Raw genomic sequence first — 55,449 nt, 5'->3', positions numbered from 1 at the left:
CCACCGCACTCGCACCCGTCACGAGCAGCGTCGCGCCCTCCTGGAGCGCGAGCCGGTCCAGGCCCTGCTGCGCGGTCGCCGAGGCCAGCGGCACGGACGCGGCCACGGTGAAGTCCACGTCGTCCGGGATCGGGGCCAGCCACTCCGGGGCGACCCGTACGACCTCCGCGTACGTGCCCTCGCCCGTCAGCTCCTCGTACCAGGGCATGAAACCGGCCACGCGAGTGCCGTCCGCCATCCCGGGCACGGGGTCGAGCAGCCTGCCCGCGAAGTCCGTCCCGAGGACGAACGGGGGCTTGAGGTCGCCGACCGCGTCGGCGTACCGGCCGGCCCGGATCCGCAGGTCGGCCTGGTTCACACCGGCCGCCTTGAGCCGGACGCGCACCCGCCCGGGGACGTCCCCGGCCTCGGGCTCGGGCCTGCGGGCCATTCTGAGGACCTCGGGCCCGCCGTAGGCGGTCACTTCGACGACACGCATGGGGTACTCCTCAGACAGAAGGCCCCCTCGTCGCCATTACACCCACGCTCCACACCCCCGGCAACCTCTGCCCGTCCACCTGACGGAACGGAGAAGTCCAGGTGGCCGCCCGCTACGCCGCCCCCGCGCTCGTACAGACGTCCGTACCGTCCCGGCCATGGAGTGGATAACCGCAGAGAACGTCATCGCCCTGGGGACGGCGCTTCTCGGTGTCCTGGTCTCGGTCGCGGTCGTCTGGATCGACCGGATCTCGCCGCAGCGCAAGCGGCTCGGCTACCGCGTACAGCTCAACACCCCGCTCCACCGGGCGGAGGACCGGGACAGCGAGGTCATGACGGTGCGGGAGGGCCAGGTGGTCGGGATGGCCCCGCCCGCCGACGAGTCCACGCTCGTCCTCCTCCGCATCGAGAACGACCGGGACCTCGACATCAGCTCCGAGGACTACGGGCCCGCGGCCCACCCCCACGGGCTCAGGATCACGTTCGGCGAGCGGGAGGTCCAAGGCGTCGTCGCCACCGTCCCGGCCGGCCAGGTCTCGATACGGGACGAGCTGGAGCGCCCGCCCAGGCTGGGCCGGAACGGCAGCGCCGTCCTCGTCCCCAGGGTGGCCCTGGAGCGCGGCCAGTACTTCAAGCTGCTCGTGCAGCTCTCCGGCCGTGTCGCCGACAAGGACATCAAGATCGAGGGAACCCTCCAGGGCGGCTCGATCCGGCGCAACAGGAGCACCACCCCCGACGAGAAGGCGGCCCGGTTCAGCCCGACCGCCCGCAACGTCACGATCATCCTCACCGCCTGCGTGATGGTCCTGGCCTCGATCATCGTCCGGGAGCGGACCCCGCCGCCGATCGGCTGCGCCCGCGGCGCCCTCACCGTCACCGGCTCGACGGCCTTCGCGCCCGCCCTGCGCGAGGTCGCCAGGGCCTACGAGCAGGACTGCGAGGGCGCGACGGTGACCGTGGACGCGCACGGCTCGACCTCCGGGGTACGGGAGCTCGCCGCCGCCGGGGCGAAGAAGGCGAAGGGCTCCCCCGCCGTCATCGCCCTCTCCGACGGACGCAAGCCCGGCGGCTACCCGCAGCTGCGGGAGAGCATGGTCGCCGTCTCCCTCTTCACCCTCGTCCTCAACGACGGAATACCCGTCGACGACCTCACCCTGGACCAGATCCGCCGCATCTACCGGGGCGACATCACCCACTGGAGCGAGCTCGTCCCCGGCCTGGACCAGCCGGTCCTCCTTGTCAGCCGGGATGCCAACTCCGGTACCCGGGAGGTCTTCCAGCGCCGCGTCCTCGGCCGCAACGAACCGGCCAACTCCTCCCGGGACTGCGAGCACCTCGACGACCCCGCGTCGAAGGTCGTCCGCTGTGAACTCGACTCCACCGAACAGGTCCTGTCCACCGTCGCCCGGCTCCCCGGCGCCATCGGCTACACCGAACTCCGCTCCGGCAGTGGCCTCAAGGGCCTGCACCGGGTGGCCGTCGACGGACGCGGGGCCGTCCTCGACGAGATCGGCGAGTCCGGCTACCCGTACCGGGAAATCGAGTACGCCTACACCTGGGGCGAACCCCCGACCGACTCGCTGACCTCCAGCTTCCTCACCTATCTCAGCCGGGGCCGCGGCCAGGACGTCATCCGCACCCACGGCCACCTGCCCTGCGCCACCCCGGAGGGGCTGCGGATCTGCGGGGACGGCTGACGCCCGGTCTGGCATGCTCTGACGACGTGGAGCCATTGAACCCGGAAGACCCGGACGCCATCGGCCCGTTCCGTCTGCTCGGCCGCCTCGGCGTCGGCGGGATGGGCCGGGTGTTCCTGGCGCGATCGCACGGGGGACGGACCGTCGCCGTGAAGGTGGTGCACGCCGAACTGGCCGCCCAGGACGAGTTCCGGCGCCGGTTCGCCCGGGAGGTCTCCGCCCTGGAGCGGGTCGGCGGGACGGGCACGGCACCCGTCCTCGGCTCGGACACCACCGCCGAGTCGCCGTGGGTGGCCATCGGCTACGTGCCGGGGCCTTCCCTGCGGACCGTGGTCGGCGACGAGTTCGGGCCACTGCCGCCCGCGACCGTGAAGGCGCTGGCCGGGGGGCTCGCCCGCGCCCTCGTCCACATCCACGCCGCCGGGCTCGTCCACCGCGACCTCAAGCCGTCCAACGTGCTGCTGACGGTCGACGGCCCCCGGATCATCGACTTCGGCATCGCCCGCGCCGTCGACACGGTCGCCGAGGGCGGCAACCTCACCACCACGGGGGCGGTCGTCGGCTCACCGGGCTTCATGTCGCCGGAACAGGTGCGCGGCGAGCACCTCACCCCGGCCTCGGACATCTTCTGCCTCGGCTCGGTCCTCGCGTACGCGGCGACCGGGCGCTCCCCCTTCGGTACGGCCGACAGCGGCGTCCACGCCACCATGTTCCGCATCGCCCACGACGAGCCCGACCTGACGGATCTGGCGCCCGAGCTCGCCGGACTGATCCGGGCCTGCCTCGCCAAGGACGCGGCGGGCCGCCCCTCGGCCACCGAGATCGCCGAGACCCTGCCGGTCCCCGACCCCTGGCTGCCGGCGGACGTGCTGGCCCGGCTCGGCCGCCACGCGGCCCGGCTCCTGGAGGCGGAGACGGGGAGCGGTTCCGCCACGGGGGCCGGGGACCCGACGCCGCCCACACCCCTGCCGTCCGCCCCGCCCTCGGCCCCGACCCGGCCCTCGGCGCCGGCCCCGGCGCCCCGCCGTCGCCGGACCCCTCTGATCGCCGGTCTCACGGCCCTCGCGGTGGCGGCCGCGGCGGGGATCACGTACACCTTCTGGCCCGACCCGGACATCGGCGGGGACGAGCAGAGGAACAAGGCCCGCGGCGACACGGGCGGCGTCTCCGCCCGCCCCGCCGGAATCGTCCCGGCCGCGTTCCTCGGCGCCTGGGAGGGCGTCCTCCAGGGCTCCCCCGACGATCCCAGGGAGACCGCCCGGATCGAGATCAGCCAGGGCGCGGCCGGCACGAAGAACGCCGTCTACGTCCAGGTCGCCGAGAACCGGCTGTGCATGGGCCGCTCCCGGCTCGTCTCGGCCGACGAGGACAAGGTCGTCTACGGCGAGTCCGACGTGACGACCAGCGTGCCCGCCGAGCGCTGTGTCCCCGCCGCCCACCAGACCCTCACCCTCCGCTCCCCCGACGTCCTGGAGTGGACCTCCGGCACCGCGAAGGCCACCTTCCGCAAGGCCCCCACCGGCACCGAGGTCATCCCCGCCAGGTTCCTCGGCACCTGGTCGCGCATCCCCACACCGGAGATCTACGGCGAGAACGACGACCGCTACACCTCACGGGTGACGATCACCCAGGGCCCCGTCGGCGCTCCCGTGATGAGCACCCTCGACGGCTACCCGCGCACCGTCGACGGCGTGACCACCGACGAGGACTGGTCCTGCGGCACCACGGCCGTCCTCGCGGCCGCGGGCAACCTGCTGGTGGTGGGCCCCGCGACCCGCGACACCAACGCCTGGGACCGCGAATGCCAGGAGGGCCTCTCCCGCTACCTGGTCGTCGACAAGCTCAACGGCAAGGACCGGCTCCTGGTCTACCCGATGCTGGACGGCGAAGCGAACGAGTACTACCGGTCGTAGGGGTGCTATCCGCCGAGCAGCACCAGGATCTGGTGGATCACGGCGAGTGCGGCCGCGCCGGCCGGGCCCGCCGTCTCGGCGATTCCGCCGATCCGTTCCAGGGCGGTGCGGCGGGTCTCCGGCTCGACCGAGGAGGTGACCTCCGCCTCCGCCTGCTCGACGGTCCGTACGGCGAGGGGGCGGGCTTCCTCGCCCAGCTGCCGGCGGAGCTCCTGGAGCAGCGGCAACAGGGTCGCCAGGGCCTGTTCGAGGTCGGGGGACGCGGGAGGAGGCGGGCCGGCGGCCATCGTGCGCTTGTCGATGCCGACGCTGTCCGTGGTCTGGTGCATGTGCACCACGTCGCCGTGGAAGTGGTCCCCCGCCGTCACTTCGCCACCCCCGTGTTGCCGCTGCCGCCGTAGATGTTCACGGAGTCCCCGAAGTAGTAGTTGCTGGGGCTGCTGATCGTGAGCGCTCCCACGGTGACCGTGAGTTCCGCGTCCGGTTCGTCGATCGCGGTCGCGATCCGTCCGACGAGCTCGTTCAGGTAGCCGCGTTCTCCGGAGACCATCGCGGTCGACCGGCCGTTCGTCTCGATCGCCAGCACGTCGTGCGCGGAGGCGGTGACCACGATCAGCATGTCGACCAGGAACCAGATCAGGGCGCCGACGACGGCCAGGAAGGAGAGCTGGTACAGGAAGCTCAGGAAGCCGCCCGGCTCCTCCCCCCGGCGGAAGGCCTCGGCCAGGAACGCGAAGAAGCCGATTCCGAGTGCCGCGAGGAGCGTGAGCCCGGAGCGCTTCGCGAACGTGAGGACGGCCTCGGCCCGTCGGGGCCGGAGGACGAAGGTGTAGACGCGGACGATGTTCTCCAGCGGATAGGCCGCTCCGTTCACCCAGAGCAGTCTCTTGCTGATGACCAGCGGAAGTCTCTGCATCGAGCCGGTTCCGCTGTGGGGCGGGTGGGACGGCGGCGGCGGTGTGGACGGTGTTCCTGGTGTTCCCATGCTTCCCCCCGAGATGGAACAACGCTTGAGTGGAGCCCGAACGGTGGAGACCCATTAGGGGGCCAACTCGCCTTGTGGGCAAGGCGAGTTCAGGCCTCCCGGGAGCCGACTTCGGCCGCCGCGCGGGCGTAGGCGTGAACCAGGGGACGGGTGTCGTCCGCGCGCCAGGCGAGGGCGAGACGGCTGGGGGTGAGGCCGTCGACCGGCCGGGTGACGACGCCGCCGCGCGTGAGCAGCGGCGCGTTGCCGGTCGCGACCAGACAGATGCCGACGCCGCCGACGAGACCCTCGTACGCCTCGTCGGTGCTGCCGATCACGGCGCCGACGACGGGCGCGCGCCCGCCCCTGGCGTCCAGGGCCAGCCAGTGGTCGCGCAGTTCGGGTCCCCGGTCGGGGAGGGCGAGGAACGGCTCGTCGAGGAGGTCCGCGAAGTCCAGGCTCTCACGGGCCGCCAGCGGGTGGGTCTCCGGAAGGGCGACGAGCCGGGGCTCGGTGGCCACGACCACCCAGCGGAAGCGGTCCGCGCCGGCCAGCGGAAGCCAGACGAACGCCACGTCGCTGGTGCCGTCGGCGAGGCCGGCCGTCGGGTCCTCCCAGCCGACGTGGCGCAGCTTCAGCCGGGCCTCCGGGTGGGCCCCGGTGAGACGGGAGCGGATCGCGGGCAGCAGGCCGCCCCGCCCGGGGCTGGTGCTCATCCCGACGACCAGGGTCCCCTCGGCGGCCTCCCTGGCCCGCCGTACCGCCTCCCCGCCCTCCTCCCAGGCGGCGAGCACGGCGCGGGCGTGCGGCAGCAGGGCCGTACCGACGGGGGTGAGGGCCACGCCCTGCCGGTCACGGTCGAAGAGGGGCGCGCCCAGCTGCCTTTCCAGGGCCCGTATCTGCTTGCTGAGCGCGGGCTGCGAGACGTAGAGCCGGTCGGCGGCCCGGGTGAAGTGGAGCTCCTCGGCCACGGCGACGAAGTACCGCAGGTCCCGTCCGTGCACGTCCATGGTCATGCCCATGGGTTATCACGACGGATCTTGGACGGCCAACAGCCGCGCCGGGCAGTCTTGTTGGGACGACGACGGACACGGACGAGGGAGTACGGACATGAGCAAGGTCTGGCTGATCACCGGCGCCAACAGCGGCTTCGGGCGCGCCTTCAGCGAGGCGGCCGTCGCGGCCGGTGACGTGGTCGTCGCCGCGGCCCGCCGGATCGGGACCCTGGACGACCTGGTCGCCGCCCACCCCGACCAGGTCGAGGCCGTCGCCCTCGACGTGACCGACACGGCGGCGATCGACGCGGTCGTGCGGGACGTCGCGGAGCGGCACGGCCGTATCGACGTCCTCGTGAACAACGCGGGCCGCACCCACGTCGGTTCGGTCGAGGAGACCGAAGACGCCGAGCTGCGCTCCCTCTTCGACCTGCACGTCTTCGGCCCCGCCGCCCTCACCCGCGCGGTCCTGCCGCACATGCGGGCCCGCCGTTCGGGCGCGATCGTGCAGCTCAGCAGTGTCGGCGGGCAGGCCTCGATGGCCGGCTTCGGGGCGTACAGCGCGACCAAGTTCGCCCTGGAGGGCATGTCGGAGGCGCTGGCGGCGGAGGTCGGGCCGCTCGGCATCCGCGTCCTGATCGTCGAGCCGGGCGTCTTCCGGACGAACCTCTTCGGCAACCGCAGCCTCAGCGGCGGCGGCATCGCCGACTACGCGGACACGGTGGGCCCGACCCGGACGTTCGTGGAAACGGGTGGTGGCACGCAGCTGGGCGGCGGCACGCAGGCGGGCGGCGGCACGCAGGTCGGGGACCCGGCGAAGGCCGCGGCGGCGGTGCTCGCGGCCCTCGACGCGGAGGAGACCCCGCTGCGGCTCGCCCTCGGCGACGACTCGATCGACACGATCCTGATGCACCTGGAGATGGTCCGCGGCGACCTGGCGGCGTGGGAGAAGGTCGGCCGGGACACGAAGCTGGACTGAGACCGGGCGGTCTGACGTGCGCGAAGGGCCCGCACCCCGGTGAACCGGCGTGCGGGCCCTTCGTCGCGCGTGTCCCTACAGGAAGGAGTTGATCTCGATCGTCTCGGTGCGGCCGGGGCCGACGCCGATCGCGGAGATCGGGGCGCCCGACATCTCCTCCAGGGCCTTCACGTACGCCTGCGCGTTCTTCGGCAGGTCCGCGAAGGTCTTGGCCTTGGTGATGTCCTCGGACCAGCCCGGCAGCATCTCGTAGACCGGCTTCGCGTGGTGGAAGTCGGTCTGCGAGTAGGGCAGCTCCTCGACGCGCTTGCCGTCGATCTCGTACGCGACGCAGACCGGGATCTGCTCCCAGCCCGTCAGTACGTCGAGCTTGGTGAGGAAGAAGTCGGTCAGGCCGTTGACCCGGGTCGCGTACCGCGCGATGACCGCGTCGAACCAGCCGCAGCGGCGGTCACGGCCGGTGGTGACACCGCGCTCGCCGCCGATGCGGCGCAGCGCCTCGCCGTCCTCGTCGAACAGCTCCGTCGGGAACGGGCCGGCGCCGACACGGGTCGTGTACGCCTTGAGGATGCCGATGACCCGGCTGATCTTCGTCGGGCCCACGCCGGCGCCGGTGCAGGCGCCGCCCGCGGTCGGGTTCGACGAGGTCACGAAGGGGTACGTGCCGTGGTCGACGTCCAGGAGCGTGCCCTGGCCGCCCTCGAAGAGCACGACCTTGTCCTCGTCGAGCGCGTTGTTGAGGATCAGCGTGGTGTCCGCGACGAACGGCTTGATCTGCTCCGCGTACTGGAGCATCTCCTCGACGATCTGGGCGGCGTCGATCGCGCGGCGGTTGTAGAGCTTGGCGAGGAGCTGGTTCTTGCCCTCGAGCGCCGCCTCGACCTTCTGGTTCAGGATCGACTCGTCGTACAGGTCCTGGACCCGGATGCCGACGCGGTTGATCTTGTCGGCATAGGTCGGGCCGATGCCACGGCCCGTGGTGCCGATCTTGCGCTTACCGAGGAACCGTTCCGTCACCTTGTCGAGGGTGACGTTGTACGGAGTGATCAGGTGAGCGTTGCCGCTGATCAGGAGCTTGGACGTGTCCACGCCGCGCTCGTTCAGCCCGCTCAGCTCGGAGAGCAGGACCGCCGGGTCGACGACGACACCGTTTCCGATCACCGGGGTACACCCCGGCGAGAGGATTCCGGAAGGGAGGAGGTGGAGCGCATACTTCTGGTCGCCTACGACGACCGTGTGGCCGGCATTGTTGCCGCCCTGGTAGCGCACCACGTAGTCCACGGATCCACCGAGGAGGTCGGTGGCCTTTCCCTTGCCCTCGTCACCCCACTGAGCACCGAGCAGCACAAGTGCGGGCACAGGCGTACACCCCTTCCGGGTGGGGCATGTCCAGGGTCAGGGGCCGAAGCCGCCTCACCGGTGTGCCCCGGAATAGACGAAGCCCCTGGCGCAATAGCGCAAGGGGCTCTTGCACAAAGATGCTACCCGAGGAAGGACCGAGGTGTCGGATCACGACCAGCTGCTGGTCATCGTCGACCCGGTCGCCCGCCGAAGTGACGGCGAGTCCGTACGGATCGCGAAAGATGTCCTGTCCGCGGGCGCGGAAGCGAAGATCTGCCTGCCGGACAGTCCTGAGGAATTCCTCCGAGCCCTGGCCCGGCGCGGCTCCCGCCGCCCCGTGGTGCTCGGCGACGACCGCGCGCTGCTCCGTACGGTGGCCCTGCTGCACCGGGAGCGGGAGCTCGCCGGCAGCGCCCTCGCCCTCGTCCCGATAGGGACTCCGGGCACTCTGGAAGTCGCCCACGCGCTCGGCGTGCCGCACTCCACCCCCGCCGCGGCGCGTGCGGTCCTCGACGGGGCCGTACGACGCCTTGACCTGCTGGTCGACGACAGCGACGGGGTCGTCCTCGGCGGCCTCCGCATCCCCGGCGCGCCGGCCGCCTCCGCCCTGTCCTCGGCCCCGTCCGTCTGGGGCACCTGCCGTTCCCTGGTCCGCACCCTGGTCCGCCCGGCCCCGACGGCGCTCGCGGTCCGCACCCACCGGCTGCGGGTGGAGGCGGACGGGGTGCTGCTCACCGACGTCGACACGCCGCTCGAAAGCCTCACGGTCCGCTCGGTCGCCGGTACGGCCGAGGTGACCGTCCAGCCCTCGGCCGCCCCGCCCCACCACACGACCGCCACCGTCCTCACGGTCTCGGGCCCGGACTTCCGCTACCGCTCGGACGGCCACCTGACGGGGCCGGTGCGGCGGCGGACGTGGACGGTGCGGGCGGGGGCCTGGGGGCTGACGTTGCCGAGGGCCGCGCCTTAGGGTCGTCGCAGACGACGGGGGGGCGTATGAGCGCGTTGGAGCGGGCCGGAACGGCCGAAGCACTGGACCGGTACCGGCGGCGGGCCGCCCTGTGGGTGAAGACCGGCGCGGCCGTCCTCGCCGCGGGCGTGACCCTGGGCGTGCTGTCCCTGAACACCTCCGGCGCCGACTGGGTCACGGAGGTCCTGCCGTACCCGCTGGCCGGCGGCGCCTTCGCGCTGCTGCTCGGCCTCGGCGCGCGGCGTTTCGCCCGCCGGATGCGGCGGGTCCTGGACGCCGGGGACTGGTCGGCGCATGCCGTGGTGGCCCTGCCCAAGGGCGTGGTGGTCCTGGCCGGTGCGGAACCCGGCGTACTGCTGCCCCGGCAGGTGGTCGCCGTCAAGGAGCGGTACGCGCGCGTGGAGCCCGGCCCCGACGGGGTGCTGTGGTGGTGCGGCGACCCGCGCGGCGGCGGGGTGATCGCCCCGCCGGGCGGGGGCGCGCTGGTCTGGACCCGGCCGGTACGCGGGGCCGGGGCCCGCCGCCGGGCCGTGGCCCTCGCGGAACTGCGGGGCCTCGCCGAGCGCCCGGCGATCGGGCTGCCGCTCCCGGCGGCCGCCTCTCCCGTCCTCCCGTACGCGTCCCTCGCCGAGGCCGCCCGGCGGCAGGCGGCCGGGGCGAAGGCCCGTCGGCGCCGCCGTCCCGAGCCGGACGTCCGGGCCGTGGCCTGGTGGCGGGTGCGGGGACTGCGGGAGATCTCGGGGCTCTCGTGGACCGCGGGATCCTGCGCCGTTTCGGCCGCCCTGCTCGGTTTCGCCTGGCTCGGCGGCGAGGACGCGGGGATGCTCGGCGTCTTCGGCCTCTTCATGGCCGCGGGAGCCTGCGTCAACGTGGTCCGGCTGCTGACCTCGGGCGTGTCCGCCGCCCGCCTCCTCGCCCGCACGGCGGGCGCGCCCGTGGCCGTACCGAAGCGGTACGTGGTGCTTGCCGATCCGTACAGCGGGAGCCCGGTCCTCGTCGTCTTCGCGCCGCACGGCGGGCCGGGGGACAAGGCCGAGGGCGCCCTGCCGCTGCTGCGGTCGTCCGCGCCGGGCGAGCCCGCCGGGGAGGTCGAGCTGCACGGCTGGCTCGACCTGGACGAGCGCGGGCGGCCCCTCGTGGTCGCCCGGTCCGGTGGTCGGGTGCTGTGGCCGCGGGAGCCGTACCTGGAGGCGGGTACGGCGGAGTTCGCCGAGGTGGCGCAGTGGCTCGCGCCGCCTCAGGAGGAGGGTGTCCCGGCGGCCTGAGCCGCCCTGTGGGCGGCCCAGCGGTCCATGATTCCCAGCATCTCGCGCTGGAGGAACGCGAAGAACTCGGCCGTCTCCGCCGTGCGCGCGCCCGCCGCCGTGTCCGGGCCGAGCGTCTCGGCGCCCTCGCGGAGGAGCTTCTCCCAGCGGGTGAGAATCTGGTCGCGGCGGGTGAAGGTCTCGTACCAGAGCTCGTTGTGCAGGACGTACCGCTCACGCCGGGTGCCGGGGTCTCGTTCACGGCTGACCATGCTCACCTGGCTGAGGTAGCGGATCGCGCCGGAGACGGCGGCCGGACTGATCCGCAGCTGTTCGGCGAGCTCGGCGGAGGTCATGGAGCCGGTCTCGGACGTGAGGAGGGCCGCGAAGACGCGGGAGGCCATGCGCTGGATGCCGGCCTCCGTGAGTTCGGCGGCGAAGCGCTCCACGAAACGGGAGACGGCCTCGGCGTCCGTCGTGCCGGCCGGCACGCCGTCCGCCCCCCTGCCCTTGCCGGTCCTTGTCATCTCGCTCATTCCCTCACTTTATACGTTTCCTTAACTTCACAAATTTGTGAAATGAGCGTACGTTCCAAAACATGACCAAGGCAATCAGCGTCGCCGGACTCCACAAGTCCTTCGGGCGGACGCACGCGCTCGACGACCTCGACCTCACCGTCGAGACCGGCGAGGTCCACGGCTTCCTCGGCCCCAACGGCGCCGGGAAGTCCACCACCATCCGCGTCCTGCTCGGCCTCCTGCGCCCCGACTCCGGGGCCGCCCAGGTCCTCGGCGGGGACCCCTGGCAGGACGCCGTCGCACTGCACCGCCGGATCGCTTACGTCCCCGGGGACGTGACCCTCTGGCGCAACCTCTCCGGCGGCGAGGTCATCGACCTGTACGGCAGGCTCCGGGGCGGCCTCGACACGGCCAGGCGCGCCGAACTCATCGAACGCTTCGAGCTCGACCCCACCAAGAAGGGCCGCACCTACTCCAAGGGGAACCGGCAGAAGGTCGCCCTCGTCGCCGCCTTCGCCTCCGACGCCGAGCTGTTCGTCCTCGACGAGCCGACCAGCGGCCTCGACCCGCTGATGGAGGAGGTCTTCCAGAACTGCGTCGAGGAGGCCCGCGACCGGGGCCGGACCGTCCTGCTGTCCAGCCACATCCTCAGCGAGGTCGAGAGCCTCTGCGACCGGGTCAGCATCGTCCGCAAGGGCCGGACCGTGGAGTCCGGCTCGCTCGCGGAGCTGCGGCACCTGACCCGTACCAGCGTCACCGCCGAACTCGCCGCCCCACCGAACGGCCTCGCCCATCTCCCCGGCGTCCACGACCTCTCCGTGACCGGCCCGCGGGTCAGGCTCCAGGTCGACACCGACAAGCTCGACGCCGTCCTGCGCGCCCTGACCGCCTCGGGCGTACGGAGCCTGACGAGCACGCCGCCGACCCTGGAGGAGCTGTTCCTCCGCCACTACGCGGAGGAGGTGACCGCGTCATGAGCACGGTCGCCCTCACCGGCACCGGGACGCTCACCCGGCTCGCCCTCCGCCGCGACCGGCTGATGATCCCGCTCTGGGCCCTCTGTACCGGCGGCATGGTCGCGAGCGGCGCGGGTTCCCTGGCAGGCCTGTACGGCACGGCCGCCGAACGGGCCGAGGTCGCCGCGTCCATGACCGCCAACAGCTCCATGCGCGCGCTCTACGGGCCCGTCTTCGACGACTCCGTCGGCGGGCTCGTCGCCTGGCGGTTCACCACCTTCGCCGCCGTCCTCGCCGCCGTCGCCAGCCTGATCGTCGTCGTCCGGCACACCCGCGAGGAAGAGGAGACCGGCCGCCAGGAGATGCTCTCCGCCGGCGCGGTCGGCCGCCGGGCGCCGCTCACCGCCGCCCTCCTCGCCGCGCTCCTCCTCAACACCGCCGTCGCCCTCGTCATCACGGCGGGCCTCGCAGGACAGGGCACGGCGGGGGCGCTCGCCCTCGGCCTCGCGGTCGGCGGCACCGGCATGCTCTTCGCGACGACGGCCGCGCTCGCCGCCCAGCTGACCGAGAGCGCCCGCCTCGCCAAAGGCCTGACGGCCGCCGTCCTCGGCCTCGCGTTCGTCCTGCGGGCGGCGGGCGACGCCGGCACCGCCGACGGCGGCTCCCCGCTGACCTGGCTCTCGCCGATCGGCTGGGCCGAGCACGTCCGCGCCTTCGCCGGTGAACGCTGGACGGTGCTGCTCCTGATCGCCGCGGCCGTCCTGGTCCAGACGGCGGCGGCGTACGCGCTGACCGGCCGCCGGGACGTCGGCGCGAGTTTCCTCGCGACCCGGCCGGGCCCCGCCGAGGGGCGGCTCGGGACGGCGGGTGCGCTCGCCCGGCGGCTCCAGCGCGGCACGCTGCTCGGCTGGTCGGTGGGCTTCCTGCTCGCCGGGCTCGTCTTCGGGGGGATGGTCGAGGGCGCGGCGGACCTCGTCGGCGACAACGAGCAGGCCCGCGAGATCTTCGAGCGGATGGGCGGCCAGAGCGCCCTCACGGACGCCTTCCTCGCCACGATGGTGTCGCTGTTCGGCCTGATCGCGGCGCTCTTCGCGGTCGGTTCGGTGCTGCGGGCGCACGGCGAGGAGACCTCGGGCCGCGCCGAACCACTGCTCGCGAACGCCCTCGGCCGGCTCCGCTGGGCGGCCGGCCACCTGCTGATCGCCTTCGGCGGTCCGGTCCTGATCCTGGCCCTCGGTGCGCTCGGCCTGGCCCTCTCGTACGGCCGGGACCTCGGCCCGATCCTGGGCGCGGCCCTGATCCAGCTCCCCGCCGTCTGGACCCTCGCGGGCCTCGCGGTCCTGCTCTGGGGCGCCTTCCCGAAGGCCGCGACCGCCGCGTGGGGCGTGGCGGGCCTCTGTCTGGCCCTCGGCTGGATCGGCCCGGCCCTCGGTCTGCCGCAGACGGTCCTGGACCTCTCTCCCTTCGCCCACCTCCCGAAGCTCCCGGGCCAGGAGATGACGTGGCCCCCGGTCCTGCTCCTGACGGCCGTGACGGCGGTCCTCGTCGGAACGGGCCTCACGGGGCTGCGGCGACGGGACCTGCTGACCTGAACCGCGGCTCACACCTCCACAAGGAGCTCCTCGAAGCCCCGGATCACGTACCCCGGCTTCCGCACCGGCTCGGCCGCGAGCCTCAGCCCCGGCGCCCGCCTCAGCAACTCGCCGAACACGGCGGCCAGTTCGAGGCGGGCGAGCGGGGCGCCCAGGCAGTAGTGGATGCCGGCGCCGAAGGTGATGTGCGGGTTGTCGGCGCGGGTCAGGTCGAGTTCGCCGGCCGTCGGGCCGAAACGGGCGGGGTCACGGTTGGCCGAGCCGAAGAGCAGCGCGACCTCGGAACCGCGCGGGATGGTCACGCCGCCGACCTCGATGTCGTCGAGGACCCAGCGCTCGAACATCTGCAGCGGGGTGTCGTAGCGCAGAAGTTCATCCACAGCTGTGGACAACTTTGCGGGATCCGGACGGACACCCTCCTTCAGCAGGGTCCACCAGCCGGTGACCGTGGTGTTCACGGTGGCCTCGTGGCCCGCGTTGAGCAGCAGGACACAGGTGGAGATCATCTCCTGTTCGGTCAGCTCCTCCACCGCGATCAGCGACGACACCAGATCGTCCCCCGGCTCCCGTCGCCGCCGGGCGATCAGCTCCCGCAGATAGGCGGAGAACTCGATCGAGGCCTCCACCGCCCGCCGGGCCGTCTCCTCCGACGGATTCAGCTCGAACATCCCGCAGATCGCCGCCGACCAGGGCCGCAGCCGCCCCCGCTCCTCGTCCCCCTCCGGCACGCCCAGCATCTCGGCGATCACCGCGACCGGCAGGGGCTCCGCGACCAGGGCCTGGAGGTCGCCGCCGCCCGCCGCCACCAGGTCACCGACAAGACCGGCGGCGAGCCGCCGTACCGTCGGCACCAGGTTCTCCACCGTCCGCGGCGTGAACGCCTTCGAGACGAGCCGCCGGATCCGGGTGTGGTCGGCCGCCTCCAGATCGAGCAGCCCGTGGTCGTTGAGCGTGTGGAAGGGCTCGTACGCGGCGGCCGGCGGCTCCTGCCCGAACTCCTCGTGCGTGAAGCGATGGGTGTACGTACGGCCCAGGCGCCGGTCCCGGAGCAGCGCCGACACGTCCTCGTGGTGCGGGATCAGCCACTGACGGGTCGGGCCGTGCCAGAGGGCGCGGCCCGCCGCCCGCAGCTCGGCGTACGCGGGATAGGGGTCGGCGACGAAATCGGGCGACCAGGGGTCGTACACGGCGGCGTTCACAGCGTCAGCGGCGTCCATGACCGGACGCTACCCCCACACGGCCGCTCACCCCCCGACCCGCACCAGACCCGCCTCGTACGCGAACACCGCCGCCTGCGTGCGGTCGCGGAGCGCCAGCTTCACCAGGATCCGGCTCACATGCGTCTTGATCGTCGACTCGGCGACGACGAGGTGCTCGGCGATCTCCGCGTTCGACAGGCCCTGCGCGATGAGGACGAGGACCTCCGTCTCCCGCTCCGTCAGCTCCCCGATCTGCGCCATCGCCGGCGGCCGCGGGGAACTCCCCGGCGCCTTCGCGAACTCGGTGATCAGCCGCTTCGTGACGGTCGGCGCGAGCAGCGCCTCGCCCGCCGCGACCACCCGCACGCCGTCCGCGAGCTGCCGGGCCGACGCGTCCTTGAGCAGGAAGCCGGAGGCCCCGGCGCGCAGCGCCTGGTACACGTACTCGTCCAGGTCGAAGGTGGTCAGGACGAGCACCTTCGCGTCCGCGTCCGCGGCGACGATCTCGCGGGTGGCGTCGATGCCGTTCAGCTCAGGCATCCGGATGTCCATGAGAACGACGTCGGGACGGAGGGCGGCGACCTGGGCGACGGCTTCCCGGCCGTTGACCGCCTCCCCGACGACCTCGATGTCCGGCATCGCGCCGAGCAGCACCGAGAAGCCCTCGCGGACCATCATCTGATCGTCGACGATCAGCACCTTGATGCTCATTCCACGCTCTCCTCGCGGCTGACGGTCTCCTCGCGGCTGACGGGGATGAACGCCGCCACCTCGTAGCCGCCGTCCGCGGTCGCCTCGGCCGTCATCTCCCCGCCGAGCATCGTCACACGCTCCCGCATGCCGGTGATGCCGTGCCCGGCCCCGGGCGAGGGCTTGACCAGGCCGCGTGCCGGTCCGTTGGCGATCCGCAGCCCGAGGCCGCCGAGGACATAGCTGACCTCGACCTTCGCCGCCGCGCCCGGCGCGTGCCGCAGCACGTTCGACAGGGCCTCCTGGACGATCCGGTACGCGGAGAGCTCCACGCCGGGCGGCAGCTCCCGTACGGCGCCGGTCACGGTCTTCCCGACGTCGAGCCCGGCCTCGGTGACGTTGCGGACGAGCGCGTCGAGGTCCCCGAGGGTCGGCTGCGGGGCGTCGGGCGCCTCGTAGTCCTCGGCCCGTACGACACCGAGGATGCGGCGCAGCTCGGTCAGCGCGGCGACCGCGTTCTCCCGGATGGTGAGGAAGGCCTGCTCCAGCTCGGGCGGCGGGTTCTCCACCCGGTAGGGGGCGGCCTCCGCCTGGATCGCGACCACCGACATGTGGTGGGCGACGACGTCGTGCAGCTCGCGGGCGATGGTGGTCCGCTCCTCGAGGACGGTCCGCTTGGAGATCTCCTGGGCGGTGACGGTCTGCTGGGCGGTGACCTCACGGGTGGCCTGGCGGCGGACCTGGATCACGGTGACGGTGAGGAGGGCGAGGGCGGAGACGAAGAGCATCGGGACCGAGTCGGAGCCCCGTCCCACCCCGAGGAACATCTCGGCGAAGAGCGCGTAGCCTGCCGTTCCGGCCCACATCCAGCCCGCGGTACGGGGCCCGGTGCGGGCGGCGACCACGGTGAGGACCACGAGATGGGCGGCGAAGACGTTCTCCGTCCAGGGCCAGCCGCCCCAGTAGCCGCCGATGAACGCCAGGAAGGGCGTCGAGCACAGCGAGGCCCAGTAGGCCAGGACCGGCCTGATCAGCGTGGCCAGCACGACGGCGGGCGGCACGAGGGACAACACGAGCGCCGCCGGCCCGAAAGCGCCGTTGATCCGCTCGGCCCCCATCAGGAAGACGACGAAGGCGAGGAAGCCGACGATCGCGTGCGGCAGCAGGCCGAGATAGACGCGTATCCGCTCCGGCAGCCGGCGCGTCGGCCCGCTGTTCACATCCATCCGCGGCAGCGGCCGGTAGGCGAAGGCATCGTGGAAGAGTTCCTGGCGCAGCCCGCCGAGAGCCACCTGCACCAGGCGGAACTCGGGGCTGCGGCTCGTCGTCTCGGAGGACTGTGTCTGGGTCACGCGAACCACGGTACGGGCGGCGGGGGGACCCGGTCGTCCCGCTCGATGCGGATCCTCCCGGGTCCCCCTTGAGAACGATGGCCCCCGTCTCCCGTCCGTCCCCCGGCTCAGAAGAGCGCCGGGCGCAGCTCGCCGAGGGGGTCGCTGTGGGCGCTGCCCCAGTAGGACGGGGCCGGGGGCAGCGCGGTGGTGGCCCCGCCCTCGTACCGGGTCCAGGGGTACGTCCGCTGCTCACCCACGGCGGCCCGGCCAGTGGCGGTGCCGGGGTGCTTGGTTCACCACGCTGCCGCTTCCTATGCGACGTTGGTGAACTTGGTGCCCTCGCCCGCGTACAGGTTCGTCGTCATCCGGGTGAAGGCGTTGGTGGCCGAGCCCGTGGAGCGGTAGACGTACGTGCCGCCCGCCCCGTACGCGATCAGGTCCGGGCGCCCGTCGTTGTCGACGTCGCCGGCGCCGACGAGCTGGGAGAAGGCACCCCAGCCACCGCCGACCCGCACGCGGGTCTCGAAGCCGCCGGCGCCGTTGCCCTGGTAGAGCCAGAGGACGCCGGCGGTGTCGCGGGCGACCAGGTCACCGGCGGCGGTGCCGGCGATGTTCCCGACGGCGGTGAGCTGGTTGTAGATGCCCCAGCCACCGCCCACGCGCACGCGGGTCGCGAACGGGGCCGTGGAGCTGCCCGTGCCCTTGTAGAACCAGAGCACGCCGGCGGTGTCCGTCGCGAGGAGGTCCGCACGGCCGTCGCCGGTCAGGTCCGAGCCGCCGGTCAGCTTGTTGTAGATCCCCCAGCCACCGCCGACCTTCACCCGGGTGGCGAACGTGCCGTCGCCCTTGCCGAGGTAGTGCCAGAGGTAGCCGGAACCGTCGAGAGCGACCAGGTCACCCGCGCCGTTGCCCTCGATGTCACCGACGGCCTCGATCTGCTTGTACGTGTTCCACCCGGCGCCGATCCGGCTGCGCTCGGCGGTCTCGACGCGGCCGTCCGCCGGCCGGTCCCGCAGGTCGTCGCGCCACAGGACGCCGGAGGCGTCACGGGCGAGGACGTCGGTGGAGCCGTTGTTGGTGAAGTCGTGCGGGTTGAACGCGCGGACGACGTCCATGCGCCAGCCCTGGAAGACCGGGTCGCCGGTGCCGTCGAGCAGCATCGCCTCGGCCATCACCGCGTACGAGCCGTTCGGCGCGTCCGCCCCGTCGAGGACGCCGTCCCAGGTGAAGGTGAAGCGGTTGCCCTCGGCGGGGGCGTACACGCGGGTGTGGTACTCCTTCTCCGTGACCATGTGCGTCAGGGTGACGTCCACATAGGCCTCGCGGTGCGACAGCGTCCACCCCAGCGTCACCTCGCCGCCGGTCCGGTCGAGGTTCACCGAGTCGGGGACGTGGACCTCTTGGATCTTCAGGTCGACCAGCGGGGCCTCGTCGGCCACCTTGGTGACCCTCGGGGTGCCGTCCTCCGCGAGCTCGACCCGGAACAGGCCCTTGCCGTCGGCGGCCGTCGCACCGCGCACCACGGCGGTGCCGTCGCCGGGGCTGCCCGCGCTCGAACCGGAGTCCATGAGCTGCCGGACCTCGCCGGTGGCGAGGGAGACGGCCCGGACGGGCGTCGTGGGGTTGCCGTACACCAGCCAGTCGCCGATGAGGGTGGAGTACCACTCGCCGTCGTGGGCGCCCAGGACGGTCCGCTTCTCCTCGCCGGTCGCGCGGTCGACGGACGCGATGTACCCGCCGGTGCCGCTCTCGTAGGCGTACCAGGTCACGTACGAGGCGGAGAACTGCAGGCCGCCGAACCCGTAGCCGGACTCGGGGGAGGCGTACGTCTTGGTGACCGCCCCGGCCGCCAGATCGATCATGGCCCGGCCGCCGGTCCGGGCACCCTCGGGGCCGGTCTCGTACCCGACGAGGACGGAACCGTCGTGGGCCCTCGAGCCGAAGTAGTCGGTGGCGTTCGCGGGCAGGCCGGAGACCTTGCGGTGGGACGTCGTGGCGCCTTCCTTGGTCACGACGTGCAGTTCGGCCTGGCCGACCGCGTTCGTCAGCTGCGCGAGCACGCTCGTCGGGCTCAGCACGGCCACGTAGTTGCCGTCGAGTGCGCCGAGGTCGATGTCGACGCCCGGGGCGGACGGGTCGGCCATGTTCCTCAGGGTGATCGAACGCATCTGGGCGGACCAGTTGTCGTCGCCGAGGACGACCACGTCGTCGGCGCCCATGGTCCAGCCGCCGTCCTCGGGCTCCTGAAGTGACGTCGTGGCGCCGCCGTCGTACGGCGTCCAGAGCAGCTTCCGGGTGCCGTCGTGGGCAAAGGAGTAGGTGAGGAAGCCGGAGGTGCCCAGACCCGCCAGGTCCATGCCCTCCGGGTAGACGGGCAGGACGGCGTCCTCCTGCGCGGCCGGGCCCGAAACCGCGGTCGGGGCGGCCGCGAAGGCCGTCGGCGCGGTGGCCAGGGTGCCGGCGCCGAGGGCCGTGACGGCGAGGACGGCCGTGACGGCCGCGGCGAGGCGGGTGGAACGGGTGCCGGTGGAGCGGAACTGCAAGGTGAACCCCCACAAGAAGAGCGGACACGGGAGAGCCGTGCCCGATCAGACTCGCGACCGGGTCGAGTGGTTGTACGAAAACCTCTGCTTCGCAGCAGAGATTTCGGAATCACCAGGCGAGCTGGGCGATCTCCTCCGCCGCCACCGCGCACGCGTCCGCCGCCGGGTCGATCAGCGGGAAGTGGCCGACCCCCTCCAGGAGCGTGAGGCCGGCTTCCTCGCCCGCCTTCGCCGACGCCTCCGCGAACGCCTCGGCGACGAGGTGCGGCACGTCGACGTCCTCGCGGCCCTGCACGACCGTGGTCGCGATCCCGGTCGGCAGCAGCGCCGACGGGTCGGCGTGCACCGCCCGTTCCTCGTACGAGGAGGCCCCGCCGAGCAGTTCGGTGACCGCGCCGCCGCAGACCCCGAGGGCGACCGCCGTCGCGAAGTGGGCGATGGGGGCGAGGGCGACGACCCCGCGCAGCGGGGGCGGTGCGGGCAGTCGCCAGGGGGAGCCGGCGGGCAGTACGTGCCGGGCGGCGGCCCAGAGGGCGAGCTGGCCGCCCGCCGAGTGCCCGGTGAGCACGATCCGGCCGGTGTCGGCCTGCGGCAGGTGCGCGGCGGCGAGTTCGGGTACGGCGTCGAGGGCGGCGGCCACGTCGTCGAAGGTCTCGGGCCAGCGCCCGGCGACGGGGGCGGCGCCACCCTGCCGGGGGATGTCGCTGCCGCGCCGGTACTCGACGTTCGCCACGGCGAAGCCCCGGCGGGCCAGGAAGTCCACGAAAGGGGTCAGGTGGAGCCGGTCGTACGGTGCCCGCCAGGCGCCGCCGTGCAGGGCGACGACGAGCGGCGCCCTGGTGCGGCCGTCGCGCGGCGCGTAGAAGTCGATCACCTGGTCCGGGTGCTCGCCGTACGCGGCGGAGGCGTCCGGGGCGACGGCCGGGTGCGAGAAGGCGGACGCCTCTTCGGCGGCGGCGCGCGCGGCGGGGTCCGGCATGCTGTTCCAACCTCTCGGATACGCGGCCGAATTGGCCTGACCTGCGGGGACGGTACCAGCACCGGCGCCCCCGCAGATCAGGCGATCATCGGATCAGCCGCCGAGGATGTCCGCCAGGGTCCGCGCCGCCCGCTCGGCGTCCGCGAAGCCGACGTACAGCGGCGTGAAGCCGAACCGCAGCACGTCCGGGCGGCGCAGGTCGCCCACGACCCCGCGCTTGATCAGCTCCGCCATGACGGCGGGGGCGGTCTCGCAGGCCAGGGCGATCTGGCTGCCGCGCTCCTCGCGCGCCTCGGGGGTCACCGACCGGACGCTGCCCTCCGGCACGTACGCGCGCACGCACTCCAGGAAGAAGTCGGTGAGCGCGAGGGACTTGGCCCGCACGTCCTCGATCGCGACCCCGTCCCAGACGTCGAGCGCCGACTCGAGCGCCAGCAGGGAGAGGATGTCGGGCGTGCCCACCCGGCCCCGTACGGCGCCCGCGGCCGCCGCGTACCCGGGGGTCATCGCGAACGGGTCGGCGTGCGAGTTCCAGCCGGGCAGCGGCGAGTCGAAGGCGGCCTGGTGGCGCTCGGCGACGTACAGGTAGGCCGGCGAACCCGGCCCGCCGTTCAGGTACTTGTACGTGCAGCCGACGGCCAGGTCGACCCCGTGGGCGTCCAGGCCGACTGGCAGGGCGCCCGCGCTGTGGCACAGGTCCCAGACGGCGAGGGCGCCCGCCTCGTGGAGCGCCGCCGTGATACCGGGCAGGTCGTGCAGCCGGCCGGAGCGGTAGTCGACGTGGTTGACGAGCGCGGCGGCGGTGCGCGGGCCGGCCGCGCCGGGTATCCCGGCCGGGTCGACGGGCACGATCCGGTGACCCGTCATCCGCGCCGCTGACTCCGCGATGTACCCGTCCGTGGGAAAGGTCGTCGCGTCGACGAGGATCTCGTCCCGGTCGTCGCCGCTCAGGCGGGCCGCCGCGACGACCGCCTTGAAGACGTTCACGCTGGTCGAGTCGCCGACCACGATCTGTCCCCGGGCGGCGCCGACGATCGGCGCGATCCGGTCGCCGATCCGCTCGGGCGCGGTCCACCAGCCGGACTCGTCCCAGGAGCGGATGCGCAGCTCGCCCCACTCGCGGGTGATGACGTCGGCCATGCGGGCGGGCACGTGGGCGGGCAGCGCGCCGAGGGAGTTGCCGTCGAGGTAGACGGTGTCCTCGTCGAGGGCGAACTTCTCGCGGTGCTTCCCGAGTCCGTCGGCCGCGTCGAGGGCGCGGGCCCTGTCCTTGAGGAGGTCAGACATGGCTGCGCGCCGTCCAGAGCTCCGGGAACACGTTCTTCTGGGCCCGCTTCTCCAGCCAGGCGACGCCGGCCGAACCGCCGGTGCCGGTCTTCGCGCCCATCGCCCGGCGGGTCGCCACGAGGTGGTCGTTGCGCCAGCGCCAGACGAGTTCGGCGACGTCGCTCAGGGCCTCGCCGAGCCGGACGAGCTCGCCGTTCTGGTCGGCGTCGGCGTAGATCCCGGCCCAGACCGCCTCGACCTCGGGCGACGGCTCGTACCGCTGCGCCAGGTCGCGGCCGAGGACGGCCTGCGGGACGGGCAGGCCACGCCGGGCGAGCAGTCCGAGGACCTCGTCGTACAGGCTCGGCTCGTGGAGCGCCTTCTCCAGCTCGGCGTGGACGCGGGGCGCGCCCCGGTGCGGGACGAGCATGGACGCGGACTTCTCGCCGAGCAGGAACTCCATCCGCCGGTACATCGCGGACTGGAAGCCGGAGCCCTCGCCGAGCGCGGACCGGTAGGCGTTGAACTGGGCGGGGGTGAGCTGGGCGAGCGGCCGCCAGGAGTGGTTGAGTGCCTCCAGCTCGCGTACGGAGCGCTTGAGCGCGTCCATGGCGACGGGGACGCGGTCCTCGCGCAGGGCGCGGCTCGCGGTCTCCCACTCGTGGACGATCACCGTGAACCACAGCTCCATGACCTGGGTGGTGACCAGGAAGACCATCTCGCCGGGGTCGTCCGAGCGGAGGTGCTGGAGGTGGGTGAGGACGTCCGCCTGGACGTAGTCCTCGTACGGCGTGGTGCCGGCGAAGTCGAGGTTCGGGGCGTCGGCGACCGAACCGGCTCCGGCGTCGGGAGAAGCCGGGAAGGGTGACATTTCTGTCTCCTCGATACGAACTACCGGGTAGCGGTCTGCTCCACCGTGTCCACGTCGTTCCGTGTGGCACGGGAGCCCCGGTCCCCTCGGGAGGCGCGCTTCGTCGCGCGTCGTCCCAACGGCATCATGACACGATCGGCCCGGTGATGTAGGTCCCGTCTTCGTCATACGGAAACGCGTTCGACCGGCAGCCGTTCAGGCCCTTGATCTGCTGCATCATCGCGGGCGCCGGCTTGCCGGGACCGGCACAGCCCATGTGCTGCCGGATGCCGATCTCGTGCCCGACCTCGTGGTTGATGATCAGATGCCGGTATTCCTCGGGCTTGCCGGCGAAGGTGGGCGAGCCGAGCATCCACCGCTTGAGGTTCACCACGACTCCGTCGGTGGTCTCGCAGTTCAGCTCACCGCGGGTGTTCAGGCCCTGCTGGAGGCAGAGCGCGTCGGCCGTGTCCGGGGTGGCGATCCGGATGACGAAGTCGGCGTTCTGCGAGACGAGCTGGAACCGGCCCCGGCCGTGCGCGGCCCAGCCGCGCGGATGCGCCAGGATCCGCTGGATCTCGGCGGCCGTCTCGCTCGCCGAGAGCTCGATGCCGTCCTCGACCTGGACCCGGTAGCGACGCAGGACACCGCTGTCGCCGACCGGCTCGCCCGAGGCCCGCGCGGTGGTGAAGGTCCCGCTGCCCGACTGCGGCACGGTGGTCTTCTTCGGGGTGGGCTTCGGCTTCGCCGAGGGCGTCGGCCTGGGCTTCGGCTTCGCCGTGGTGGGCCGGGGCTTCGGCGCGGCGGTGGTCGTGGCCGGCGGCCCGGTCGCCGGGTCCGGCGCGGTGGCGGTGGCCGGAGCCGCCGTGTCGTCCGTCGCCGGGCCGTTGAAGTGGGCGAGGGCGGCGCCCGCGCCGAGCGCGACCGTCATCAGGACCAGGGTCGGAAGCGCCAGCCGGCGCACGGGGCCGCGTCTGCTTCTGCCCCTCCGCCGGCTCGGCGTTCGTCGCCGTCCTGCGGGTGCGGCACGCTTGCCCACGACAGACTTCCCCCCTGCGTCGGCCGGTGGTGGGGAAGAGGAAGTGGGGCCTCGGGTACCGGCGTCTTCGGTTCTGCGGTCCCCGGGATCGTACCGGCCGCTTCGAACACCCTCGAACGGGTCAGGGACTCTGTCCGGATTTCCCCCTGTCCGTTCGGACAGGGGGAACCACCGGGCGTGGGGGAGGGCTGGTCAGCCGAGCGTCTCCGCCGCGGTCTCCGAGGAGTCCCGCAGGAAGGTCGTGCAGCGCTCGTACTCGTCCTTCTCACCGATCTCGCCGGCGGCACGGGCGAGGGAGTGCAGCGCGCGGAGGAAACCGCGGTTCGGCTCGTGCTCCCACGGCACCGGGCCGTGGCCCTTCCAGCCGTTGCGGCGCAGCGCGTCGAGGCCGCGGTGGTAGCCGGTACGGGCGTAGGCGTACGACTCGACGACCGAGCCGCGCTCGTACGCGTCGTCGGCGAGCTGGGCCCAGGCGAGCGAGGAGGTCGGGTACTTCGCGGCGACGTCCGCCGGCGCCGTTCCGTTCGCGAGCAGCTCGCGCGGACCCGGATCGTCGGGGAGGTGGGTGGGGGCCGGTCCCCCCAGGAGGTTCTCGTGGATGGCCATGGGCCCCAGTCTGCCTCAGTCACGACGCCCGGACGGCCCCGCGCCGAACTCCCACTCCGCCGACTCTCGGCTCGCAGCTTCCGGCTCCCGGCTCCCGGCTCCCGGCTCGCAGCTTCCGGCTCCCGGCTCCCGGCTCCCGGCTCCCGGCTCCCGGCTCGCAGCTTCCGGCTTCCGGCTTCCGGCTTCCGGCTCCCGTCTTCCGGCTCAGGCCGACGCGTCCCGTTCGCCCGGGTCGAGCGGCGGGGACGTCACCCCGCAGTGCATCCGGCACTCCGGGTGGCAGACCGCCCCGGGTGCCGGGGCGCGCATCGTCGTCCAGGCGAGCACCGCGCCCGCCACCAGGACCCCCGCGCACATCGGCATCGCCCGCCGGAACGTCTCCCCGAACTCCTCCGCCGAGCGGTACGACTCCGGTCCCATCCCCGCGAGCATCGGCAGCGCGGCCACCGCGAGGAGCCCCGCCGCCCGCGCCGCCGCGTTGTTGATGCCGCTCGCGAGGCCCGCCCTGGCCACGTCCACGGAGGCGAGCACGGTCGCGGTCAGCGGAGCGACCAGCGCGGTCATACCGAGCCCGAGCACCAGAAGCGCGGGCAGCACGTCCCGTACGTACGAGGCGTCCTCGCCGGCCCGGAGCATCAGGAGCATGCCCGCGGCGCACAGCAGCGGCCCGACCGTGAGCGGGATCCGGGGCCCGATCCGCTCCCCCAGCTCCCCGGACTTCGCCGAGAGCAGCAGCATCAGGACGGTCGTCGGCAGCAGGGCCGTACCGGCGCCGAGGGCCGAGTAGCCGGACACCACCTGGAGCTGGAGGGCGGCCAGGAAGAAGAAACCGCCGAAGGCCGCGTACACACAGAGCGTGACCAGGTTGACGGCCGTGAAGATCCGGGAGGAGAAGACCGACGGAGGCACCATCGCCGAACCGCCGCGCCGCCGCTCCACCCCCACGAACCCGGCCCCGATCACCACGCCGGCCACCCCCGCCCACCACGCCTCGCCGATCAGCGCATACGTCACGAAGGCGAGCGCCGCCGCGCCCAGGACCGCGCCGAGGACGTCGAAGCGGCCGTGCGCGGTCTCGTCCCGCGACTCCGGCACGTGCCGCAGGGCGACCGGCACGCAGAGGGCGGCGAGCGGCACGTTCAGCAGGAACACCCACCGCCAGCCCGGCCCGTCCACCAGCCAGCCGCCGACGAACGGCCCGATCGCCGCGCCCACCCCGCCGAAGCCCGACCAGAGGCCGACCGCCCTGGCCCGGTCGTCCTCGTGGAAACTCGCCTGGATCAGCGCGAGCGACCCGGGTGTGAGCAGTGCCCCGCCCACGCCCTGGAGGGCGCGGGCCGCGATGAGCACTCCGGCGTTCGGGGCGAGCCCGCAGAGCAGTGAGGCGAGCGCGAACCACACCACCCCGATCACAAAGACCCGGCGCCGCCCGTACCGGTCACCGAGCGCCCCGCCGAGCAGGATCAGCCCGGCGAGGGTCAGCATGTAGGCGTTGACCGTCCACTGGAGGGCGCCGAGGTCGGCGTCGAGGTCCGTGCCGATGTGCGGCAGCGCGACATTGACGACGGTGGAGTCGAGCAGCGCCATCCCGGACCCGAGGACGGTCGTGAGCACGATCCACCGGCCGGTCCCGGAGCTCAGCCGGATGTCCATGCCTGCCATGGTCCCCGCGCGGGCGGCCCGGCGCACCCGTTGTGCCGCCGCGCAGCCGTCGCACCGCCGCACACCCGTAGCCGCGCACGGGACGGGGGCGCGTCAGGCCTTGCGCAGCCTGCTCGCCGCGCGGACCAGCGCGTCCACGCCCCGCTCGGCCTTCGCCCGCGGGCAGCCCACGTTCAGCCGGACGAAGCCGGGCGTGCCGTACACCCCGCCCGGCATGATCGCGACCTTCTCCACCGCCACCAGCTCCTCCTGGAGCCGGGCCTCCTCGATGCCGAGCGGCCGCAGGTCGATCCAGGCGAGGTAGCCGGCCGCCGGCGGCGCCCAGTCCGGCCGAAGACCCCGTGGTCGACGCGCTCACGCAGGGCGGCGAGCACCTCCGGCGGTCACCGACAGCCTCCTCGGGAATGACGAGGGCCCGGCGCCCCCACGCCAGGGTGGGGGTGCCGGGCCCGTCGTGCCAGGCCTACTTCAGCTTGGTGCCGGTCGAGCGCAGCGCCGCGCACGCCTCGGTCACCCGGACGGCCATGCCGGCCTCGGCCAGCTTGCCCCAGGTGCGCGGGTCGTAGGTCGACTTGACGCCGACCTCGCCGTCGACCTTCAGGACACCGTCGTAGTTCTTGAACATGTGGTTCGCCACCGGACGCGTGAAGGCGTACTGGGTGTCGGTGTCGAGGTTCATCTTCACGACGCCGTTCTCAAGCGCGGTGGCGATCTCCTCGGCCGTGGAGCCCGAGCCGCCGTGGAAGACGAAGTCGAACGGGGAGGCCTTGCCGTACTTCTCGGCGACGCCCGCCTGGAGGTCCTTGAGGAGCTCGGGGCGGAGGACGACGTTGCCCGGCTTGTAGACGCCGTGCACGTTGCCGAAGGAGGCGGCGAGCAGGTAGCGGCCCTTCTCGCCCAGGCCCAGGGCCTCGGCGGTGCGGAGGGCGTCGTCGACGGTGGTGTACAGCTCGTCGTTGATCTCGTGGCTGACGCCGTCCTCCTCGCCACCGGTCGGGGTGATCTCGACCTCAAGGATGATCTTGGCGGCGGCGGCCTTGGCGAGCAGCTCCTGGCCGATGGCCAGGTTGTCGGCCAGGGTCTCGGCGGAGCCGTCCCACATGTGCGACTGGAACAGCGGGTTACGACCGGCCTGGACGCGCTCGGCGGAGATGTCGAGCAGCGGACGGACGTAGCCGTCCAGCTTGTCCTTCGGGCAGTGGTCGGTGTGCAGCGCGACCGTGATGTCGTACTTCGCGGCGACGATGTGCGCGAACTCGGCCAGGGCGACGGCGCCGGTGACCATGTCCTTGTTGTACTGACCGCCCAGGAACTCGGCTCCGCCGGTCGAGATCTGGATGATGCCGTCGCTCTCGGCCTCCGCGAAGCCGCGCAGAGCAGCGTGCAGGGTCTGGGACGAGGTCACGTTGATGGCCGGGTAGGCGAACTTGCCTGCCTTCGCCCGGTCGAGCATCTCGTTGTAGACCTCGGGGGTTGCGATGGGCATTCGTCCGCTCCTTGTGATGTGCGGGGTGTGTGCTGTTGCTGTCCCTGACCTGGGGGCGACGTCATCGTCGCCCCCATCCTTCCAGACTCTTGTGCCGGCTCCCACGGGCACGGCACGACAAGAGGCGGGGTGTTTCACGTGAAACACCCCGCCTCTTGGCAAAAATGCAGGTCAGGACAGTTCTCTCCCGGCCCGGGCCCTACGTCACGACTTCGCGGCGGTTACGCCAGGCCGAGATCGCCCAGCCGGTAGCCGGTGAGGTACGTCAGTCCCGCCCCGGCGATGGCGTCGGCGGCGCCCCGGTCCACGATCGTGGCCACGGCGACGACCTCGCCGCCGGCCTCCCGGACCGCCTCGACGGCGGTCAGCGGCGAACCACCGGTGGTCGAGGTGTCCTCGACGACGAGGCAGCGACGGCCCTTGACGTCCGTGCCCTCGATCCGGCGCTGCATCCCGTGGGCCTTCTGCGCCTTCCGTACGACGAAGGCGTCGAGGCGCTGTCCGCGCGCGGCGGAGGCGTGCAGCATCGAGGTCGCGACCGGGTCGGCGCCCAGGGTCAGACCGCCGACGCAGTCGAAGTCCAGGTCGGCCGTGAGGTCGAGCATCACCTGACCCACCATCGGGGCGGCCTCACCGTCCAGCGTGATCCGGCGCAGGTCGATGTAGTAGTCGGCTTCCAGACCCGAGGAGAGGGTCACCTTGCCGTGCACCACGGCCTTGTCCTTGATCTGCTGGAGCAGCTCAGCGCGTACGTCAGTCATGGTCAGCAGCTTAAGCGGAGCCCGCTCAAGGTCGCCGCCAGCTCCACGTGCTCTCGACCTCCAGCGGGTCGATCGGGGTGACCAGGCGCGGGTGGGTGTTGAGGCCGTTCGGCGGGCCGGACTGCGGCTCGACGCAGACGGCGTCCTCGGGCTCGTCGTAGATCACGACCCACTCCGCGCGGCTGCTGACCCTCAGCTCCAGCTCCTCCGGCCAGGTGAGGGTGACGTCGACGCCCTCGGGCATGCCGAAGCAGTCGTCCCAGGGGCCGGGCAGGGGGTCGATCCTGCGGCCGGTGGGGAGGTGGTTGTCGCCGCGCTCCTCCTGCCAGGCGGCGGTGAAGTCGATCCGCACGTCCTGGCCGCCCTGGCCGAGGTTGCGCAGGAACCAGGGGTGCCAGCCGGCCTGTGCCGGGAAGGAGGCGTCGTAGGTCTCGACCCCGAAGCGGAGGGTGAGGGCGTCCTCGGTGAGCTCGAAGACCTGCGTCACCGTGCCCTTGTACGGCCAGGGGTCGCCGAGCTCGCAGGTGAAGACGGCCTCGGTCGCGGAGGTCCTGACGGTCTTCCAGGCCAGACCGCGGACGGTGCCGTGGATGGCGTGCGGGGCCGCGTCGACCGGCAGCTGGTGGACGGTCGCGCCGTTGCGGAAGCGGCCGTTCTCGGTCCGCCCGCACCAGGGGACCATCGGGAAGCTCCCGTACCGCTCGCCCTGGCGCAGCACCTCGGTCCCGCCGATGCGCAGGCTCTCGATCCGGCAGCCGTTCTCGGGGCTGATGGTCAACTCGGCGTCGCCCGCCGTCAGTCGCGTCTGCATGCTCACGCACCGACCCTAATCGTGCGAGACCTCGAACGGGGCCGACCCTTCCGGGGCGGGTTTCAGCGGCGCCGGCGCAGTGCCCGGCCGACGACGACAGCGGAGGCGAGCGCGAGGGCCGCGGCCGGTGCGATCCAGCGCAGGGTGGCACCGGCGCTCGACGCCTCGGGCGCGGGAACGGGCGCGTAACGGCCGCGCGGCGGGGCGTGGTCGACCTCCTCGGCGCTCCGTCCGATCATCGTCCGGCGGGCGTGGGCGGCCTCGGCGGCGGGCTGCGGGGCGGGGAACGCGATGGGGGTGTCGCCGAAGTCCTCGTCCAGGAGGGGGTCGAGGGAGGGCGGCGGGACGGGCGCGTCGAAGACGGAACTCCGCCGGGGCTCCTCGACACCGTCGTCTACTCCGTCGTCGTCGGAGTCGGTGACGTCGTCGGCGTCGGCGTCGGCGTCGGCGTCGACACCGTCGTCGGTGTCGGTGTCGGTGTCGGTGTCGGTGACGGTGTCGATGCCGTCGTCGGAGCCGGAACCAGTGTCGGAGCCGGTGCCGGGGACGGTGCCGGTGTCGTCGGAACCGTCCGAACCGGGCTCGGAGGCGGCGGCCGCCGTGGCCGGCGCGGCTGCCTCCTCCGACGGCTCCTCCGCGGGCTCCGGCTCCTCCGCCAGGGCCGCGAGCGCCTCCACGAACCTGTCGAGCAGCCGCGCCCCCGTCGAGGACCGCGCCTCGTCCGTCGCCTCGGCCAGCCGGCCGGTGGCCGTCAGGGCGCCGCTGAAGCTCAGGCTGGTGCCCTCGGCCACCGGAGTGAGGACGACGGTGAGCGACATCTCCGCCGAACCCTTGCCCCGGGCCTCGGCGCCCTGGCCCTCGTAGGTGATGGCACCGTCGCGCTCGACGACCTTCAGGGCGCCGCGGTAGGTGATGGTGTTGCCGCCGACCCGCACCTTGAGCCGGCCCGTGAGGGGGCCCGCCTCCGCGTCGGCGTCGCGCTGGAGGCCGGGTACGCAGCGCACCACCCGGCTCGGGTCCGTGAGCGTCGTGCGCAGGACCTCGGCCTGGACCGGTACGAACACCTCATGCTCCATGGAAGCCGAGCCTACTCAGGCCGGGCCGCGTCGTCGCCTGTTTGACACCGCGCCCCCGCCCGCGCGCCCCGTCCTCAGCCGCCGTACCGCGGGTGCACCAGGGTCGAGGGCGGCAGCTCGGCTCCGCGGGTGCGCTCGGCGCGCCGGGCCGCGGCCTCCAGGCTGTCCTCGCCGAGCGACCGCAGGCGGGGCGCGTCGGCGCCGAGGCCGAGGGCCGGCGGGCGGTTGCCCAGGACGGCCAGCAGGAAGCCCCAGTCGACCGGGCCCTGTCCCATACCGCTGGACCGGTCGGCGCGGTCGGGCCCCGCCGCGAAGCCGGGCGTGCGGCCGCTCGCGCTGTACGGGCGGGTGGCGAAGGCGGCCGCGCGGAGGGTGGCGTCCACGGTCCAGAAGGTGCGGGGCCGGTCGGTGACGGACCCGGCGTGCACGACGAACCGCCCGGAGCGGGTGAGGACCTGGCCCACGAGCCCGTAGAACTCCTGCGCGTACAACTTGGTGCTGGGGGTGATTCCGGGGTCGGGCAGATCGGAGATCACCACGTCGTACCGTTCCCGCAGATGCGCGACGGCGCCGCGGAGCCAGTGGAAGGCGTCCGCGTGGACCACCCGGACGCGCGGGTCGCGGAACGCCTGCGCGTTGAGCGCGGCGAGCGCCGGGTCCGTACGGGCGAGGCGGACGACGCCCGGATCGAGCTCGACGACCGTCACGGCGCGCACCCCGGGGTAGCGCAGCACCTCGCGGGCGGCCATGCCGTCCCCGCCGCCGACGATCAGCACGCGCCTGTGCGCGCCGTTCATCGCGGGGTGGACGAGCGCCTCGTGGTAGCGGTACTCGTCCCGCCCGGCGACCCGGAGGCGCCCGTCGAGGAACAGGTCGGGCGGACCCTCGCGGCCTCCCGTCACGACCACTTCCTGGAACTCGGTGTGGACGGCGACCCGCACCCGCTCCCCGTACACGGCCCGGCGCGCGGCCTGTTCGAAGTCGTCGACGAGGACGGTCGCCGTGGCGAGGACGGCGAGGACCGACACGTTGACGGCCACCAGGAGGGCTCTGGAGCGGGCGGTGAGGTCGCGGCGGAACACCCAGAGGACGAGGCCGCCGCCCGCCACCGCGTTCACCGCGCCCGTGACGAGCGCTCCGGTGAGCTGACCGAGCCAGGGCAGCAGCAGGAAGGGAAAGGCGAGGCCGCCGACGAGCGCGCCGACGTAGTCCGCGGCGAAGAGGTCGGCGACCGTCCCGGCGGCGTCGTCCTGGTCGCCGAGCGGGGCCTGCCGTCCCGACGGGCCGGACCGGCCCGTGCGCCCAGGGTGCGCGGCGGCCCCGCCCGGCCCGGAGGAGCGCTGTATCAGCGACATCAGGAGGGGGATCTCCGCGCCGATGAGCACCCCGATGGCGAGCGAGAACGCCACGACCACGTACCGCGATTCGCCGAGCCAGGCGAAGGCCGCGTACAGCACCATCGCCGAGCAGCCGCCGATGAGCGCGAGTCCCGCCTCGACCAGGCCGAAGCCGACGGCGGCGCGGCAGCGCAGCCGCTTGGCGAGGAGCGAGCCCACGCCCATGGCGAAGACCATCACGGAGAGCACGACGGAGGCCTGGGTGACCGAGTCGCCGATCAAGTAGGAGGCGAGCGCGACCAGTTCGAGTTCGTAGACCAGACCGCAGGCGGCGCAGACGAAGACCACCGCGAGGACCGGGAACCGCACCGTCTCGCGCGGCGGCTCGGGCCGCCGCACGGGCGCCCGCAGCACCCTCTTGGGTGGCATGGTCACGGTCGGCTCGATCATGGCCGTAACGCTACGTCACGATTCTTCCACTCCTTGTCACCCACACGAGTGCACCTGGGGCTCCGGGAGGGCGTATCAGAGCGTTGCGGGCATACGTGCGCCGATACGGGTCCTGGTCACCACCAACTGCCCTTCCTGCGGGTAGGCGTGCCAGGTGCGCCAGCGCACCTGGCCCTCGTGGCGCTGCGCCAGCATCGCCGTGAAGGCGTGCGGGGAGCCGGGGAAGGTGCCCGCGAGTCCGTTGGGGTGGTCCGCGACGAGGGCGAGCAACTCCTGGGCGCGGCCTGCGAAGGAGCCGTGCGAGAGCGTCTCGACGCGTGCGGCGAATTCGTACTCCCATCCGCCGACACGCTTGGAGACACCGAGCGGGAGCGGGGTACTGCTGCCGGGCATACAGGCGACGGTCTCCGAGCAGCTGCGGCCCTCCTCTTCCAGGAGCACCTGGTGGGAGGCGCCGAGCAGTCTCAACTGGAGGGTCGCGCCGGAGAGTTCGAGGTCGAGCACGGCGAGGGCGGGGAGCGGCTCGCGCCCGAGGGCCCAGGCCAGATCGGCCGCGCGTGTGTCGGTGTAGGAGGTTTTCAGGGTGGTGAGCATGGGTCGGCTCCGCAAACACGGTTTGGCGGGTGGGCCGGGGGCGCCCCGGAGAGGGTTCAACGGGAGTGGGGAATCGCCGGCTCGGGTCCACACACGGTCCGAGGGCTGTCTCTGTCAGGAGCGAGAGAACCACGGACGCCGGGCGACTCGCAGCGTTTTTACCCAACTTGCTGTGTTTTCCAACCCCTTCGGGGACCCCACAGTTCAATTGTTCAATCAGAATCGATCGACAAGGTCCGCCTATTTGCCAACGACACGTGCTTAGGGCGCCGTTACGTGCTCAGCTGCCGCCGCAGCCACCACCGCAGCCGGAGCCGCACGAGCTTCCGCCCGTCCCGCAGCCCCCACTGCCCCCGCCGCCGTCGGCCCAGCTGCGGCCGCTCTTCCGCCGCCCGCCGCGCCGCGCCCCGCCTCCGCCGGTGAGGCGGTGGACGGTGGAGAGCAGGCCGATGAGGATGACCACCCCGATGAAGACGATGAAGAGACTCATCTGTATTACCCCCGTTGTTCTGTGCGAGGGGGATGCCCGGTCCGGCACCCCGTCAAAGCCGACTTGAGCGAGTCCAGAGCTTCAGCTGCACGAGGACGAGGAGCTGGAGCAGGAGGACGAGGACGAGGAACACGAGGAGCTCGAACACGACGAGTTCGAACCGGAGCAGGACGAGGCGGACAACGACGACGTCGAGCACGAGAAGGACGATGAGGACGACGAGGACGAGGACGACCCGGCCCACCAGCTGGCGGCGTCACGGCCGACGCGCGCGGTGCCGCGGAGCGACAGCGCGACGACCCACACCACGATCGCGATCACGACCACGATCCCGAGGACGAAGAGTGCGATGTTCATGCCAGAGCGATCCCCGCCGCGTGCGCGCGCCAAAGCCCACTTGAGCAAGTCCAGAGCTTGGCTCCAGGATGGCTGCCATGACACGACCGCCGCTCAACCGCCGCCTCGCCGAGTTCGGGACGACCATCTTCGCCGAGATGTCCGCGCTCGCCGCCAGGACCGGGGCGATCAACCTCGGCCAGGGCTTCCCCGACACCGACGGCCCCGAGGAGATCCGGGAGGCCGCGGTCCGCGCCCTGCGGGACGGCCGCGGCAACCAGTACCCGCCGGGCCCCGGCGTCCCCGAGCTGCGGTCCGCGATCGCCGACCACCAGCGGGAGCGGTACGGCCTCGCGTACGACCCGGACACCGAGGTCCTCGTCACCGCGGGCGCCACCGAGGCGATCGCGGCGGCCCTGCTCGCCCTGGTCGAGCCGGGTGACGAGGTGATTGCCCTTGAGCCGTACTACGACTCGTACGCCGCCTGTGTCGCGATGGCCGGCGGGACCAGGGTCCCCGTCACCCTCCGCCCCCACGAGGGCTCCTACGTCCTCGATCTGGACGAGCTGCGGGCCGCCGTCACCGACCGGACCCGGCTGATCCTCCTCAACACCCCGCACAACCCCACCGGCACCGTCCTCAGCCGGGCCGAACTGACCGCCGTCGCCGAGCTCGCGATCGAGCGGGACCTGCTCGTCGTCACCGACGAGGTGTACGAGCACCTGGTCTTCGACGCCGCCGAGCACCTGCCGATCGCGTCCCTCCCCGGCATGCGGGAGCGCACGGTGACCGTCGGCTCCGCCGGCAAGACCTTCTCGTTCACCGGCTGGAAGGTCGGCTGGATCACCGCGAGCCCGGCGCTGACCTCCGCCGTCCGCTCGGCCAAGCAGTTCCTCACGTACGTCTCCTCCGGGCCGTTCCAGTACGCGATCGCCGAGGCGCTCCGCCTCCCGGCCTCGTACTTCGACACCCTGCGCGCCGACCTCCAGGCCAAGCGGGACCTGCTGAGCGAGGGCCTCGCCCAGGCGGGCTTCGAGGTCTACCGGCCCGCGGGCACGTACTTCGTCACCACCGACATCCGCCCGCTCGGCGCCGAGGACGGCTTCGCCTTCTGCCGCTCGCTGCCGGAGCGCGCCGGTGTCGTCGCCATCCCCAACGCCGTCTTCTACGACCACCGCGAGGCCGGCGCCCCCTTCGTCCGTTTCGCCTTCTGCAAGAAGACCGAGGTCCTGGAGGAGGCGGTCTCCCGGCTCAAGCGACTGGGCTGAGGCACCGGGGGCGTACGAGAACCCGGGCCGACCGTACGAGAGCCGAGCCCCGGACGTACGAGAGCCCGGCCCCCTGCGACAGGGGGCCGGGCTCTCGTGACGGTGCGGGGAAGGCTCAGGCCTCCTCGTCGCCCGCCTTCTCCTCGGGGGTCTCCAGACCGAACTGCTCGACGATCCACTTGTCGAACTCGATGGAGGCACGGACCCAGCTGACCGTGGAGGACACGAAGTGCTCCAGGGCGACGCCGGTGCCGATCAGCATCTGGGCCTCACCGATGAGGCGGAGGGTGGCGGAGCCGTCCTCCTCCTCGTGCAGGTGCGTGTAGACCTTGGGCCACAGGGTGCGGCGGTTCCAGTCGTCGATCGCGTCGAGGATCCGCGCGCGGTCGTCGGCCGAGTGCGGGCGGTCGTAGAACGTCCGCACCGAGAAGACCTGCTGCTCGGCCTCGCCGCGGAACATGAAGTACGTGCGGAATTCCTCCCACGGCGCCGCGAGGTCACCCTCGTCGTCGACGACGTACTTCAGTTCCATCTGCTCGAGGAGCTGCTTGACGAGGTCCTGGTCGGGGACGACGGGGCCCGCCGGTCCTGCGGCCTGAGGCTGGGGCTGGCCCCCGAAATTCGGAATCGAGGACGGGTCGATGCTCACCGTGTATTTCCCTTCGTACGGATGCTCGCCATCCTCCCCCATCCCGGGCGGGTTGTGGCAACCCCGGGCCCGTCGGATGGCCGAGCCCGGACGTCAGCGTCCCGCCGGCCCCACGATCAGGCCGTCCTCAAAGCGGTCGACCCTGACGGTGTCGCCGTCCTGGACCTCCCCCGCGAGGATCTCCTTGGCGAGCCGGTCGCCGATCGCCGTCTGGATCAGGCGGCGCAGCGGCCGGGCGCCGTACGCGGGGTCGTTGCCCTCCTCGGCGAGCCACTCCAGGGCGTCCGGGGTGACGTCCAGGGTGAGCCGCCGCTCGGCGAGCCGCTTCGCGAGCCGGTCGATCTGGAGCCGCGCGATCCGGCCCAGCTCGGCCCGGTCGAGGGCGGAGAAGACCACCAGGTCGTCGAGCCGGTTGAGGAACTCCGGCTTGAAGCTCGCCCGCACGACTTCGAGTACCTGCTGCTTCTTGACGTCCTCCGAGGTCAGGGGCTCGACCAGGTACTGGCTGCCGAGGTTCGACGTCAGGACCAGGATGGTGTTGCGGAAGTCCACCGTCCGGCCCTGGCCGTCGGTGAGCCGGCCGTCGTCGAGGACCTGGAGCAGGACGTCGAAGACCTCCGGGTGTGCCTTCTCCACCTCGTCGAGCAGGACCACGCTGTACGGGCGGCGGCGGACCGCCTCCGTGAGCTGGCCGCCCTCCTCGTAGCCGACGTAGCCGGGAGGCGCGCCGACCAGGCGGGCGACGCTGTGCTTCTCGCCGTACTCCGACATGTCGATGCGGATCATGGCCCGCTCGTCGTCGAAGAGGAAGTCCGCGAGCGCCTTCGCCAGCTCCGTCTTTCCGACGCCCGTGGGGCCGAGGAAGAGGAAGGAGCCGGTGGGCCGGTCGGGGTCGGCGATGCCGGCGCGCGTGCGGCGCACGGCGTCGGAGACGGCCTGGACGGCCTCCGACTGGCCGATCAGCCGCTTGCCGAGCTCGTCCTCCATCCGGAGCAGCTTCTGCGTCTCGCCCTCCAGGAGGCGCCCGGCGGGGATGCCGGTCCAGGCGCCGACGACGTCCGCGATGTCGTCGGGGCCGACCTCCTCCTTGACCATGGTGTCCTTGGACGACTCCTGCTGGGCCTCGGCCTCGCTCGCCTCCTCCAGCTCCCGCTCCAGGGCCGGGATCTCCCCGTAGAGCAGCTTGGAAGCGGTGTCGAAGTCGCCGTCGCGCTGGGCGCGCTCGGCCCGGCCGCGGGTCTCGTCGAGGCGTTCCTTCAGCTCGCCGACCCGGTTGAGGGACTGCTTCTCCTTCTCCCAGCGGGCGGTGAGGCCGCGCAGCTCCTCCTCGCGGTCGGCGAGGTCGCGCCGCAGCTTCTCCAGGCGCTGCTTGCTCGCCGCGTCCGTCTCGTTCTTGAGGGCGAGCTCCTCCATGCGGAGCCGGTCGACGGCGCGCTGGAGCTCGTCGATCTCGACGGGCGAGGAGTCGATCTCCATGCGGAGCCGGGAGGCCGCCTCGTCGACGAGGTCGATGGCCTTGTCGGGGAGGAAGCGGGAGGTGATGTACCGGTCGGAGAGGGTCGCGGCGGCCACCAGGGCGGAGTCGTTGATCTGCACCTTGTGGTGGGCCTCGTAGCGGCCCTTGAGGCCGCGGAGGATCGCGATGGTGTCCTCGACCGTCGGCTCGGCGACCAGGACCTGCTGGAAGCGGCGCTCCAGAGCGGGGTCCTTCTCGATCCGCTCGCGGTACTCGTCGAGGGTGGTCGCGCCGACCATGCGGAGCTCGCCGCGGGCCAGCATCGGCTTGAGCATGTTGCCCGCGTCCATCGCGGAGTCGCCGCCCGCGCCGGCGCCGACGACGGTGTGCAGCTCGTCGATGAAGGTGATGATCTGGCCGTCGCTCGCCTTGATCTCGGAGAGGACCGTCTTCAGGCGCTCCTCGAACTCGCCGCGGTACTTGGCCCCGGCGACCATCGCGCCGAGGTCGAGCGAGACCAGCCGCTTGTTCCTGAGCGACTCGGGCACGTCGCCCTTCACGATCCGCTGGGCGAGGCCCTCGACGACGGCGGTCTTGCCGACGCCGGGCTCACCGATGAGGACCGGGTTGTTCTTGGTGCGGCGGGACAGCACCTGCACGACGCGCCGGATCTCGTGGTCCCGGCCGATGACCGGGTCCAGCTTGCCCTCGCGTGCGGCGGCCGTGAAGTCCGTGCCGAACTTCTCCAGCGCCTTGTACTGCCCCTCCGGGTCGGGTGTGGTCACCCGGCGTCCTCCCCTGCTCTTCTCGAAGGCGTCGAGCAGCTTCGCCGCGCTCGCGCCCTGCCGGTCGAGGATCTCACCGGCCCGGCCGCCCTTGGCCGCGATCGCGACGAGGAGGTGCTCGGTGGACAGGTAGTCGTCGCCGAGCTCCTTGGCCTGCCGGTCGGCGTCGGCGATGACCGCGAGGAAGTCGCGGCTGGGCTGCGGGGGCGCGACCGTGGATCCCGTGACGCTCGGCAGGGCGGCGGTCAGCCGCTCCGCTTCGGCGCGGACGACGGCCTGGTCGGCGTCGACGGCGGCGAGCAGGTCGGTGATGTTCTCGTTGTCCTGACCCATGAGCAGCGCGAGCAGAAGGTGGGCGGGGGTCAGGTCCGCGTGCCCCTCGGACACGGCGCGGCTGCTCGCCGCGTTGATCGCGTCCCGGCTCCGGTTGGTCAGTTCGGCGTCCACGTGCGGTGCTCCTCCTCGAACGTCGTGGGTCCTCTCCCTTTATGACCTCTCCAGAGTACACAAAGTTGAGTCCGTACGGCTCAAGGTGTCGGGCGGGGCTCCGCCCCGGGTAGTTTCCGGGCATGGCCACAGACCCCAGGAACCCCTCCGACTCGTACCTGAGCTTCTGGCGCGAGTACCACATGTGCACCCTGACCACCCCGCGCCCGGACGGCACCCCGCACGTCGTGGCGGTCGGGGTCACGTACGACCCCGAGCAGGGGTACGCGCGCGTGATCACCAACAAGCACAGCCGGAAGGTCGCCAACGTCCTGGCGGCGGGCGCGGACGGCGCGCGGGTCGCGGTCTGCCAGGTCGACAAGGGCCGCTGGGCCACCCTGGAGGGCGTCGCCCGTGTCCGTACGGAGGCGGAGGCCGTCGCGGACGCCGTCGCCCGCTACGCCGAGCGCTACGGACGCACGCCGAGCCCGAACCCGGACCGGGTCGTCATCGAGATCGCCCTCACACGGGCGATGGGCCGCGCCTGAGAAGCCGCGCGGGACGCAGGACGCGCCGCGCGCGGGCGCGCGGAGACGGCACAGCGGCGCCGTCGCGCCGGCGCGTGGACGCAGCACAGCGGCGCCATCGCGTTTCAGGTCCGCGATGGCGCCGCTGTGTGGGGGAAGTGCCTGAGCGATCTACAACGACGGGGGAACCGCTCAGGCACTGCGGGGGGTGGCGGTGATGGTCTCGGGTTCGATCAGCTGGTGGTCCCGCTGGTCGAGATTGACGAAGATCATGCCGTACCGGATGGCACAGCGGATGGGCTGTGGGGCGCCGCGGGGGCGACGGAGGCAGCGGTAGGCGCGGACGTCCTCGTCCTGCTCCCGTGCCACGACGATCGGCTCTCCGAAGAGGGTGACCTTCAGCGAGTCGCCACGGTGGGGGATGGCCGTGGACAGGTCGACGAAGTGCCATCCGGATCGGTAGGCCGAAGCCATCTCCCGGCGGAACCTGGGGTCGTCCGGCGGCACGGTCACGCGCCCGCGCCCTTGGGAGCGATCTCCCAGGACGGCTCGTAGGGGGCGGCGAGCACGTCCGTGGGTGCGCTCTCCCACGAGGGCTCACCCGGTCCCGCCAGTACGGAGTGCGCCGGGGTGCTCTCCCACGAGGGCTCGCCCGGACCCGCCACGGAATGCGCCGGGGTGCTCTCCCACGAGGGCTCGCCTACGGCGAGTGCGCCGAGAGCAGCCGCCGCAACGGCTATGGCGCTAAGTGCACGAACCATCCTGGTCATGGCCGATCTCCACCTCTTTTGATCACTACCTCCCCCCCGCGAGTAAGACGATGGCTCACGCACGCCCCCTTTCACCAGCCAAGCCGGGCATCATGTTCCTGTAATTCATGACCCTGAGGGGGGTGCAAATGAGGCGAGAATGCGACGAGTCCGGTCATAAGCACAGTCACGGTGAACTATGCGACGTGGGCAAGGAGCTGTACGCGAACGCTCTCCGCACCGGACGCATAGCCCGCTCCGCCACCGAAGACGCCCCTTGCCTGAGGGAACTCTCCCTCCTGCACCCCGACCCGGACGACAGCCAGTGGCTCCGTCCCGTGCCCCCCACGATCGCCCTCAGCCAGCTCGTGCACCCCATCGAGCAGGAGATACAGGCCCGCCGGCAGCACGCCATCGCACTCGCCGACGCTTTCGAGCCGTTCATGGCCATTCACACGCAGGATCGTTCCGGCGCCCAGGCCATCACGGTCCTCGAAGGCCTCAGCGTCATCAACGCCACGCTGGACCGCGTCATCAACGAGTGCACCGAGGAACTCCTCACCATCCAGCCCGGCAGCGGCCGCCGCCCCGAGACCCTCGAAGCCGCCCTGCGCCGCATGGAACCGCTGCTCGACCGCGGGGTCCGGATGCGCACGCTCTACCAGCACACCGCCCGGCACCACCCCGCCACCCTCGCCTACGTGGAACGGGTCGCCCCCTACGGACTCGAACTGCGCACCCTCGAGGAGATCGTCGACCGGCTGATCATCGTCGACCGCAAGGTCGCCTTCGTGCCCGCGCGCAGCGACCGCCAGGTCGCCCTCGAACTGCGCCACGAAGGCCTCGTCCAGTACCTCGTCGGCGTCTTCGACCAGTTCTGGCTGCACGGCGTGCCCTGGGAGGAGGAGATCCCCTACAGCCCGTCCGTGGACGGCGTCGGCGGCGTCCAGCGCTCCATCGCCAAGCTCCTCGTCGAGGGCCACGTCGACGAGGCCATCGCCCGCCGCCTCGGCATGAACGTCCGCACCTGCCGCGCCCACATCGCCAAACTCGCCGCCGCCCTCGGCAGCGGCAGCCGTGCCCAGCTCGGCTACCTCATCGCCCGGTCCGGCATCCTCGAAGGGGACACCCGGCCGGCGACGCACCCGACCGGCCTCGAACGGGACGAATGACCACCGTGTACGTACAGATCGACCTCGACGGGCCCGCGGGGACCCTCCGGGTCTCCGGGCACGAGCTGCCCACCGTGGAGCTCGTACGGGCCCCCGGGACCCGCCCCGACGCCCACACCCCCATCGGCACCCGCAAGGCCGCCCTGCTGGCGCTCACCGTGGACGGGGAGCCGGCCGGGCTCAAGGCCGCGCGCGGACGGCTCCTGCGGCGCTCCTACCGCGTCGACGTACGCACCGGCGGCGCCCGCTACCGGCTTGTGCCCTGCGACCACGACCAGAGCCGGCTCACCCGGAACGGGCGGCGGATCGGCATCCTGCTCTGCTCGGGCGACGGCCGGGTCATCGACACCTGGGAGCCCGGCGCGACTCCCCTCGACATCGCCCTCGGCAACACCCTGGCCGCGGCCTTCGGGACGGGCGCGGCGCCCTGGTACGAGACGGTCGGCGACATCGTGTCCGAGCTGATCCCCTGACACGCGTGAGGCCCCCTCCACTCTCGTGGAGGGGGCCTCGGGCCTCGCGGACGCCGTCCCGCGCGTCTACTCGCCGCGCTTGGGGCGCCACACCACGAGGGCGCTCGCCTGCTGCACGTCCTGGTACGGCACCAGATCGCGCCGGTACGAGGCGTGGACCTGGGCCTCGCGCTGACGCATCGCCGCCGCCGCGCCGTCGACCGCCGCCGACAGCTCGGCGATCCGGCTCTGCAGCGCCGCGACCTGGTTCTCCAGCTCGATGATGCGCTTGATCCCGGCCAGGTTGATGCCCTCGTCCTGCGACAGCTGCTGCACCTGACGGAGCAGCTCGATGTCACGGGCGGAGTAGCGGCGCCCCCGGCCCGCCGTGCGGTCCGGCGAGACCAGACCGAGACGGTCGTACTGCCGCAGGGTCTGCGGGTGCAGACCCGAGAGCTGGGCCGCCACCGAGATGACGTACACCGGCGACTCGTCGGTCAGTTCGTACGGATTGCGTCGGCGCCCGTCCACGGGTCACGCTCCCTTCGCGGCCTGGAACAGCTCCGCCCGGGGGTCCTCGGAGGCGGTCGCCTCACGGTAGGTCTCCAGGGCGTCACGTGCCTTGTCGTCCAGCTCCTTCGGCACCGCGACCTCGACCGTCACGAGGAGGTCGCCGCGGGTGCCGTCCTTGCGGACCGCGCCCTTGCCCCGGGCGCGCATGGTCCGGCCGTTCGGGGTGCCCGCGGGCAGCTTGAGGGTGACCGCGGGGCCGCCGAGGGTCGGCACCTTGATCTCGCCGCCGAGCGCCGCCTCCGTGAAGGAGACCGGCACCGTGACGGTGAGGTTGTCGTCCTTGCGGCCGAAGACCGGGTGGGTGTCGACGTGCACGACGACGTACAGGTCGCCGTTCTGCCCGCCGCGCTCGCCCGGCGCTCCCTTGCCGCGCAGCCGGATCTTCTGGTTGTCGCTCACGCCCGCCGGGATGCGGACCTGCATGGTGCGGGAGGACTTGGCCCGTCCGCTGCCCTTGCAGACCTCGCAGGGGTTCTCCGCGATCAGGCCGCGGCCCTTGCAGTCCACGCACGGGTCGGTGAGCGAGAAACCGCCGCCGCTGCCGCGCGAGACCTGTCCGGTGCCGACACAGGTCGGGCACACCCTGGGGGTGCCGTTCTTGTCGCCGGTGCCCGAGCACGCCGTGCACGGCTGCTGGCTCGACATCCGCAGCGGTACGGTCGCGCCCTCGATGGCCTCGGTGAAGCTGAGCGTCACCTCGGACTCGATGTCCTGACCGCGGCGCGGCTGGGTACGCGCGCCGCCGCCCGCCCCGCGGTTGAACAGGCCGCCGAAGACGTCCCCGATCCCGCCGCCGCCGAAGCCACCGGCTCCGCCGGGGCCGCCCTGCGCGCCGCCGAAGAGGTCGCCCAGGTCGAAGTTGAACGAGCCGGCTCCGGGGCCGCCGGCCCTGAAGCCGCCGTTCCCGAAGAGGGCGCGGGCCTCGTCGTACTCCTTGCGCTTCTTCGGGTCGCCGAGGATGTCGTTCGCCTCGGAGATCTCCTTGAAGCGCGCTTCCGCCTTGTTGTCGCCCTTGTTGGCGTCCGGGTGGTTCTCGCGGGCGAGTTTCCGGTACGCCTTCTTGATCTCGGCGTCGGTGGCGTCCTTGGGGACGCCGAGGACCTTGTAGTAGTCCTTCTCGACGAAGTCCTTCGTGCTCATCGACGTCCCTCCTTCCGGACTGCTCCGGTGTTCGTCACTGCTCCGGTGACCGCCGGCGCTCCGGCGGTCACCCCTGCTCCGACGATCGGCGCGTCACCCCTCGTCGGGGGCACCGCTCTCCTCGTCGGCCGACGTGCCGTCCTCCTTGGCCGGAGCCGCGCCCGGCTGGGGCTCGGCGACGGCCACGCGGGCGGGCCGGATGGTCCGCTCGCCGATCCGATACCCGGGCTGCAGGATCGCCACGCAGGTCGTCTCGGTGACGTCCGGCGCGTACGAGTGCATCAGGGCCTCGTGGATCGTCGGGTCGAAGGGCTCGCCCTCCTTGCCGAACTGCTGCAGACCCAGCTTGGCGACGACGGTCTCCAGCGATTCGGCCACCGACTTGAACCCGCCCACGAGCTCGCCGTGGTCCCGGGCCCTGCCGACGTCGTCGAGCACGGGAAGGAGCTCGGACAGGAGGCTCGCGACGGCGATCTCCTTGACCGTGACCCGGTCCCGCTCCACGCGGCGGCGGTAGTTCTGGTATTCGGCCTGGAGCCGCTGGAGGTCCGCGGTGCGCTCGTCGAGCGCGGAACGGACCTGGTCCAGCTGGGCGGTGAGGCCCGCGGTACCGGCCGACTTCTGGCTGCTTGCGTCCCCGGCCGGGGCCGTCGCGTCCTCCTGGGAGGACTCGACGGCCTCGGCGGCGTCGTCAGGGGTGGCGCCGGAGGGGACGTCGGGCTTCTCCTCGAAGCCCGGGGTCTCCTCGGTCACGCCTGACCACCCTTCTTGGGCTCGTCGTCGATGATCTCGGCGTCGACGACGTCGTCGTCGGCCTGTGCCTGGCCGGCACCGGCGTCACCGGCGGCCTGGGCGCCCTGGGCGTCGGCGTACAGCGCCTGGCCGAGCTTCTGGGAGACGGCCGCGACCTTCTCGGTGGCGGTGCGGATCTCCGCGGTGTCCTCGCCCTTGAGCTTCTCCTTCAGCTCGGAGAGCGCCGTCTCGACCTCGGTCTTGACGTCACCGGGGACCTTGTCCTCGTTGTCCTTGAGGAACTTCTCCGTCTGGTAGACGAGCTGCTCGCCCTGGTTGCGGGACTCGGCGGCCTCGCGGCGACGGTGGTCCTCGTCCGCGTACTGCTCGGCCTCCTGGCGCATCCGGTCGACCTCGTCCTTCGGCAGCGAGGAGCCGCCGGTGACGGTCATCTTCTGCTCCTTGCCCGTGCCCAGGTCCTTCGCGGTCACGTGCATGATGCCGTTGGCGTCGATGTCGAAGGCGACCTCGATCTGCGGGACCCCGCGCGGGGCCGGCGGCAGACCGGTCAGCTCGAACATGCCGAGCTTCTTGTTGTACGCCGCGATCTCGCGCTCGCCCTGGTAGACCTGGATCTGCACGGACGGCTGGTTGTCCTCGGCCGTCGTGAAGATCTCGGACCGCTTGGTCGGGATCGTGGTGTTGCGCTCGATGAGCTTGGTCATGATGCCGCCCTTGGTCTCGATGCCGAGGGACAGCGGGGTCACGTCGAGGAGCAGGACGTCCTTGACCTCACCCTTGAGGACACCGGCCTGGAGCGCGGCGCCGATGGCGACGACCTCGTCCGGGTTGACACCCTTGTTGGCGTCCTGACCGCCGGTCAGCTCCTTGACGAGCTCGGCGACGGCCGGCATACGGGTCGAGCCACCGACGAGGACGACGTGGTCGATCTCGGAGAGCTGGATGCCCGCGTCCTTGATGACGTTGTGGAACGGCACCTTGCAGCGGTCGAGCAGGTCCGAGGTCAGCTGCTGGAACTGGGCGCGCGTGAGCTTCTCGTCCAGGTGCAGCGGGCCCTCGGCGGACGCCGTGATGTAGGGCAGGTTGATCGAGGTCTCGGTCGAGGACGACAGCTCGATCTTCGCCTTCTCCGCGGCCTCGCGGAGACGCTGGAGAGCCATCTTGTCCTTGGCCAGGTCGACGCCGTGGCCGTTCTGGAACTGCGTCACCAGGTAGTCGACGACGCGCTGGTCCCAGTCGTCACCACCGAGGTGGTTGTCACCGTTGGTGGCCTTCACCTCGACGACGCCGTCGCCGATCTCCAGGAGGGACACGTCGAAGGTGCCGCCACCGAGGTCGAAGACGAGGATCGTCTGGTCGTCCTTGTCGAGGCCGTACGCCAGGGCGGCCGCGGTCGGCTCGTTGACGATGCGCAGGACGTTGAGGCCCGCGATCTCACCGGCCTCCTTGGTGGCCTGACGCTCGGAGTCGTTGAAGTACGCCGGGACGGTGATGACCGCGTCGACGACCTTCTCGCCCAGGTACGCCTCGGCGTCGCGCTTCAGCTTCTGCAGGATGAAGGCGCTCATCTGCTGCGGGTTGAAGTTCTTGCCGTCGATCTCGATCTTCCAGTCGGTGCCCATGTGGCGCTTGACCGACCGGATGGTCCTGTCGACGTTGGTGACGGCCTGACGCTTCGCCACCTCGCCGACGAGCACCTCGCCGTTCTTCGCGAAGGCGACGACGGACGGCGTGGTCCTGGCGCCCTCGGCGTTGGTGATGACGGTGGGCTCGCCGCCTTCCAGAACGCTGACGACGGAGTTAGTCGTGCCCAGGTCGATGCCGACCGCACGTGCCATTTCGGTTCCTCCAGCTGACGTACTTGAGTGGATCTGACTCAAGGATGCATGACACCCGTCGACGAGTCAACAGACCTGAGTGAGGTCGACTCAACTCTTCGCCGGACGGCCCGCTCAGCCGAGGCGGGGGAGCGCGTCGATCCCGGACCGGACGGGGCGCGGGTGAGAGAGTCCGCATGCCCCTCGATGGGCAAAGCAGGCATATCCCACGAATATCCCATGATTCTCGTCTCTCATGGTTCTCGGTCGCCGCTCGGAAGGGTGTGGGGAATGACGGCCAAGCGCACGTTCGACGTCCTGGGCGGGCTCGCCCTTCTGATGGCGCTCTCCCCGGTGCTCGCCGCCGTCGCCCTCTCCGTCGCCCTGGGCTCGGCACCCCCGGGGCGCGGGGTCCTGCGCCGTCGCACGGTGGCCGGTCTCGGGGGGCGGCCCTTCACGATGCTGACCTTCCGCACGAGGAGCCCGCTGGCCGCCCTGCCGCTGCTCCTGCACGTCGTCGGCGGCCAGATGTCGCTGGTCGGACCGTGCCCGCTGAGCCCGTCCCACCGGGAGTGCGCGGGCGAGGGGCGCCGCCGGCTCTCCGTACGCCCGGGACTCACCGGCCCATGGCAGATCAGCGGCCGCTCGGACCTCCCGTGGGAGGAGCGCGAGCTGCTCGATCTCCACTATGTGGACCACCACTGGCTGGGAATGGATCTGAGGATCCTGGCGCGTACGCTTCCAGCAGTACGCAGGCGTCGCGCGGCAAGGTTTGCCTGAGCGACACATATCACCGCGAGCGCCGCTACAGCGCGGCGCCGTGACCGGGTAATCTCAGCAGGAACTCGATAAGTTACCGCTTAGTAGGCCCGCCCGAGGAGCCCTTCATGCAACTCGCCGCGATCATCGTGTCGATCGTCATCACGGTGGTGGCCGTCGCGCTGTTCGGCCGCGCCACCGTGCAGATCTACCGCTTCGTGCGGCTCGGTCAGCCGGTCCCCGCCGGCACACGTACCGGTGACCCCAAGCAGCGCACCATCACGCTGGTCAAGGAGTTCCTCGGCCACACGCGGATGAACCGCTGGGGCATCGTCGGCTTCGCGCACTGGTTCGTGGCGGTCGGCTTCTTCTCGCTGCTGCTGACGATCGTCAACGCCTTCGGCCAGCTCTTCCAGGCCGACTGGCTGATCCCGATCATCGGTGACTGGCTGCCGTACGAGATCTTCACCGAGTTCCTCGGCCTGATGACGGTCCTCGGCATCGTCACCCTCATCGTGATCCGGCAGCTCAGCAAGCCGACCAGGGCGGGCCGCAAGTCCCGCTTCGCCGGCTCCAAGACGGGCCAGGCCTACTTCGTCGAAGCGGTCATCCTCATCGTCGGCCTCTGCATCATGACGCTGCGCGCCCTCGAAGGCGTCCAGCACCACGTGACGAGCTGGGAGCCGGGCTTCTTCGCCTCGTACCCGCTGATCGCCCTCCTCGACGGCCTGAGCCTGAGCACGATCCAGTACCTCACGTACTTCTTCGCCGCACTCAAGATCGTCACCTCCTTCACCTGGATGATCACGGTCTCGCTCAACACCAACATGGGCGTCGCCTGGCACCGCTTCCTCGGCTTCCCGAACATCTGGTTCAAGCGCAACGCCGACGGCTCCACCGCCCTCGGCGCGCTCCAGCCGATGAGCACCGGCGGCAAGGAGATCGACTGGGAGGACCCGGCCGAGGACGCCGTCTTCGGTGTCTCCCAGGTCGAGCAGTTCTCCTGGAAGGGCATCCTCGACTTCTCCACCTGCACCGAGTGCGGCCGCTGCCAGTCGCAGTGCCCCGCCTGGAACACCGGCAAGCCCCTCTCCCCCAAGCTCCTCATCATGTCGCTGCGCGACCACGCGCACGCCAAGGCGCCGTACCTGCTCGCGGGCGGCGGCAAGGACATGGAGGGCAACGAGAAGGCCACCCCCGAGCAGCTCAAGGACGTCCCCGCGTCGGCTCTCGCCGAGGCCGAGCGCCCCCTCATCGGCACCGCCGAGGAGAACGGCGTCATCGACCCCGACGTCCTGTGGTCCTGCACCACCTGCGGCGCCTGCGTCGAACAGTGCCCGGTCGACATCGAGCACATCGACCACATCGTCGACATGCGCCGCTACCAGGTGATGATCGAGTCCGCGTTCCCGTCCGAGGCGGGCACGATGCTCAAGAACCTGGAGAAGAAGGGCAACCCCTGGGGTCTGGCGAAGAAGCAGCGCGTCGAGTGGACCAAGGAGGTCGACTTCGACGTCCCGATCATCGGGAAGGACGCGGAGGACCTCTCCGAGTTCGACTACCTCTACTGGGTCGGCTGCGCCGGCGCGCTGGAGGACCGGGCCAAGAAGACCACCAAGGCCTTCGCCGAGCTGCTGCACATGGCGGGCGTCAAGTTCGCGATCATGGGCGGCGACGAGAAGTGCACCGGTGACTCCCCCCGCCGCCTGGGCAACGAGCCGCTGTTCCAGCAGCTCGCCGCCGAGAACGTCGCGATGCTGAACATGGCGTTCGGCGAGGACGACGAGGACGAGTCGACGAAGAAGCCGAAGTCGGCGAAGCGGATCGTCTCGACCTGCCCGCACTGCTTCAACACCATCGCCAACGAGTACCCGCAGCTCGGCGGCGAGTACGAGGTCATCCACCACACCCAGCTGCTCCAGCACCTCATCGACGAGGGCAAGCTGGTCCCGGTGACCCCGGTCGACGGCCTGATCACCTACCACGACCCGTGCTACCTGGGCCGTCACAACAAGGTCTACACGCCGCCGCGCGAGATCATGTCCGCCGTCCCCGGCCTGCGCCAGCAGGAGATGCACCGCCACAAGGAGCGCGGCTTCTGCTGCGGCGCCGGTGGTGCCCGGATGTGGATGGAGGAGCGCATCGGCAAGCGCATCAACAACGAGCGCGTCGAGGAGGCCCTGTCCCTCAACCCGGACATCGTCTCCACCGCCTGCCCGTTCTGCCTCGTCATGCTGACCGACTCGGTCAACGGCAAGAAGAACGACGGCAAGGCCAAGGAACACGTCACGGTCGTCGACGTGGCCCAGCTGCTCCTCGAGTCGGTGAAGACCCCGGTGGACCCGGAGCCGGAGCCGGCCGCCGAGGAGCCGGAGCCCGAGCCGGCCAAGTAACCGGTACGGAAGAAGGGCCGCCCCGCGAGACCGCGGGGCGGCCCTTTCCGTCGTGCCTGCCGTCTCAGGCTCCGTCGTGCCGTCTCAGGGCCACCCCCCGTGTCACGACCCCTCTCCACGCCCGGGTTCGCCCCCTAGGGGATGTCACAGCTCAGTGGCAAGGGGCGGCCTGGGGAGCGCCCGCACGGCGGAAGCGGGTACGTTCGACGACGTGGCTGGATTCAGGAACGGACGCGGCAGGGACAACCGCCCCCCGCAACAACAACCGCAGCAGGCGCCGTACGGGTACAACGCGGCCCCGCCGCCGTACCCGCAGCAGCAGTGGCCCCCGCAGGGTCAGGGCCAGGCCCCGGCCCCGTACGGGCAACAGCAGGGCGGGCAGCAGCCCCACGGGGAGCCGGAGTACTTCGGCGATCCCTACGGACGGCCGCAGCACCCCCACGCGGCCACGGCGAACAACCCGGGCCACACCCAGATGTTCAGCGTCGACGACCCGTACGCCCAGGCAGGGGGCTATCAGGCACCCCCGCCGCCGACGGGTCCCCGGCTCCGCTGGCAGGCGCTCCTGAGCGGCATCGTGCTCCGCCCCGCGGACACGTTCCTGCGGATGCGGGACCACGCCGTCTGGGGCCCGGCGCTGATCGTGACCTTCCTCTACGGACTGCTCGCGATCTTCGGCTTCGACCAGGCGCGCGAAGAGGCGATCAACGCGACCCTGTCGACGGCGATCCCGTACGTCCTGATGACCGCCCTCGGCTTCGTCGTCGGCGGACTCATCCTGGGCGCGGTGACCCACACCCTGGCGCGGCAGCTGGGCGGCGACGGGGCCTGGCAGCCGACCGTGGGCCTCTCGATGCTCATCATGTCGATCACGGACGCGCCCCGGCTGATCTTCGCGCTCTTCCTGGGCGGCGAGAACGGCCTCGTGCAGGTGATCGGCTGGCTGACCTGGCTGGCGGCGGGCGCGCTCTTCACGGTCATGGTGAGCCGCTCGCACGACCTGCCGTGGCCGAAGGCCCTGGGCGCGTCGGCGATCCAGCTGGTGGCGCTGCTGAGCCTGATCAAGCTGGGCACCCTGTAGGAGAACCACGACGAGAGGGCCCCCACCGGCACACGGTGGGGGCCCTTTCGTCGTATCTCCGGGGGTCAGGCGTCGAGGACCTGGCCCTCGCGCTTGACCACGGGCGGCTCCACCGACCAGGGGAAGTTGATCCACTCGTCGGTCTTCTTCCACACGTACTCGCACTTCACGAGGGAGTGCGACTTCTCGTAGATGACGGCCGAACGGACCTCGGCGACGTGGTCGACGCAGAAGTCGTGGACGAGCTTGAGGGTCTTGCCGGTGTCCGCGACGTCGTCGGTGATCAGCACCTTCTTGTCGCTGAAGTCGATCGCGTCGGGCACGGGCGCCAGCATGACCGGCATCTCCAGGGTGGTCCCCACCCCGGTGTAGAACTCCACATTCACGAGGTGGATGTTCTTGCAGTCCAGGGCGTACGCCAGGCCTCCGGCGACGAACACCCCGCCACGTGCGATCGAGAGCACGATGTCGGGCTCGTAACCGTCGTCGGCGATGGTCTGCGCCAGCTCACGGACGGCGCGGCCGAAACCCTCGTACGTCAGGTTCTCGCGTACTTCACTCATGGCTGCGACCGCCTCACACCTGGGTCCGATGGAAGTTCATGAACGAGCGGGAGGCCGTCGGCCCCCGCTGCCCCTGGTAACGGGAGCCGTACCGCTCGCTCCCGTACGGGAACTCAGCGGGCGAGCTCAGCCGGAACATGCAGAGCTGCCCGATCTTCATGCCCGGCCAGAGCTTGATCGGCAGGGTGGCGAGGTTCGACAGCTCCAGGGTCACGTGCCCGGAGAACCCCGGGTCGATGAAGCCGGCGGTCGAATGCGTGACGAGCCCGAGCCGCCCCAGAGAGCTCTTCCCCTCAAGCCGCGACGCGATGTCGTCCGGGAGGGTGATGACCTCGTACGTCGAGGCGAGCACGAACTCGCCGGGGTGGAGGATGAACGCCTCGTCGCCCTCGGGCTCGACCTCACGGGTCAGGTCGAGCTGCTCGACGGCGGGGTCGATGTGGGGGTGACGGTGGTTCTCGAACACCCGGAAGAAGCGGTCAAGCCTCACGTCGATGCTCGAGGGCTGCACCATGGATTCGTCGTACGGGTCGATGCGCACCCGTCCGGCATCGATCTCGGCCCGGATGTCCTTGTCTGAGAGAAGCACGCCCCCCACGATACGCAGAGGGCGCGGACCTGCCGCAATCGGCAGGCGTCCGCGCCCCGGCACCGATCAGCGCCGCCCGATCTCCACCGGCACCGCATGCCGCAGCCGCGCACAGCGCGGACACCGGATGAGCCGCCCAGGCCCGATCCGCCCGGCCCCGAGCTGCTGAAGCGGGAACGAGGCGGTACTGAACACATGCCCTTCGGCACAACGGACGACGGTGCGCTCCATCGAACCCATCAAGTCCCTTCCCCTACACACGTGCTGGACGAGCAGCCACATTAGGGGATGAAGGGGGCGCCCCCCGGACGGCACTCCGTGCGCGAAAAGGCGGGAGCTTCGTCCCAAGTGGCGCATGGGGTACAGTGTGCAACGATGCGGCACGGATCACACGGCCGCTGTGCGGATGTAGTTTAATGGTAGAACATGAGCTTCCCAAGCTTATAGCGCGGGTTCGATTCCCGTCATCCGCTCTTGAGAGAAGGCCCTGGTCAGAGACCAGGGCCTTCTTCGTTGTCTAGACCTCTCGGGGGCTGCCGTGCCCTCCGCGTGCCCCATCTCGCCCGAACTCCCTGTTCGGAGGGCACGTGGCGCACCACCTCGCACCACCTGCGTCAGAGTCCTACCGAGGGGATCGCCGCCGGTCTCGGGAATCTCCTCATACGAGGCCGACGGCGTGGCTAGCGTGTGGCGTCATGACCGACGCCGCATCCTCCAGGGCGGACCTCCTGACGTATCTGAACCGTCTGGAGTTACGTTTCGACTCGTCCGCTTCCTTGGTCGCCTCCGATGCCCACGACGACCCCGCGACACTGGAATGGAGCTGCCGCGCCGTCCTGCCCCTGTGGGAGCCGGACGACGAAGAGGCCGAGGCCGACAACGCGCGGCTCCTGACCCCTGGCGTATCGCTGGCCCAGTCGTCCCGGGGCGAGGACCAGGAGCTGACGATCCTCACCATGTCCGGCCTCACGGTGGACCTGGGGCGAGTCGGGAGTATCTACGTGTCGCTGGACGCGCGCGACGCCGACTATGAGCACTTCACACCGCTCTTCGACAAGTCGGGAGAGCTCGGCCTGCACCCCGATCTGGAGGAGGGCCTGGTGAGCGGCGAACAAGTCGTCATCATCGACCGGGTTCGGATCGCACCGGCGTGGCGCGGGTTGGGCGGGGTCGGCCGGTTGTTGATCGGCCGACTGCTCCGCTGGATGGCCGGCCAAGCAGCGCTCGTGGCCACACATCCGTACCCAATCGACATCCCTGTCGGCGAACGGGAGGACACGGTCCGGGAGGCGCGGGAGAAGGCTGTGGTGCAACGCACGTGGCGGTCTTTGGGGTTCGAGCCCTTCCGTGAGGACGTATGGGTGATGCAGCCGCATCTGAGCGCCCATGGAGACGCCGTCGACCGGCTGGAGACCGCATTCGCTCAGCACCTCTGAGCCCGCCCGTACGGCCACACCAGAAGAGAGGACGAACAGGACCGCAATGCGCGAGTTCACCAACCACAAGGCGCGATCCCAGCTCAACGCTCTTTACCGCTTCTACTTGGAGGCCCAGGACTTCTCAGAAACGCATCCCGGGGCAACACTGGACGACTTCGAGCAGCACCTGCTTCAACAGATCGACGACTTGAAGGCGGAGCTGGAAGCCGGTGAAGAGGCGGCTGAGACAGCCGTCGTCACCAAGCCCCTGTCAGGACCTCTCGCGGACCCCGAACGCCAGCGCGCGTTCCGTCTGCTGCAGGAATCGGAGCCACCTGCAGTGGGCCCTGAGAGGGAAGCCTGGTGGGACCAGCGTCGGGCCGTAATGGCCGAGATCAAGCAGCAAGGGCTGACAGAAGCCCAGGACTGGGAGTGCCGCGCTTGCGGCGCCCCGGCCGGAGTCGCCTGCCGCACGGCCGGTGGTAGGCCCACGAAGGGGCCCCACTTCCTCCGGGCCACCGACGCCGAAGCGCCCTACAACCACGCGTACGGTCTGCGCTGAAGCCGGGTCGGGGGGCCGGGACGAGAAAGCGTCCTGGCCCCCCGACCTCATGCTTCCCGAGCAGCAGGAGGCGACTCGGTGGCCGCCTGCCGTGCAGCGCGGACCTTGGCGTCGATACCTCCGGCGACCTCCTGCTGGCGGGCGTCGTCGGAGTGCTGGTAGATCATCGCGGCCTTCTCCGAGGACTGGCCGGCGCGGACCATCGTGTCCTTGAGCGTGGCGCCGGACTGGGTGGAGAGGGTGTGGCCCGTGTGCCGGAGGTCGTAGAAGCGGAAGTCCTTCGGCAGGCCGACCTTGGCGCGGGCCTTCGCCCACTTTCGGCCGAAGGTGGTCCGCCGGAAGGGTGCTCCCTTCTCGCCCACGAACAGCAGCCCGTCGGGCTCCTTCTGCGCGAACCAGTCCAGGTGCCGCTTGACCTCGATGTGGAGGAAGGCCGGCAGGTGGATGGTCCGGACACCGGCCGCGGACTTGGTGTCGCCCTCGGCGCGACGGCCGGTATTCAGCTCCGGGGCGGCCTCCGTGACCCGGACGGCGAGCGGGTCGAGGGTGACCGAGGTCCGGCGCAGGGCCGCCAGTTCCTCCGGGCGCATCGGGCCGTAGGCGCCGAGGTACACCATCAGGCGCCAGCGGATTCCGATGGCCTCGGCGAGGGCGTCGACCTGCTCGACCGTGGCCGTCGCGCGCTCCTTCGCCCGCTCGCTGCCAGCACCCCTGATGCGGCACGGGTTGCGGCGGATCAACTCGTCGTCCGCCGCCGTCTCCATGATCGCCTTGAGCAGGCGGTAGGACTTGGCGACGGTGGTGGCCCCGGTGGCGGCCAGACGCTCGGCCCGCCACGTCCGCACAGTCGGCGGGGTGATCTCGTCGAGGTCCACCTCGCCGAAGAACGGCAGGAGGTGCAGCCGCAGCAGGCGGCGGTACAGCTCGTCCGTCGTCGCGGACAGCCCGCGCTCCACCACCCACTTCAAGGCGTACTCCTCGAAGTTGACCGCCCCGACCTCGGGGTCCACCCAGACATTGCGCTGGATGTCCGCCTTGGTGAGGGTCAGCCAGTCCTGGGCGTCCGTCTTCGTCTCGAAGGTCTCCGGGGCGGTGTGCCGAGACCCGTCCGGGGCCCAGTAGCGGGCCTGCCAGCGCCCGGAGGGCAGTTGACGCACCGTGCCGAACTCACGCCGTCGCTGCGGCTTGCGGCTCGCCATCAGGCCGCCTTCCCGAAGCGGGAGCGCGCGTCGCGGAGCGTGGGGACCGTGCGCTCCTCGACGTACGCGTTCAGCACGCTGTCGGCGATGCGGACGTGCTTGCCGAGCTTCACGTAGCGGATCCGGCGCTCGGAGATGAGCCGGCGGATGAAGCGGACGCCGGTGCCGAGGCGTTCGGCGGCCTCGTCGACCGTGAGCAGACAGTCGTTGCTGTTCACCTCCTTCGCCGTGCGGGGCTGGGCGGAGGCGTGGGGTATCGCCGTCTGGCGCAAGCAGGGTCCTCTCCTGGCTCGGCTGATGGGGCGGCAACCCCGGCCGGGCCGGTGTCGTTCAGGGGGATGGGATGGGCGTGTGAGGCGGCCGTGGTCTGGGGTTTGTGGTCCAGGGCGGCCGGAAGGGGCGGGCTACGGCTGAGGCGGCAGGCCGAACTCCTCCTGGTTGATCTTCATGGTGCTCTCGGCGATGGCGTTGCTGACCACCGCGTTGGCCTCCTCGCGGATGTCCGGGTGCTCTTCGAGGTAGGCGATGAGCTCGGCGTTGACCCGGCGGTACGCGTGCTGGGCTCTCTGGGCGGCCGCGTTGGCGGCCACGACGGTGTCGATCAGCTCCATGGCGCGGCCGGCGGCGGCCAGGGCCGGCGGGCCGACGAGGTTGGACAACGACACCCCGAACGCCTCGGCGAAGCCGATGGCCTCGTCGAGGTTGATGCGGCGCTTGCCGTTCTCGATCCGCCATACCGCCGACGGGTTCATCTCGTAGCCGGCCTCGTTGAGGCGGTCGGAGAGCGTGGTGGTGCTCCAGCCCCGCTGCTCGCGCTCGGCCTTGATCCGCTTGGCGGCGTTGCCCTCGCCCTTGAGCAGGACGCCCTCGGGCGCGTCCTCGTGGTCGTCGTCAGCCATTCCCCCTCCTTCCTGTCGCAGCATGCCCCTGCAATTCGCAGCACTCTAAACAGTACACCATGCTCTGCCGCTTGCATAGCTGCTCTGCGTATGGCATGGTTATTGTGCTGGACCGCTGCTGTCCGCAGGAGACCGCCAGCACCTAGCCAGACATGCAAAAAGCCCCCCAGTGCTTGCGACACCGAGGGGCTCAAAGCGCAAACCTCACGCCGCCCATCCCTGAACGACTAGCTGCAAGGCCGGGATTGCCGTCCCGTATGGCCCGCAGATTGAGGAGCTCGATGTCCAGTATGGACGAAGCCACCCCGAACACGCCATCGCTTCCCGTCGAGTGGCCGCCGGTCGCGGCACCCGGCCAGCCGACCGCCCCCGCGTCCGCCTCGGATCCCGAGGGGGAGGAGGTCCTGGACCTGCTCCGGGCTGCCATCCGGCGCTATGTCGTGATGCCGAGCGACGAAGCCCTGACTGCGACCACGCTGTGGGCAGCGGCGACCCACCTGCAGACGGTCTGGCAGCACGCGCCCCGCCTGGCGGTGGTCGGACCGGCCAAGCGGTGTGGGAAGTCGCGGCTCCTCGAAGTCCTGATCGAAGCCGTCCACGAGCCGCTGATCACGGTCAACGCCTCCGCTGCGGCGATCTTCCGGTCGATCGGCGAGGGCAACCCGCCCACGCTCCTCGTGGACGAGGTCGACACGATCTTCGGCAGCGCGAAGGTCGCGGAGAAGAACGAGGAGATGCGCGGCCTGCTCAACGCCGGCCACCAGCGCAACCGGCCCACCCTGCGCGTCACCGGCCCCAACCACGAGGTGGTCAAGTTCGACACCTTCGCCATGGCCGCCCTCGCCGGCATCGGAGACCTCCCCGACACGATCATGGACCGGTCGGTCGTCATCCGCATGCGCCGCCGGGCCGCGACCGAGAAGGTCAGCTTCTGGCGCTACGGCCGCGACGACCTGGCGGTCCGCGAGCTCCGGACCCGGCTGGCAGCCTGGCTCGCCTCCGTACGCGAGAAGGCACTCGCCCTGGAGCCGAAGATGCCGGTCGAGGACCGTGCCGCCGACACC

General features: G+C 71.5%; 55 protein-coding genes, 1 tRNA gene and 1 pseudogene (2 of these 57 running past the window's edge). 18 read left to right on the top strand and 39 right to left on the bottom strand.

The window, feature by feature from the left end; all coding sequences use genetic code 11:
• Positions 1-478 carry the 5' portion of an NADP-dependent oxidoreductase gene (locus tag ACFVYX_RS07695; RefSeq protein WP_389680424.1) on the bottom strand. Its footprint begins 464 nt before the window's first position, so only the first 478 of its 942 coding nucleotides appear in the window; it begins with the start codon at positions 476-478; its stop codon lies beyond the left edge, outside the window.
• A 157-nt stretch (positions 479-635) separates the two neighbouring features.
• On the opposite strand from ACFVYX_RS07695, the gene ACFVYX_RS07690 reads away from it, so the two are divergent.
• Positions 636-2,174, top strand: coding sequence for a substrate-binding domain-containing protein (locus ACFVYX_RS07690; protein ID WP_389680423.1), 1,539 nt, complete (start codon positions 636-638; stop codon positions 2,172-2,174).
• 26 nt (positions 2,175-2,200) lie between these two features.
• The gene (locus tag ACFVYX_RS07685; RefSeq protein ID WP_389680422.1) at positions 2,201-4,087 is read left to right on the top strand and encodes a serine/threonine-protein kinase; all 1,887 of its coding nucleotides are present in this window, start codon (positions 2,201-2,203) and stop codon (positions 4,085-4,087) included.
• 5 nt (positions 4,088-4,092) lie between these two features.
• Here ACFVYX_RS07685 and ACFVYX_RS07680 read toward each other — a convergent pair whose 3' ends face one another.
• The 3 genes from ACFVYX_RS07680 to ACFVYX_RS07670 all read right to left on the bottom strand — a co-directional run bounded on the left by ACFVYX_RS07680 (position 4,093) and on the right by ACFVYX_RS07670 (position 6,067).
• Positions 4,093-4,455, bottom strand: coding sequence for a hypothetical protein (locus ACFVYX_RS07680; protein WP_389680421.1), 363 nt, complete (start codon positions 4,453-4,455; stop codon positions 4,093-4,095).
• A complete protein-coding gene (locus tag ACFVYX_RS07675) occupies positions 4,452-5,003 on the bottom strand; it encodes a DUF6232 family protein (RefSeq protein ID WP_389680420.1) in 552 nt (183 codons plus the stop codon). Before ACFVYX_RS07675 ends, ACFVYX_RS07680 begins: the two co-directional genes overlap by 4 nt.
• A gap of 158 nt (positions 5,004-5,161) precedes the next feature.
• Positions 5,162-6,067, bottom strand: coding sequence for a LysR family transcriptional regulator (locus ACFVYX_RS07670; RefSeq protein ID WP_389680419.1), 906 nt, complete (start codon positions 6,065-6,067; stop codon positions 5,162-5,164).
• Between the two features lie 94 nt (positions 6,068-6,161).
• Between ACFVYX_RS07670 and ACFVYX_RS07665 the strand changes: the two genes are divergently transcribed.
• Entirely contained in the window at positions 6,162-7,025 is an 864-nt protein-coding gene (locus tag ACFVYX_RS07665) for an oxidoreductase (RefSeq protein WP_389680418.1), read from the top strand.
• 75 nt (positions 7,026-7,100) lie between these two features.
• Here ACFVYX_RS07665 and ACFVYX_RS07660 read toward each other — a convergent pair whose 3' ends face one another.
• Complete coding sequence (locus tag ACFVYX_RS07660; protein ID WP_389680417.1) at positions 7,101-8,384, bottom strand: adenylosuccinate synthase; 1,284 nt, start codon at positions 8,382-8,384, stop codon at positions 7,101-7,103.
• A 142-nt stretch (positions 8,385-8,526) separates the two neighbouring features.
• Between ACFVYX_RS07660 and ACFVYX_RS07655 the strand changes: the two genes are divergently transcribed.
• Positions 8,527-9,336: a diacylglycerol kinase gene (locus ACFVYX_RS07655; protein WP_389680416.1), complete on the top strand. Its 810-nt coding sequence runs from the start codon at positions 8,527-8,529 to the stop codon at positions 9,334-9,336.
• A gap of 26 nt (positions 9,337-9,362) precedes the next feature.
• Entirely contained in the window at positions 9,363-10,601 is a 1,239-nt protein-coding gene (locus ACFVYX_RS07650; protein ID WP_389680415.1) for a hypothetical protein, read from the top strand.
• On the opposite strand, the gene ACFVYX_RS07645 is transcribed toward ACFVYX_RS07650, so the two are convergent.
• The gene (locus ACFVYX_RS07645) at positions 10,574-11,107 is read right to left on the bottom strand and encodes a GbsR/MarR family transcriptional regulator (RefSeq protein ID WP_389680605.1); all 534 of its coding nucleotides are present in this window, start codon (positions 11,105-11,107) and stop codon (positions 10,574-10,576) included. The two genes, ACFVYX_RS07650 and ACFVYX_RS07645, sit on opposite strands and share 28 nt — an antisense overlap.
• Before the next feature lie 71 nt (positions 11,108-11,178).
• Between ACFVYX_RS07645 and ACFVYX_RS07640 the strand changes: the two genes are divergently transcribed.
• Positions 11,179-12,075 carry an ATP-binding cassette domain-containing protein gene (locus ACFVYX_RS07640; RefSeq protein ID WP_389680414.1) on the top strand — a complete coding sequence of 299 codons (897 nt, stop codon included), beginning with the start codon at positions 11,179-11,181 and terminating at the stop codon, positions 12,073-12,075.
• The gene (locus tag ACFVYX_RS07635) at positions 12,072-13,646 is read left to right on the top strand and encodes an ABC transporter permease (RefSeq protein ID WP_389680413.1); all 1,575 of its coding nucleotides are present in this window, start codon (positions 12,072-12,074) and stop codon (positions 13,644-13,646) included. Before ACFVYX_RS07640 ends, ACFVYX_RS07635 begins: the two co-directional genes overlap by 4 nt.
• An 8-nt stretch (positions 13,647-13,654) precedes the next feature.
• Here ACFVYX_RS07635 and ACFVYX_RS07630 read toward each other — a convergent pair whose 3' ends face one another.
• The 20 genes and pseudogenes from ACFVYX_RS07630 to ACFVYX_RS07535 form a co-directional block, all read right to left on the bottom strand.
• Positions 13,655-14,863: a cytochrome P450 gene (locus tag ACFVYX_RS07630; RefSeq protein ID WP_389680412.1), complete on the bottom strand. Its 1,209-nt coding sequence runs from the start codon at positions 14,861-14,863 to the stop codon at positions 13,655-13,657.
• Positions 14,864-14,890: 27 nt separating this feature from the next.
• Positions 14,891-15,556 carry a response regulator gene (locus ACFVYX_RS07625; protein ID WP_389680411.1) on the bottom strand — a complete coding sequence of 222 codons (666 nt, stop codon included), beginning with the start codon at positions 15,554-15,556 and terminating at the stop codon, positions 14,891-14,893.
• Positions 15,553-16,896, bottom strand: a complete 1,344-nt coding sequence (locus ACFVYX_RS07620; RefSeq protein WP_389680410.1) for a sensor histidine kinase — start codon at positions 16,894-16,896, stop codon at positions 15,553-15,555. The genes ACFVYX_RS07625 and ACFVYX_RS07620 overlap by 4 nt, the downstream gene beginning before the upstream one ends.
• A gap of 98 nt (positions 16,897-16,994) precedes the next feature.
• Positions 16,995-17,126: a hypothetical protein gene (locus tag ACFVYX_RS07615; RefSeq protein ID WP_389680409.1), complete on the bottom strand. Its 132-nt coding sequence runs from the start codon at positions 17,124-17,126 to the stop codon at positions 16,995-16,997.
• A 54-nt stretch (positions 17,127-17,180) separates the two neighbouring features.
• A complete protein-coding gene (locus ACFVYX_RS07610) occupies positions 17,181-19,412 on the bottom strand; it encodes an FG-GAP repeat domain-containing protein (RefSeq protein ID WP_389680408.1) in 2,232 nt (743 codons plus the stop codon).
• Positions 19,413-19,521: 109 nt separating this feature from the next.
• On the bottom strand, positions 19,522-20,391 hold the full coding sequence (locus tag ACFVYX_RS07605) for an alpha/beta hydrolase (protein WP_389680407.1): 870 nt from the start codon (positions 20,389-20,391) through the stop codon (positions 19,522-19,524).
• Positions 20,392-20,484: 93 nt separating this feature from the next.
• On the bottom strand, positions 20,485-21,678 hold the full coding sequence (kynU, locus tag ACFVYX_RS07600; RefSeq protein ID WP_389680406.1) for a kynureninase: 1,194 nt from the start codon (positions 21,676-21,678) through the stop codon (positions 20,485-20,487).
• On the bottom strand, positions 21,671-22,528 hold the full coding sequence (locus ACFVYX_RS07595; protein ID WP_389680405.1) for a tryptophan 2,3-dioxygenase: 858 nt from the start codon (positions 22,526-22,528) through the stop codon (positions 21,671-21,673). Before ACFVYX_RS07595 ends, kynU begins: the two co-directional genes overlap by 8 nt.
• Before the next feature lie 124 nt (positions 22,529-22,652).
• Positions 22,653-23,546 carry a DUF3152 domain-containing protein gene (locus ACFVYX_RS07590; RefSeq protein ID WP_389680404.1) on the bottom strand — a complete coding sequence of 298 codons (894 nt, stop codon included), beginning with the start codon at positions 23,544-23,546 and terminating at the stop codon, positions 22,653-22,655.
• A 192-nt stretch (positions 23,547-23,738) separates the two neighbouring features.
• Positions 23,739-24,152: a DUF3151 domain-containing protein gene (locus tag ACFVYX_RS07585; protein WP_073811230.1), complete on the bottom strand. Its 414-nt coding sequence runs from the start codon at positions 24,150-24,152 to the stop codon at positions 23,739-23,741.
• 204 nt (positions 24,153-24,356) lie between these two features.
• Positions 24,357-25,805, bottom strand: coding sequence for an MFS transporter (locus ACFVYX_RS07580; protein WP_389680403.1), 1,449 nt, complete (start codon positions 25,803-25,805; stop codon positions 24,357-24,359).
• Between the two features lie 102 nt (positions 25,806-25,907).
• A pseudogene (locus ACFVYX_RS07575) lies at positions 25,908-26,138 on the bottom strand (aminotransferase class I/II-fold pyridoxal phosphate-dependent enzyme); the annotation flags it as partial.
• A gap of 139 nt (positions 26,139-26,277) precedes the next feature.
• Positions 26,278-27,300: a class II fructose-bisphosphate aldolase gene (gene fbaA, locus ACFVYX_RS07570; RefSeq protein ID WP_389680402.1), complete on the bottom strand. Its 1,023-nt coding sequence runs from the start codon at positions 27,298-27,300 to the stop codon at positions 26,278-26,280.
• Between the two features lie 221 nt (positions 27,301-27,521).
• Positions 27,522-28,061 (bottom strand): orotate phosphoribosyltransferase, encoded by a 540-nt coding sequence (gene pyrE / locus ACFVYX_RS07565; protein WP_389680401.1) that lies wholly within the window; start codon positions 28,059-28,061, stop codon positions 27,522-27,524.
• Positions 28,062-28,086: 25 nt separating this feature from the next.
• A complete protein-coding gene (locus ACFVYX_RS07560; protein WP_389680604.1) occupies positions 28,087-28,872 on the bottom strand; it encodes an aldose 1-epimerase in 786 nt (261 codons plus the stop codon).
• A 62-nt stretch (positions 28,873-28,934) separates the two neighbouring features.
• Positions 28,935-29,948, bottom strand: a complete 1,014-nt coding sequence (locus ACFVYX_RS07555; RefSeq protein WP_389680400.1) for an SRPBCC family protein — start codon at positions 29,946-29,948, stop codon at positions 28,935-28,937.
• A 74-nt stretch (positions 29,949-30,022) separates the two neighbouring features.
• Entirely contained in the window at positions 30,023-31,735 is a 1,713-nt protein-coding gene (locus ACFVYX_RS07550) for a polyamine aminopropyltransferase (protein ID WP_389680399.1), read from the bottom strand.
• 75 nt (positions 31,736-31,810) lie between these two features.
• Positions 31,811-32,329: a DUF2617 family protein gene (locus ACFVYX_RS07545; protein WP_389680398.1), complete on the bottom strand. Its 519-nt coding sequence runs from the start codon at positions 32,327-32,329 to the stop codon at positions 31,811-31,813.
• A 280-nt stretch (positions 32,330-32,609) separates the two neighbouring features.
• Entirely contained in the window at positions 32,610-32,819 is a 210-nt protein-coding gene (locus ACFVYX_RS07540; RefSeq protein ID WP_389680397.1) for a hypothetical protein, read from the bottom strand.
• Between the two features lie 52 nt (positions 32,820-32,871).
• Entirely contained in the window at positions 32,872-33,063 is a 192-nt protein-coding gene (locus tag ACFVYX_RS07535; protein ID WP_389680396.1) for a hypothetical protein, read from the bottom strand.
• 190 nt (positions 33,064-33,253) lie between these two features.
• On the opposite strand from ACFVYX_RS07535, the gene ACFVYX_RS07530 reads away from it, so the two are divergent.
• Complete coding sequence (locus ACFVYX_RS07530; RefSeq protein WP_389680395.1) at positions 33,254-34,423, top strand: pyridoxal phosphate-dependent aminotransferase; 1,170 nt, start codon at positions 33,254-33,256, stop codon at positions 34,421-34,423.
• 115 nt (positions 34,424-34,538) lie between these two features.
• Here the strand turns inward: ACFVYX_RS07530 and ACFVYX_RS07525 are convergent, their stop codons facing one another.
• Both ACFVYX_RS07525 and clpB read right to left on the bottom strand, forming a co-directional pair.
• On the bottom strand, positions 34,539-35,072 hold the full coding sequence (locus ACFVYX_RS07525; protein ID WP_389680394.1) for a YbjN domain-containing protein: 534 nt from the start codon (positions 35,070-35,072) through the stop codon (positions 34,539-34,541).
• A gap of 93 nt (positions 35,073-35,165) precedes the next feature.
• Complete coding sequence (gene clpB, locus ACFVYX_RS07520; RefSeq protein ID WP_389680393.1) at positions 35,166-37,760, bottom strand: ATP-dependent chaperone ClpB; 2,595 nt, start codon at positions 37,758-37,760, stop codon at positions 35,166-35,168.
• A gap of 122 nt (positions 37,761-37,882) precedes the next feature.
• Here clpB and ACFVYX_RS07515 point away from each other — a divergent pair, with 122 nt between their 5' ends.
• On the top strand, positions 37,883-38,287 hold the full coding sequence (locus ACFVYX_RS07515; RefSeq protein ID WP_389680392.1) for a pyridoxamine 5'-phosphate oxidase family protein: 405 nt from the start codon (positions 37,883-37,885) through the stop codon (positions 38,285-38,287).
• A gap of 171 nt (positions 38,288-38,458) precedes the next feature.
• Here ACFVYX_RS07515 and ACFVYX_RS07510 read toward each other — a convergent pair whose 3' ends face one another.
• Together ACFVYX_RS07510 and ACFVYX_RS07505 are read right to left on the bottom strand one after the other, a co-directional pair.
• Complete coding sequence (locus tag ACFVYX_RS07510; RefSeq protein WP_389680391.1) at positions 38,459-38,779, bottom strand: (2Fe-2S)-binding protein; 321 nt, start codon at positions 38,777-38,779, stop codon at positions 38,459-38,461.
• Complete coding sequence (locus ACFVYX_RS07505) at positions 38,776-39,036, bottom strand: hypothetical protein (protein ID WP_389680390.1); 261 nt, start codon at positions 39,034-39,036, stop codon at positions 38,776-38,778. Before ACFVYX_RS07505 ends, ACFVYX_RS07510 begins: the two co-directional genes overlap by 4 nt.
• A gap of 107 nt (positions 39,037-39,143) precedes the next feature.
• Here ACFVYX_RS07505 and ACFVYX_RS07500 point away from each other — a divergent pair, with 107 nt between their 5' ends.
• On the top strand, positions 39,144-40,187 hold the full coding sequence (locus tag ACFVYX_RS07500; RefSeq protein ID WP_389680389.1) for a helix-turn-helix transcriptional regulator: 1,044 nt from the start codon (positions 39,144-39,146) through the stop codon (positions 40,185-40,187).
• Entirely contained in the window at positions 40,184-40,660 is a 477-nt protein-coding gene (locus ACFVYX_RS07495) for a hypothetical protein (protein WP_389680388.1), read from the top strand. Before ACFVYX_RS07500 ends, ACFVYX_RS07495 begins: the two co-directional genes overlap by 4 nt.
• Before the next feature lie 66 nt (positions 40,661-40,726).
• Here the strand turns inward: ACFVYX_RS07495 and ACFVYX_RS07490 are convergent, their stop codons facing one another.
• The 4 genes from ACFVYX_RS07490 to dnaK all read right to left on the bottom strand — a co-directional run bounded on the left by ACFVYX_RS07490 (position 40,727) and on the right by dnaK (position 44,943).
• Positions 40,727-41,170 carry a heat shock protein transcriptional repressor HspR gene (locus ACFVYX_RS07490; protein ID WP_015034631.1) on the bottom strand — a complete coding sequence of 148 codons (444 nt, stop codon included), beginning with the start codon at positions 41,168-41,170 and terminating at the stop codon, positions 40,727-40,729.
• Between the two features lie 3 nt (positions 41,171-41,173).
• A complete protein-coding gene (gene dnaJ, locus ACFVYX_RS07485; RefSeq protein WP_389680387.1) occupies positions 41,174-42,352 on the bottom strand; it encodes a molecular chaperone DnaJ in 1,179 nt (392 codons plus the stop codon).
• 93 nt (positions 42,353-42,445) lie between these two features.
• A complete protein-coding gene (gene grpE, locus ACFVYX_RS07480) occupies positions 42,446-43,105 on the bottom strand; it encodes a nucleotide exchange factor GrpE (RefSeq protein WP_389680386.1) in 660 nt (219 codons plus the stop codon).
• On the bottom strand, positions 43,102-44,943 hold the full coding sequence (dnaK, locus tag ACFVYX_RS07475; RefSeq protein WP_389680385.1) for a molecular chaperone DnaK: 1,842 nt from the start codon (positions 44,941-44,943) through the stop codon (positions 43,102-43,104). Before dnaK ends, grpE begins: the two co-directional genes overlap by 4 nt.
• Before the next feature lie 270 nt (positions 44,944-45,213).
• Here dnaK and ACFVYX_RS07470 point away from each other — a divergent pair, with 270 nt between their 5' ends.
• The 3 genes from ACFVYX_RS07470 to ACFVYX_RS07460 all read left to right on the top strand — a co-directional run bounded on the left by ACFVYX_RS07470 (position 45,214) and on the right by ACFVYX_RS07460 (position 49,155).
• Positions 45,214-45,702 (top strand): sugar transferase, encoded by a 489-nt coding sequence (locus ACFVYX_RS07470; protein ID WP_389680384.1) that lies wholly within the window; start codon positions 45,214-45,216, stop codon positions 45,700-45,702.
• A gap of 107 nt (positions 45,703-45,809) precedes the next feature.
• The gene (locus ACFVYX_RS07465) at positions 45,810-48,074 is read left to right on the top strand and encodes a (Fe-S)-binding protein (protein WP_389680383.1); all 2,265 of its coding nucleotides are present in this window, start codon (positions 45,810-45,812) and stop codon (positions 48,072-48,074) included.
• Between the two features lie 211 nt (positions 48,075-48,285).
• The gene (locus tag ACFVYX_RS07460; protein ID WP_389680382.1) at positions 48,286-49,155 is read left to right on the top strand and encodes a Yip1 family protein; all 870 of its coding nucleotides are present in this window, start codon (positions 48,286-48,288) and stop codon (positions 49,153-49,155) included.
• Between the two features lie 65 nt (positions 49,156-49,220).
• On the opposite strand, the gene ACFVYX_RS07455 is transcribed toward ACFVYX_RS07460, so the two are convergent.
• Both ACFVYX_RS07455 and dcd read right to left on the bottom strand, forming a co-directional pair.
• A complete protein-coding gene (locus tag ACFVYX_RS07455; RefSeq protein ID WP_030323619.1) occupies positions 49,221-49,718 on the bottom strand; it encodes a phosphoribosyltransferase in 498 nt (165 codons plus the stop codon).
• Between the two features lie 13 nt (positions 49,719-49,731).
• Entirely contained in the window at positions 49,732-50,307 is a 576-nt protein-coding gene (gene dcd / locus ACFVYX_RS07450; protein WP_030209939.1) for a dCTP deaminase, read from the bottom strand.
• 402 nt (positions 50,308-50,709) lie between these two features.
• Here dcd and ACFVYX_RS07445 point away from each other — a divergent pair.
• From ACFVYX_RS07445 to ACFVYX_RS07435, 3 genes are all read left to right on the top strand, one after another.
• Positions 50,710-50,780, top strand: a tRNA-Gly gene (locus ACFVYX_RS07445).
• Between the two features lie 222 nt (positions 50,781-51,002).
• Positions 51,003-51,743 carry a hypothetical protein gene (locus ACFVYX_RS07440; RefSeq protein WP_389680381.1) on the top strand — a complete coding sequence of 247 codons (741 nt, stop codon included), beginning with the start codon at positions 51,003-51,005 and terminating at the stop codon, positions 51,741-51,743.
• A 46-nt stretch (positions 51,744-51,789) separates the two neighbouring features.
• Complete coding sequence (locus tag ACFVYX_RS07435) at positions 51,790-52,287, top strand: hypothetical protein (protein ID WP_389680380.1); 498 nt, start codon at positions 51,790-51,792, stop codon at positions 52,285-52,287.
• Positions 52,288-52,334: 47 nt separating this feature from the next.
• On the opposite strand, the gene ACFVYX_RS07430 is transcribed toward ACFVYX_RS07435, so the two are convergent.
• The 3 genes from ACFVYX_RS07430 to ACFVYX_RS07420 form a co-directional block, all read right to left on the bottom strand.
• A complete protein-coding gene (locus ACFVYX_RS07430) occupies positions 52,335-53,486 on the bottom strand; it encodes a tyrosine-type recombinase/integrase (RefSeq protein WP_389680379.1) in 1,152 nt (383 codons plus the stop codon).
• Complete coding sequence (locus ACFVYX_RS07425; RefSeq protein WP_389680603.1) at positions 53,486-53,704, bottom strand: excisionase family DNA-binding protein; 219 nt, start codon at positions 53,702-53,704, stop codon at positions 53,486-53,488. Before ACFVYX_RS07425 ends, ACFVYX_RS07430 begins: the two co-directional genes overlap by 1 nt.
• A gap of 186 nt (positions 53,705-53,890) precedes the next feature.
• Positions 53,891-54,385, bottom strand: coding sequence for a helix-turn-helix domain-containing protein (locus tag ACFVYX_RS07420; RefSeq protein ID WP_389680378.1), 495 nt, complete (start codon positions 54,383-54,385; stop codon positions 53,891-53,893).
• 290 nt (positions 54,386-54,675) lie between these two features.
• Between ACFVYX_RS07420 and ACFVYX_RS07415 the strand changes: the two genes are divergently transcribed.
• Positions 54,676-55,449, top strand: the 5' portion of a protein-coding gene (locus ACFVYX_RS07415) for a DUF3631 domain-containing protein (protein WP_389680602.1). Its footprint extends 429 nt past the window's final position; the window shows 774 of its 1,203 coding nt (coding positions 1-774); the start codon lies at positions 54,676-54,678; the stop codon falls past the right edge of the window.

The sequence above is a fragment of the Streptomyces sp. NPDC058326 genome (genome assembly GCF_042879855.1).
Classification (GTDB): Bacteria; Actinomycetota; Actinomycetes; order Streptomycetales; family Streptomycetaceae; genus Streptomyces.
Note: the sequence above shows the minus strand (reverse complement) of the source record. Positions and strands in the feature narration are given on the sequence as shown.

What these genes read in the sequence shown, in the direction of transcription:
- ACFVYX_RS07690 (WP_389680423.1), top strand. Translation starts at nt 636, where the DNA reads ATGGAGTGGATAACCGCAGAGAACGTCATCGCCCTGGGGACGGCGCTT.
- ACFVYX_RS07675 (WP_389680420.1), bottom strand. Translation starts at nt 5,003, where the DNA reads ATGCAGAGACTTCCGCTGGTCATCAGCAAGAGACTGCTCTGGGTGAAC.
- ACFVYX_RS07670 (WP_389680419.1), bottom strand. Translation starts at nt 6,067, where the DNA reads ATGACCATGGACGTGCACGGACGGGACCTGCGGTACTTCGTCGCCGTG.
- ACFVYX_RS07665 (WP_389680418.1), top strand. Translation starts at nt 6,162, where the DNA reads ATGAGCAAGGTCTGGCTGATCACCGGCGCCAACAGCGGCTTCGGGCGC.
- ACFVYX_RS07650 (WP_389680415.1), top strand. Translation starts at nt 9,363, where the DNA reads ATGAGCGCGTTGGAGCGGGCCGGAACGGCCGAAGCACTGGACCGGTAC.
- ACFVYX_RS07645 (WP_389680605.1), bottom strand. Translation starts at nt 11,107, where the DNA reads ATGACAAGGACCGGCAAGGGCAGGGGGGCGGACGGCGTGCCGGCCGGC.
- ACFVYX_RS07640 (WP_389680414.1), top strand. Translation starts at nt 11,179, where the DNA reads ATGACCAAGGCAATCAGCGTCGCCGGACTCCACAAGTCCTTCGGGCGG.
- ACFVYX_RS07635 (WP_389680413.1), top strand. Translation starts at nt 12,072, where the DNA reads ATGAGCACGGTCGCCCTCACCGGCACCGGGACGCTCACCCGGCTCGCC.
- ACFVYX_RS07630 (WP_389680412.1), bottom strand. Translation starts at nt 14,863, where the DNA reads ATGGACGCCGCTGACGCTGTGAACGCCGCCGTGTACGACCCCTGGTCG.
- ACFVYX_RS07625 (WP_389680411.1), bottom strand. Translation starts at nt 15,556, where the DNA reads ATGAGCATCAAGGTGCTGATCGTCGACGATCAGATGATGGTCCGCGAG.
- ACFVYX_RS07605 (WP_389680407.1), bottom strand. Translation starts at nt 20,391, where the DNA reads ATGCCGGACCCCGCCGCGCGCGCCGCCGCCGAAGAGGCGTCCGCCTTC.
- kynU (WP_389680406.1), bottom strand. Translation starts at nt 21,678, where the DNA reads ATGTCTGACCTCCTCAAGGACAGGGCCCGCGCCCTCGACGCGGCCGAC.
- ACFVYX_RS07595 (WP_389680405.1), bottom strand. Translation starts at nt 22,528, where the DNA reads ATGTCACCCTTCCCGGCTTCTCCCGACGCCGGAGCCGGTTCGGTCGCC.
- ACFVYX_RS07585 (WP_073811230.1), bottom strand. Translation starts at nt 24,152, where the DNA reads ATGGCCATCCACGAGAACCTCCTGGGGGGACCGGCCCCCACCCACCTC.
- ACFVYX_RS07580 (WP_389680403.1), bottom strand. Translation starts at nt 25,805, where the DNA reads ATGGACATCCGGCTGAGCTCCGGGACCGGCCGGTGGATCGTGCTCACG.
- fbaA (WP_389680402.1), bottom strand. Translation starts at nt 27,300, where the DNA reads ATGCCCATCGCAACCCCCGAGGTCTACAACGAGATGCTCGACCGGGCG.
- pyrE (WP_389680401.1), bottom strand. Translation starts at nt 28,061, where the DNA reads ATGACTGACGTACGCGCTGAGCTGCTCCAGCAGATCAAGGACAAGGCC.
- ACFVYX_RS07560 (WP_389680604.1), bottom strand. Translation starts at nt 28,872, where the DNA reads ATGCAGACGCGACTGACGGCGGGCGACGCCGAGTTGACCATCAGCCCC.
- ACFVYX_RS07555 (WP_389680400.1), bottom strand. Translation starts at nt 29,948, where the DNA reads ATGGAGCATGAGGTGTTCGTACCGGTCCAGGCCGAGGTCCTGCGCACG.
- ACFVYX_RS07550 (WP_389680399.1), bottom strand. Translation starts at nt 31,735, where the DNA reads ATGATCGAGCCGACCGTGACCATGCCACCCAAGAGGGTGCTGCGGGCG.
- ACFVYX_RS07545 (WP_389680398.1), bottom strand. Translation starts at nt 32,329, where the DNA reads ATGCTCACCACCCTGAAAACCTCCTACACCGACACACGCGCGGCCGAT.
- ACFVYX_RS07540 (WP_389680397.1), bottom strand. Translation starts at nt 32,819, where the DNA reads ATGAGTCTCTTCATCGTCTTCATCGGGGTGGTCATCCTCATCGGCCTG.
- ACFVYX_RS07530 (WP_389680395.1), top strand. Translation starts at nt 33,254, where the DNA reads ATGACACGACCGCCGCTCAACCGCCGCCTCGCCGAGTTCGGGACGACC.
- ACFVYX_RS07515 (WP_389680392.1), top strand. Translation starts at nt 37,883, where the DNA reads ATGGCCACAGACCCCAGGAACCCCTCCGACTCGTACCTGAGCTTCTGG.
- ACFVYX_RS07505 (WP_389680390.1), bottom strand. Translation starts at nt 39,036, where the DNA reads ATGACCAGGATGGTTCGTGCACTTAGCGCCATAGCCGTTGCGGCGGCT.
- ACFVYX_RS07500 (WP_389680389.1), top strand. Translation starts at nt 39,144, where the DNA reads ATGACCCTGAGGGGGGTGCAAATGAGGCGAGAATGCGACGAGTCCGGT.
- ACFVYX_RS07495 (WP_389680388.1), top strand. Translation starts at nt 40,184, where the DNA reads ATGACCACCGTGTACGTACAGATCGACCTCGACGGGCCCGCGGGGACC.
- dnaJ (WP_389680387.1), bottom strand. Translation starts at nt 42,352, where the DNA reads ATGAGCACGAAGGACTTCGTCGAGAAGGACTACTACAAGGTCCTCGGC.
- dnaK (WP_389680385.1), bottom strand. Translation starts at nt 44,943, where the DNA reads ATGGCACGTGCGGTCGGCATCGACCTGGGCACGACTAACTCCGTCGTC.
- ACFVYX_RS07470 (WP_389680384.1), top strand. Translation starts at nt 45,214, where the DNA reads ATGACGGCCAAGCGCACGTTCGACGTCCTGGGCGGGCTCGCCCTTCTG.
- ACFVYX_RS07465 (WP_389680383.1), top strand. Translation starts at nt 45,810, where the DNA reads ATGCAACTCGCCGCGATCATCGTGTCGATCGTCATCACGGTGGTGGCC.
- ACFVYX_RS07455 (WP_030323619.1), bottom strand. Translation starts at nt 49,718, where the DNA reads ATGAGTGAAGTACGCGAGAACCTGACGTACGAGGGTTTCGGCCGCGCC.
- ACFVYX_RS07440 (WP_389680381.1), top strand. Translation starts at nt 51,003, where the DNA reads ATGACCGACGCCGCATCCTCCAGGGCGGACCTCCTGACGTATCTGAAC.
- ACFVYX_RS07435 (WP_389680380.1), top strand. Translation starts at nt 51,790, where the DNA reads ATGCGCGAGTTCACCAACCACAAGGCGCGATCCCAGCTCAACGCTCTT.
- ACFVYX_RS07430 (WP_389680379.1), bottom strand. Translation starts at nt 53,486, where the DNA reads ATGGCGAGCCGCAAGCCGCAGCGACGGCGTGAGTTCGGCACGGTGCGT.
- ACFVYX_RS07420 (WP_389680378.1), bottom strand. Translation starts at nt 54,385, where the DNA reads ATGGCTGACGACGACCACGAGGACGCGCCCGAGGGCGTCCTGCTCAAG.